48 protein-coding genes are annotated in these 57335 nt (G+C 63.7%); 36 read left to right on the top strand and 12 right to left on the bottom strand.

Annotation, left to right across the window (positions count from 1 at the left end):
- The 5 genes from OXU50_00430 to OXU50_00410 all read left to right on the top strand — a co-directional run.
- Positions 1-1193, top strand: a 1193-nt coding sequence (locus OXU50_00430; protein MDD9868357.1) for a toprim domain-containing protein, incomplete at its 5' end; no start/stop codon positions are given.
- Positions 1193-2143, top strand: coding sequence for a haloacid dehalogenase-like hydrolase (locus tag OXU50_00425; GenBank protein MDD9868356.1), 951 nt, complete (start codon positions 1193-1195; stop codon positions 2141-2143). The genes OXU50_00430 and OXU50_00425, both read left to right, overlap by 1 nt.
- 1 nt (position 2144) lies before the next feature.
- Entirely contained in the window at positions 2145-4481 is a 2337-nt protein-coding gene (parC, locus tag OXU50_00420; protein ID MDD9868355.1) for a DNA topoisomerase IV subunit A, read from the top strand.
- 6 nt (positions 4482-4487) lie between these two features.
- The gene (gene htpX, locus OXU50_00415) at positions 4488-5369 is read left to right on the top strand and encodes a protease HtpX (GenBank protein ID MDD9868354.1); all 882 of its coding nucleotides are present in this window, start codon (positions 4488-4490) and stop codon (positions 5367-5369) included.
- Positions 5370-5414: 45 nt separating this feature from the next.
- Positions 5415-6905, top strand: a complete 1491-nt coding sequence (locus OXU50_00410) for an SLC13 family permease (protein ID MDD9868353.1) — start codon at positions 5415-5417, stop codon at positions 6903-6905.
- Positions 6906-6915: 10 nt separating this feature from the next.
- Here OXU50_00410 and OXU50_00405 read toward each other — a convergent pair whose 3' ends face one another.
- A complete protein-coding gene (locus OXU50_00405; GenBank protein MDD9868352.1) occupies positions 6916-7086 on the bottom strand; it encodes a type II toxin-antitoxin system HicB family antitoxin in 171 nt (56 codons plus the stop codon).
- A gap of 234 nt (positions 7087-7320) precedes the next feature.
- On the opposite strand from OXU50_00405, the gene OXU50_00400 reads away from it, so the two are divergent.
- Positions 7321-11763 (top strand): hypothetical protein, encoded by a 4443-nt coding sequence (locus OXU50_00400; protein ID MDD9868351.1) that lies wholly within the window; start codon positions 7321-7323, stop codon positions 11761-11763.
- On the opposite strand, the gene epmB is transcribed toward OXU50_00400, so the two are convergent.
- Entirely contained in the window at positions 11760-12767 is a 1008-nt protein-coding gene (gene epmB, locus OXU50_00395; protein MDD9868350.1) for an EF-P beta-lysylation protein EpmB, read from the bottom strand. The genes OXU50_00400 and epmB overlap by 4 nt on opposite strands.
- A gap of 1 nt (position 12768) precedes the next feature.
- On the opposite strand from epmB, the gene efp reads away from it, so the two are divergent.
- The 5 genes from efp (at position 12769) to greA (ending at position 19195) form a co-directional block, all read left to right on the top strand.
- Positions 12769-13335 carry an elongation factor P gene (gene efp / locus OXU50_00390; GenBank protein ID MDD9868349.1) on the top strand — a complete coding sequence of 189 codons (567 nt, stop codon included), beginning with the start codon at positions 12769-12771 and terminating at the stop codon, positions 13333-13335.
- Positions 13336-14253, top strand: coding sequence for an EF-P lysine aminoacylase EpmA (gene epmA / locus OXU50_00385; GenBank protein ID MDD9868348.1), 918 nt, complete (start codon positions 13336-13338; stop codon positions 14251-14253). It begins immediately after the preceding gene.
- A gap of 77 nt (positions 14254-14330) precedes the next feature.
- Entirely contained in the window at positions 14331-15494 is a 1164-nt protein-coding gene (gene carA, locus OXU50_00380) for a glutamine-hydrolyzing carbamoyl-phosphate synthase small subunit (GenBank protein MDD9868347.1), read from the top strand.
- A complete protein-coding gene (gene carB / locus OXU50_00375; GenBank protein ID MDD9868346.1) occupies positions 15494-18694 on the top strand; it encodes a carbamoyl-phosphate synthase large subunit in 3201 nt (1066 codons plus the stop codon). Before carA ends, carB begins: the two co-directional genes overlap by 1 nt.
- Positions 18695-18712: 18 nt before the next feature.
- Positions 18713-19195: a transcription elongation factor GreA gene (gene greA, locus OXU50_00370; protein ID MDD9868345.1), complete on the top strand. Its 483-nt coding sequence runs from the start codon at positions 18713-18715 to the stop codon at positions 19193-19195.
- Here greA and mutS read toward each other — a convergent pair.
- Positions 19192-21783 carry a DNA mismatch repair protein MutS gene (gene mutS, locus OXU50_00365; protein ID MDD9868344.1) on the bottom strand — a complete coding sequence of 864 codons (2592 nt, stop codon included), beginning with the start codon at positions 21781-21783 and terminating at the stop codon, positions 19192-19194. The two genes, greA and mutS, sit on opposite strands and share 4 nt — an antisense overlap.
- A 51-nt stretch (positions 21784-21834) precedes the next feature.
- Here mutS and OXU50_00360 point away from each other — a divergent pair, with 51 nt between their 5' ends.
- From OXU50_00360 to kdsB, 7 genes are all read left to right on the top strand, one after another.
- Complete coding sequence (locus tag OXU50_00360) at positions 21835-22347, top strand: CinA family protein (protein ID MDD9868343.1); 513 nt, start codon at positions 21835-21837, stop codon at positions 22345-22347.
- Positions 22348-22597: 250 nt separating this feature from the next.
- Positions 22598-23626: a recombinase RecA gene (gene recA, locus OXU50_00355; protein MDD9868342.1), complete on the top strand. Its 1029-nt coding sequence runs from the start codon at positions 22598-22600 to the stop codon at positions 23624-23626.
- On the top strand, positions 23616-24086 hold the full coding sequence (locus tag OXU50_00350; GenBank protein ID MDD9868341.1) for a regulatory protein RecX: 471 nt from the start codon (positions 23616-23618) through the stop codon (positions 24084-24086). Before recA ends, OXU50_00350 begins: the two co-directional genes overlap by 11 nt.
- Positions 24087-24097: 11 nt before the next feature.
- A complete protein-coding gene (gene msbA / locus OXU50_00345; GenBank protein ID MDD9868340.1) occupies positions 24098-25885 on the top strand; it encodes a lipid A export permease/ATP-binding protein MsbA in 1788 nt (595 codons plus the stop codon).
- Positions 25882-27033 (top strand): tetraacyldisaccharide 4'-kinase, encoded by a 1152-nt coding sequence (gene lpxK / locus OXU50_00340; protein MDD9868339.1) that lies wholly within the window; start codon positions 25882-25884, stop codon positions 27031-27033. The genes msbA and lpxK overlap by 4 nt, the downstream gene beginning before the upstream one ends.
- Positions 27026-27232, top strand: coding sequence for a Trm112 family protein (locus OXU50_00335; GenBank protein ID MDD9868338.1), 207 nt, complete (start codon positions 27026-27028; stop codon positions 27230-27232). Before lpxK ends, OXU50_00335 begins: the two co-directional genes overlap by 8 nt.
- Positions 27198-27947 carry a 3-deoxy-manno-octulosonate cytidylyltransferase gene (gene kdsB, locus OXU50_00330; protein MDD9868337.1) on the top strand — a complete coding sequence of 250 codons (750 nt, stop codon included), beginning with the start codon at positions 27198-27200 and terminating at the stop codon, positions 27945-27947. Before OXU50_00335 ends, kdsB begins: the two co-directional genes overlap by 35 nt.
- Before the next feature lie 30 nt (positions 27948-27977).
- On the opposite strand, the gene OXU50_00325 is transcribed toward kdsB, so the two are convergent.
- Complete coding sequence (locus OXU50_00325) at positions 27978-31412, bottom strand: AAA domain-containing protein (GenBank protein ID MDD9868336.1); 3435 nt, start codon at positions 31410-31412, stop codon at positions 27978-27980.
- A 243-nt stretch (positions 31413-31655) separates the two neighbouring features.
- The gene (locus OXU50_00320) at positions 31656-32201 is read right to left on the bottom strand and encodes a Nif11-like leader peptide family natural product precursor (GenBank protein MDD9868335.1); all 546 of its coding nucleotides are present in this window, start codon (positions 32199-32201) and stop codon (positions 31656-31658) included.
- A gap of 167 nt (positions 32202-32368) precedes the next feature.
- Between OXU50_00320 and OXU50_00315 the strand changes: the two genes are divergently transcribed.
- The 6 genes from OXU50_00315 (at position 32369) to OXU50_00290 (ending at position 37518) form a co-directional block, all read left to right on the top strand.
- Entirely contained in the window at positions 32369-32605 is a 237-nt protein-coding gene (locus OXU50_00315) for a hypothetical protein (GenBank protein MDD9868334.1), read from the top strand.
- Position 32606: 1 nt separating this feature from the next.
- Entirely contained in the window at positions 32607-32774 is a 168-nt protein-coding gene (locus tag OXU50_00310) for a hypothetical protein (protein ID MDD9868333.1), read from the top strand.
- Between the two features lie 108 nt (positions 32775-32882).
- Entirely contained in the window at positions 32883-33812 is a 930-nt protein-coding gene (locus OXU50_00305; GenBank protein MDD9868332.1) for an ABC transporter ATP-binding protein, read from the top strand.
- Positions 33809-34543, top strand: coding sequence for an ABC transporter permease (locus OXU50_00300; GenBank protein MDD9868331.1), 735 nt, complete (start codon positions 33809-33811; stop codon positions 34541-34543). Before OXU50_00305 ends, OXU50_00300 begins: the two co-directional genes overlap by 4 nt.
- 1 nt (position 34544) lies before the next feature.
- Positions 34545-36488 carry a Gldg family protein gene (locus OXU50_00295; protein ID MDD9868330.1) on the top strand — a complete coding sequence of 648 codons (1944 nt, stop codon included), beginning with the start codon at positions 34545-34547 and terminating at the stop codon, positions 36486-36488.
- Positions 36481-37518 (top strand): DUF4340 domain-containing protein, encoded by a 1038-nt coding sequence (locus tag OXU50_00290; GenBank protein ID MDD9868329.1) that lies wholly within the window; start codon positions 36481-36483, stop codon positions 37516-37518. The genes OXU50_00295 and OXU50_00290 overlap by 8 nt, the downstream gene beginning before the upstream one ends.
- A gap of 60 nt (positions 37519-37578) precedes the next feature.
- Here the strand turns inward: OXU50_00290 and purB are convergent, their stop codons facing one another.
- Complete coding sequence (gene purB, locus OXU50_00285) at positions 37579-38997, bottom strand: adenylosuccinate lyase (protein ID MDD9868328.1); 1419 nt, start codon at positions 38995-38997, stop codon at positions 37579-37581.
- Between the two features lie 90 nt (positions 38998-39087).
- Here purB and OXU50_00280 point away from each other — a divergent pair, with 90 nt between their 5' ends.
- Positions 39088-40473, top strand: a complete 1386-nt coding sequence (locus OXU50_00280) for a class II fumarate hydratase (protein ID MDD9868327.1) — start codon at positions 39088-39090, stop codon at positions 40471-40473.
- A 126-nt stretch (positions 40474-40599) separates the two neighbouring features.
- On the opposite strand, the gene acnA is transcribed toward OXU50_00280, so the two are convergent.
- From acnA to OXU50_00265, 3 genes are read right to left on the bottom strand one after another with little or no spacing between them, the layout of a single operon-like run.
- Positions 40600-43239, bottom strand: a complete 2640-nt coding sequence (gene acnA, locus OXU50_00275; GenBank protein MDD9868326.1) for an aconitate hydratase AcnA — start codon at positions 43237-43239, stop codon at positions 40600-40602.
- Between the two features lie 21 nt (positions 43240-43260).
- Positions 43261-44328, bottom strand: a complete 1068-nt coding sequence (gene mnmA / locus OXU50_00270) for a tRNA 2-thiouridine(34) synthase MnmA (protein ID MDD9868325.1) — start codon at positions 44326-44328, stop codon at positions 43261-43263.
- Positions 44313-44795: an NUDIX hydrolase gene (locus OXU50_00265; protein ID MDD9868324.1), complete on the bottom strand. Its 483-nt coding sequence runs from the start codon at positions 44793-44795 to the stop codon at positions 44313-44315. Before OXU50_00265 ends, mnmA begins: the two co-directional genes overlap by 16 nt.
- A gap of 143 nt (positions 44796-44938) precedes the next feature.
- Between OXU50_00265 and clpS the strand changes: the two genes are divergently transcribed.
- Positions 44939-45262 (top strand): ATP-dependent Clp protease adapter ClpS, encoded by a 324-nt coding sequence (gene clpS, locus OXU50_00260; protein MDD9868323.1) that lies wholly within the window; start codon positions 44939-44941, stop codon positions 45260-45262.
- Between the two features lie 3 nt (positions 45263-45265).
- Positions 45266-47539, top strand: coding sequence for an ATP-dependent Clp protease ATP-binding subunit ClpA (gene clpA / locus OXU50_00255; protein ID MDD9868322.1), 2274 nt, complete (start codon positions 45266-45268; stop codon positions 47537-47539).
- A gap of 9 nt (positions 47540-47548) precedes the next feature.
- Here the strand turns inward: clpA and infA are convergent, their stop codons facing one another.
- The gene (gene infA, locus OXU50_00250) at positions 47549-47767 is read right to left on the bottom strand and encodes a translation initiation factor IF-1 (protein ID MDD9868321.1); all 219 of its coding nucleotides are present in this window, start codon (positions 47765-47767) and stop codon (positions 47549-47551) included.
- A 49-nt stretch (positions 47768-47816) separates the two neighbouring features.
- On the opposite strand from infA, the gene fabD reads away from it, so the two are divergent.
- From fabD to holB, 8 genes are read left to right on the top strand one after another with little or no spacing between them, the layout of a single operon-like run.
- On the top strand, positions 47817-48761 hold the full coding sequence (gene fabD, locus OXU50_00245; GenBank protein ID MDD9868320.1) for an ACP S-malonyltransferase: 945 nt from the start codon (positions 47817-47819) through the stop codon (positions 48759-48761).
- Positions 48758-49513 (top strand): 3-oxoacyl-ACP reductase FabG, encoded by a 756-nt coding sequence (gene fabG / locus OXU50_00240; protein MDD9868319.1) that lies wholly within the window; start codon positions 48758-48760, stop codon positions 49511-49513. Before fabD ends, fabG begins: the two co-directional genes overlap by 4 nt.
- A 50-nt stretch (positions 49514-49563) precedes the next feature.
- The gene (gene acpP, locus OXU50_00235; protein MDD9868318.1) at positions 49564-49803 is read left to right on the top strand and encodes an acyl carrier protein; all 240 of its coding nucleotides are present in this window, start codon (positions 49564-49566) and stop codon (positions 49801-49803) included.
- Between the two features lie 52 nt (positions 49804-49855).
- Positions 49856-51097, top strand: coding sequence for a beta-ketoacyl-ACP synthase II (fabF, locus tag OXU50_00230; protein ID MDD9868317.1), 1242 nt, complete (start codon positions 49856-49858; stop codon positions 51095-51097).
- 25 nt (positions 51098-51122) lie between these two features.
- A complete protein-coding gene (gene pabC, locus OXU50_00225; GenBank protein MDD9868316.1) occupies positions 51123-51956 on the top strand; it encodes an aminodeoxychorismate lyase in 834 nt (277 codons plus the stop codon).
- A 12-nt stretch (positions 51957-51968) separates the two neighbouring features.
- Positions 51969-52982, top strand: a complete 1014-nt coding sequence (mltG, locus tag OXU50_00220; GenBank protein MDD9868315.1) for an endolytic transglycosylase MltG — start codon at positions 51969-51971, stop codon at positions 52980-52982.
- Entirely contained in the window at positions 52982-53641 is a 660-nt protein-coding gene (gene tmk, locus OXU50_00215) for a dTMP kinase (GenBank protein ID MDD9868314.1), read from the top strand. Before mltG ends, tmk begins: the two co-directional genes overlap by 1 nt.
- Complete coding sequence (holB, locus tag OXU50_00210; protein MDD9868313.1) at positions 53634-54641, top strand: DNA polymerase III subunit delta'; 1008 nt, start codon at positions 53634-53636, stop codon at positions 54639-54641. Before tmk ends, holB begins: the two co-directional genes overlap by 8 nt.
- Here holB and OXU50_00205 read toward each other — a convergent pair.
- Complete coding sequence (locus OXU50_00205) at positions 54631-55797, bottom strand: aminotransferase class V-fold PLP-dependent enzyme (GenBank protein ID MDD9868312.1); 1167 nt, start codon at positions 55795-55797, stop codon at positions 54631-54633. The two genes, holB and OXU50_00205, sit on opposite strands and share 11 nt — an antisense overlap.
- On the opposite strand from OXU50_00205, the gene OXU50_00200 reads away from it, so the two are divergent.
- The gene (locus OXU50_00200; protein ID MDD9868311.1) at positions 55798-56796 is read left to right on the top strand and encodes a L,D-transpeptidase family protein; all 999 of its coding nucleotides are present in this window, start codon (positions 55798-55800) and stop codon (positions 56794-56796) included. It begins immediately after the preceding gene.
- Positions 56797-56870: 74 nt separating this feature from the next.
- Here OXU50_00200 and OXU50_00195 read toward each other — a convergent pair whose 3' ends face one another.
- Positions 56871-57113 carry a hypothetical protein gene (locus OXU50_00195; GenBank protein MDD9868310.1) on the bottom strand — a complete coding sequence of 81 codons (243 nt, stop codon included), beginning with the start codon at positions 57111-57113 and terminating at the stop codon, positions 56871-56873.
- Positions 57114-57335: the final 222 nt, after the last annotated feature.

Raw genomic sequence — 57335 nt, 5'->3', positions numbered from 1 at the left:
TCTGCGGCGAGCGCGAACTGGACGACGCGCAGGAACTGCGCTGGTGCCTGAACTGGTTCGCCGACGACGGCGCCGCCGTCGCCGAGAGTTATGTCAACCTGGTGCCGACGCCGGGCGGCGGCAGCCATGTGTCGGGGCTGCGCGCCGGCCTGACCGAGGCGCTGCGCGAGTTCGCGCAACTGCACGGCCTGCTGCCGCGCGGCGTCCGGCTGATGCCGGACGATGTCTGGCGCGGCGCCGCTTTCGTGCTGTCGCTGAAGATGGACAACCCGCGCTTCGCCGGGCAGACCAAGGAGCGCCTCGTGTCAAAGGAGGGCGGCGCGCTGGTGCAGAAACTGGCGCGCGATGCGTTCAGTCTGTGGCTGAACGAGGCCGCCGCCGCCGGCAAGACGCTGGTCGAGGCGGTGCTGGAGAACGCGCGCGCGCGCAAGAAAAGCCGCGGCGTCCGGCGCGCGCGGGTGTCCGGCCCGCGCCTGCCGGGCAAACTGGCCGACTGCCTCGCGCGCGATGTCGAGGATTCGGAGTTGTTTCTGGTTGAGGGCGACTCCGCCGGCGGCTCGGCCAAGCAGGCGCGCGACAAGGCGTTTCAGGCGGTGCTGCCGCTGCGCGGAAAAATCCTCAACACCTGGGAGAGCGACACCGGCGAGATACTGGATTCAAGGGAAATCAGCGACATCGCGACGGCGATTGATGTCGCGCCCGGCAGCGCCGACCTCAGCCGCCTGCGCTACGGCAAGATTTGCATTCTCGCCGACGCCGACTCCGACGGCTTGCACATCTCGACGCTGCTGGCGGCGCTGTTTCTGAAACACTTCCGCCCGCTGGTGGAGGCGCGCCGCATTTTCGTCGCGCTGCCGCCGCTGTTTCGGATTGACGCCGGCAAAAGCGTTTATTATGCGCAGGATGAAAACGAACGCGACGCCATCCTGGCAGAACTGGAAAAACCGGCAAAATCGGCAAAGACGCGCGCAAAGGCGCGCGGCGCGGCGCAGGTCATCCGCTTCAAGGGGCTGGGCGAGATGAACCCGGCGCAACTGCGCGAGTCCACGATGTCGCCGGCGAGCCGCCGCCTGATGGAACTGACCTGCGACGGCGACCCGCTGCCGCTGATGGACATGCTGCTGGCGAAAAAACGCTCGCCGGAACGTAAGCGCTGGCTGGAAAAGGAAGGCGCGCGCGTCGAGATAGTGTAATGCCGCCGCCCGCTTCCTCACTGGCGCCGCAGACCACCTGGCGGCCCTTCTCGCAGAACATCATCGCGATGATCTGGGACTTCGACAAGACGCTGATTCCGGGCTACATGCAAAGCGTGCTGTTCGACGAGTACGGCGTGGAAGGCGATGCGTTCTGGAACGAGGTCAACGCGCTGCCGCAGCAGTATCAGGCGCGCGGCTGCGGCCAGGTGACGACCGAACTGCTGTATCTGAACCACATCCTTGATTATGTCGCCGATGGCCGCTTCAAGGGTTTGTCAAACGCCAAACTGAAGGAACTGGGAGCAAGGCTTGCGTTCTATCCGGGCCTGCCGGCGTTTTTCCCGCATATCAAAAACCTGCTCGACGACGCCAAATACCGCCGCCACGAACTGAAACTGGAGCACTATGTCGTCAGCACCGGCCTGAAAAAACTGATTGAGGGCTGCGCGCTGGCCGAACATCTGGACGGCATCTGGGGCTGCGAATTCCTCGAGGACGGGCGCAGCGGCTGCGTCTCGCGCATCGGCTATGTGCTGGAAGACACGACGAAGACGCGCGCGGTGTTTGAAATCAACAAGGGCGTCAATGTGTCGCGCAACATCAGCGTCAACGACTCAATTGACCGCGACAAGCGCCGCGTGCCGTTCAAGCAGATGATCTACATCGCCGACGGCCCCAGCGATGTGCCGGTGTTTTCGGTCGTCAAGCACTGGGGCGGCAGGACTTTCGCCGTGTACAACCCCGACGAGCGCAGGAAGTTCGACGGCGCCTACAAACTCCAGCAGCAGGACCGCGTGCACGGCATGGCCGAGGCCGATTACAGTCCGGGCCGCGGCGCCGCGCTGTGGCTTGAAAAGGCGGTCATTGAAATCGCCGACCGCATCGTCTGGCAGCGCGAATGGGCGCTGCATCAAAGCGCCGGCAGGGCGCCGACCCACCAGGACTGAGATGGCGCCGCCCGCCCGCACCCGCAGCCCGGACAAGGGCCGCAGCAGGAGCCTGCACAAGCGCCCGAACAAGCGCCTGAACAACGGCGGCAACAACGGCGGCAACAACGGCGGCCCGCGCATCGAGCAGACGGCGATACACGAGTTCGCCGAGCGCGCCTACCTGAACTACTCGATGTATGTCATTCTCGACCGCGCGCTGCCGTACCTGGGCGACGGCCTCAAGCCGGTGCAGCGGCGCATCGTCTATGCAATGTCCGAACTGGGGCTGAACGCCGCCGCCAAGCCGAAGAAGTCGGCGCGCACCATCGGCGATGTCATCGGCAAATACCACCCGCACGGCGACATCGCCAGTTACGAGGCGATGGTGCTGATGGCGCAGCCGTTCGCGTTTCGCTACCCGCTGATTGAGGGGCAGGGCAACTGGGGGTCGGCGGACGACCCGCGGTCGTTCGCGGCGATGCGCTACACCGAGTCGCGCCTGACGCCGTACTGCAACGCGCTGCTCGACGAACTCGGGCAGGGCACCGTCGGCTGGCGCCCGAACTTCGACGGCACCCTGAGCGAGCCGGAGATACTGCCGGCGAAACTGCCCAATGTGCTGCTCAACGGCGCTTCCGGCATCGCCGTCGGCATGGCGACCGACATCCCGCCGCACCACATCGGCGAGGTGGTCGCCGCCTGCGTCCGGTTGCTGGACAAGCCCTCCACCGGCATCGCCGGACTGCTGGAATGCGTTCGCGGGCCGGACTACCCGGGCGGCGGCGAGATTGTCAGCACGCCGGATGAAATCCGCGCCCTCTACGAGACCGGCGCCGGCATGATACGGATGCGCGCGACCTGGGAAGTGGAGAAACGCCGGGTTGTCATCACCTCGCTGCCGTTTCAGGTCGCCGGCGGGCGCATCATGGCGCAGTTGTTCGCGCAGATGCAGGGCGATTTGCGCGCGGTCATCGCCGATTTGCGCGACGAGTCCGACGAATCGCGCCCGGTGCGCATCGTCATCAAGCCGCGCGGGCGCGAAACCTCCGCCGATGAACTGATGTCGTGGCTGTGCGCCGCCACCGACCTGGAACGCACCTACCGCGCCAACTTCAATGTCATCGGCCTCGACGGCAAGCCGCGGGTGATGAACCTGAGGGAGATGCTGAAGACCTGGCTCGGTTTCCGGATTGAAACGGTGCGCCGCCGCCTGCAATGGCGGCTGGCGAAAGTGGATGAGCGCATCGAGATACTGCGGGGGCTGCTGACGGTGCACCTGAATGTCGAGGAGGTCGTGCAAATCGTGCGCCGCGACAAGGCGCCGGAGGCGGCGCTCAGAAAACGCTTTAAACTGACCGAAAACCAGGCGCGCACGATACTCGAGATGCGCCTGAAACAACTGAACCGGATTGAGAAGGTCAAGGTGGAAACCGAACTCGCGGAACTCGGCGCCGAGCGCGCGCGCCTCACTTTGCTGTTGTCGTCCGAACGGCGCCTGAAGACGCTGGTGAAGAAGGAATTGCAGCGCGACGGCGCCGCGTCGGGCGACGCCCGCCGCACGCGGCTGATTGAACGCCCCGCGGCGCAGGCGTTCAAGCCGCGGCAGACCATCGCCTCCGAGCCGCTGACGGTGGTGCTGTCGCGCCGCGGCTGGGTGCGCGCGCTGAAAGGGCATGACGCCGGCCCGGACGACCTGGAATACCGCTCCGGCGACCGCTTTCGCGGCATGGCGCGCGGCGACTCCGCGCAGACCGCGTATTTCCTCGCCTCCGACGGGCGCAGTTACAGCGCGCCGGCCCATGCACTGCCCGCCGGGCGCGGCGGCAGCGAGCCGCTCAGCAGCCGCTTTCAGGCCGCCGACGACGCCGACTTCGTGTCGGTGCTGATGGGCGCCGACGACGAGCACTGCCTTGTCATCAGCGATTTCGGCCACGGCTTTGTGACGACGCTCGGGCAACTGGCGGCGCGCGGGCGCGGCGGCAGGCAGGTGATGAAACTGGCGGCGGGGGCGCGTGCGCTGGCGGCGGTCAAGGTGCCCGACCGGGCGTCGTCGCTGATTGTCGCCATCACCTCCGAAGGCTACCTGCTGGCGGTCGCCGCCGCCGAAGCGCCGCAACTGGCGCGCGGCAAGGGCAACAAGATCATCGGCATACCGGCGCAGCGCCTCGCCGGGCGCGGCGAATGGCTGGCGCATGCGGCGTGCGTCGGCGACGGCGGCGCGCTGCGCTTGCAAGCCGGGCGCCGTGCGCGGACAATGAAGTTCGGCGACCTCGCCGACTACGCCGGCGCGCGCGGGCGGCGCGGGCGCAAACTGCCGAAAGCCTGGCGCAACATCGAACACATCCGCACGGAGTAAGGAGCCATGAGAATACTTTTGTTTGTCGCCACCAACCTGGCGATCGTCTTCGTCCTGAACATCACGCTGAGCCTGTTCGGCGTCGAGCACTACCTGGCGCAGACCGACGCCGGCATCAACATCACCGGCCTGCTGATTATTTCGGCGGCGTTCGGCATGATCGGCGCGTTCGTGTCGCTGGCGCTTTCAAAGACGCTGGCGAAGCGCTCGATGGGCGTGCGCGTGATTTCGGGGCGCGGCGGCGGCCCGTCCGACGCCTGGCTGGCGGAGACGGTCGCGCGCCAGGCGAAGGCGGCGGGCATCGCGATGCCGGAGGTCGGCGTCTTTCCGTCGCCGCAGCCGAATGCGTTCGCGACCGGCATGTTCCGCAACAAGGCGCTGGTCGCCGTCAGCGAGGGCCTGCTGGCGCAGATGGAGCGCGACGAGGTCGAGGCGGTGCTGGGGCACGAGGTCAGCCACATCGCCAACGGCGACATGGTTACGCTGGCGCTGATACAGGGCGTCGTCAACACCTTCGTCATTTTTCTGTCGCGCCTGGTCGGCCATGTCGTTGACCGCGCGGTGTTCAAGTCGCGCGGCTTCGGCCCCGGCTATTTCATCACCGTCATCGTAACCCAGATTGTGCTGTCCATCTTTGCGACGATGATTGTGATGTGGTTCTCGCGCCGCCGCGAATTCCGCGCCGACGAGGGCGGCGCGAAACTCGCCGGGCGCGGCAAGATGATCGCCGCGCTGAAACAATTGCAGCGCCGGGGCCGCGCCGAGGACCTGCCCGGCGAGATGGCCGCGTTCGGCATTTCCGGCGGCGTCCACGGCGGCATCCGCCGCCTGCTGATGAGCCACCCGCCGCTGGAACAGCGCATCGCCGCGCTGGAGAAACCGCAATGAACGAACTCTCGTTGCGGGGCGCGCAAAACTGCGGGAACCCCTGAATTGAACTCCAAACTCCATGCGCTGGTCGCGGGGCCGGTCGCGGCGGCGCTGGTCTATTTGATTTTGCCCGACACCTACATCGGCATTGACGGCGTCGAGACGCCTTTTCAGGCTTCAAGCAAGGCCGTCATCGCGGCGCTGGTGTGGATGGCCATCTGGTGGTTTCTGGAAGCGGTGCATGTCGCCATCACCGGGCTGCTGCCGCTGGTGCTGTTTCCGCTGTTCGCGATCATTGATGTGCGGACGACGGCGGCGGCTTACGGCTCGCACATTATCTTTCTGCTGCTGGGCGGCTTCATCATCGGCCTTTCCATGCAGCGCTGGGGGCTGGACCGGCGCGTCGCGCTGCTGATTCTGTCGCTGATGGGCGACAAGCCGGGGCGGCTGGTGTTCGGCTTCATGCTGATTTGCGCGGTGCTGAGCGCGTTCATCTCGAACACCGCGACGACGGCGATGATGCTGCCGATTGCGGTCAATGTCGTGGCGCTGCTGGAGCAGCAACACCGCGAGGGCGTGGACGCGAGGCCGTTCGCGGTGTGCACGATGCTCGGCATCGCCTACGCCGCGAGCCTCGGCGGCATCATGACGCTGATCGGCACCGCGCCCAACGCCTTCGCCTCCAGTTTCATCCAGGACACCTTCGGCGACGCGCGCGCCGTCGGCTTCGCCGACTGGCTGTTCATCGCGCTGCCGATCACGCTGGTGATGGTGCCGCTGACCTGGCTGGTGCTGACGCGCGTGGTTTTCCGGCTGCCGACCGAGCCGATTGCGAAAAGCCGCGAGATTCTGAAACAACAGTTGCACGCGCTGCCGCCGATTGAGCGCGGCGGCTGGATTACGCTGGCGGTGTTCGCGCTGGTCGTGGTGCTGTGGATGACGCGCCCGCTGCTGCAGGGCATCGAGATAACGCTGGCGTCCGGGCCGGTCAAACCGCTGGCCGGGCTGTCCGACGCCGGCATCGCGATGCTCGCGGCGATGCTGCTGTTCACGCTGCCGGCGGGCGGGCGGCGCTTCACGATGGACTGGGACACGGCCAAGCGCCTGCCGTGGGAGATTGTGCTGCTGTTCGGCGGCGGCATCGCGCTGGCGCGCGCCATCAAGGCCAACGGCGTGGACGCGATCATCGGCGCGCAGGCGGCGGTGCTCGGCAATCTGCCGGAGTTTGTCATCATCCTGGCGATTGCCGGGCTGGTGGTGTTTCTGACCGAGTTCACCTCCAACACGGCGACGACAACGGCGCTGGTGCCGATTTTCGCGGCGCTCGCCGCGGCGCTCGGACTGGACCCGATTCCGGTCACGCTGGCGACGGCGATGGCCGCCAGTTGCGCGTTCATGATGCCGGTGGCGACACCGCCGAACGCGATTGTCTTCGGCTCGGGCTATGTCCGGATGCACGAGATGATACGCGCGGGCTTCGTGCTGAACCTGCTGGTGATTCCGGTGGTCGCGGTGGTGGCGTGGTACTGGGCGCGCATGGTGCTGGCGCCTTGATGGGCAGGCGCTATCGCGCGTTCAGAAAATTCTCCAGCAGTTTCCTTGCGACATCGCGCGCGATTTCAAGCGTCTCGGCAATGGTGCGGCCCTGGGCCACCAGCCCGGGAATGTCGTCGGAAGTGGCGAGATAGACGCCTTCCGGCAGTTTCTCAATGTGCAGATTGGCGATTCGTTCCATGCGGTACAGTATCCATGCTTTCCGTTTGCCGTCAAGAGCGATGGCGGGCGATTCGGGGTGTGCTATGATGGCGGCGATTCTGGCGAGTCCGGGGGATACTGATGCGGCTGCCCAGGCTGCACGGGTTTTATCACCGCCGATTTTGGCGAGTTTGAGGTGCGAACGATGAATTTTTTGCCTGCGGGTCATCTTGCCCGTTGTTTCCGGTTTTTGCGCGCGTCCTGCGCGTTGACGATGATTGCCGCCGCGTGGCTGGTGGCCGGCGCAAATTTGGCGCACGCGCAGTCGCGCGCCTACATCCACAGCATTTCACCGGCTGTCGTGGAGGAAGGGCAAACCGTCACCATTACCATCCAGTTTGACGGCACGCCGCGCACGGACGACAGTCTGGTCACCATCCAGTTCGCGGGCGACGCCGCTGCCCCGACTCCGGATATAAACAGGAGGGGAGAGGATCAGTACCGCATGCGCTACGGGGGGGGGGCAACCTTCGCAGCCTTGGGGAGCTCCCAGCTTCTTGACTCGCAAAGCAGGGGGGTTTTCAGGGTTCCGGCCAACGACGACAGCGTAACCGTCCACCTCGACATTCGGAATGATCTCGCGCGGGAAACCACGCAGACCATTGCTTTTGCGCTGGTCGCACATACCGACTCTGGCCGCGACCCTTCCGGGCGCGATGTTGAAAGTTTTGTCCAGAGTGTCGAGATTGCCGCCAACAGAGGCGAATCAAGGGCTTTTCTCGTCCGGCTCGGTGATGATGAGGGCTCCGGCTTCCCCGTGGCTGAAAGGGGCTTCCACAATTCCAACGACAGGGATTTTGGCGCATTCAGATTTCGTCTGAGACTTGAGGGCGAACAGCGCGTGGCGGACAGCATCGTCCTGGTGCAACTCGGGGGCGATGCGGTCACCGACGGGGATTTCGGCACTGACTTTACCTATGAACTCGGCGGTGATGTGATATCGGGCACACTTACCACCGACAACATCGCCCGTATCAGGATGCCTGCTGAACTCCCGGATCAGGGCCGTGTCGAGGCCAAGTTTCCGATTCCGCAGGATGGTGTGGCGGAAAACACCCAAACCATCACCTACCAGATTGTCGGCCACACCAACCTGGACGAAAGCACGGACGGCACCGACGAATATGCCCTGACTTTTGATGGTGCATCCTATGACCAAGAGGTCAGGGCCAGCGAGATGATTACCTTCGCCCAGTTTGTCAATCCCCCGGCCTTTATTCAGGAAGGCGCCAGCGCCACCGTTGCCATCGAGTTTATAGGCACTCCCCGGCCGGGCACGGAGACTTTCGTGACACTGAGTTTTGGCGGCATTGACAGCGACGACATCAGCATCGGTTACGATGACACCGCCCGCGAGCGTGTTGCTTTTGATGCCACCGGAAACCTTCAACTCGGTGTCCTGAGCAATGGAACCAGTCGAGCCAACATTATTATCACAGCCGTGGCGGACGCCGACAACGACTACGAGAATATCGACATCCGCATTACCAATTACGGCATATCCGAGGGGGGCCTGGGTGTGATGACGAGCACCGGCCACCGGGTTGCACCTGACCTCATCCTCATACCGATTGTCCCCGACCACTTCTCCACCACTCTCTCCAAAATCGAAATAATCGAGAGAGGGCGAACAAGCACTGTGCATGAAGGCAGCTCCTTCCATCTCAGTCTCAGGTTCACGGGCGCCGTCCGCCCGAATCACAGCCGTATTCGATGGCAAACAGGGGGTGATGCCGTTATCGGCGTTGTCGAGAGGGGGGCCAGGGTTCCCCATGATTATGATTACTTTATTACCCCGCCTATCAGTGCCGGCATAGATGCCGAGGCCCGGACGGACTCTGCCGCTCTCTCACTTCGTGAGCACTACCACAGCATGACTATTAATGTGAGGGCGGACGATTTCGCCGAGAGCACTGAGACCTTTACCATTGCGTTGAGTGAGCACACTGACTTGGGCGGCAACAGCGCCGGGCGCATCGTGGATACTGCCACCTACACTTTTATCATCCCTGCCAACAGCGGCAATCTGCATTTTCCGCAGGATGACACGCGCATCGCCTTCGGCGTCGGCGCGCAGCGTCTGTATGCGGTGCTGAACCAGCCGGCGCAAATCCGGGAGAGAGACATTGGTTTGAATACCTACCACGATGTGCCCGATTCCGACACGGTGCTGGCGAACGGCTGCTTTACCCCGTCCTTTTTTATTCCGCAAGAGCAAGTTGGGACGTGTGCAGGTTTCCGGATTGGGGTGGGTCCCGATTTTCGCGGACCGGTCATTCCCATAGAGAGCGTGCGTCTTGAATCCATTGGCGGCGGAACGCCTTCCGCCGCGAGCACGGGGGTTGTGGTCCTTGAGTTGGCGCGCCCGGTAAGAACCGGCGAAGAGAGATTGTGGCTGAGATATGGCGAGATGCTTGTCAGGAGCTCCTGGAATGGCAGGAGGCCGGGCGACAGAGAGGGATATGTTCACAATCGCGAGGCTGTCCCGGCTGCGCTCGGTGAGATTCCGCGGGTAATGATGCTGTACGACGAGTTCAAGGACAGCGATGGTGACGGCGTTTCGGACGCCGCCGAGGCGGTGAGGTTTGGAACCAATCCGCATATAAACACCGTTGGCAGGCCGCAAGTCTCGCTGGTGCGCGGCACCGGCGGCAACACGGCCTTCGTCGCCTCCGGCAGATTGACCGACAGCGAGCGCCTCTCCCATCTGGGCGTGACCGTTACCGGCGCCTCGACCGTCCGCGCCTACTACCTTTCCGACACCTTCGGCTACGCAGGCGGCTATGTGAATGTTTCGGAGAGTTACGGCTGCACCGGCCGCTTCCCGGCGAATTACGACGCCCCGCTGATTGTCGGCGGCTGCGCGCTGGTGGATTTTGAGAACATCCTGCCGAATGTGGAGCACACCATCGGCTGGTTTGCGGTCAATAATGAAGGCTGGGCGACAGCGGACAACACGGCAAGCGGATTGCCGGAGCAGCGGATTCAGCGCATTCCGCGCGTGAACATGGCGCCGGCGCGCAACTTTGTCCGGCGCGAGGCCACCGAAATCTTTGTCAGGGCGGTTGCCGAGGCGCCGGTGCCAGAACCGGCGGTGCACCTGGCCATACTGCTTCCCGACGGCAGCGCCACGACACTGGAGGTTGACGCCGAGCGGCGCAGTTACGCCTCCACGCTGACGCGAACGCCGGGCAACCAGGCGGTGGATAACTACCGCATTGACCCGGCAGAGACGCGCGCTTACGACTCTGGCGACCCCGGCAACACCGGGTTTCCGGGCGCCACCAGTTATGAAATCGGGCCGGTCAACGAGATGGCCGTCTATTTCCTTGAGGGCGTGGCGCCGAGTCTGGGCCGTCCGGCGTTGACGAAAGACGATGACAGCGAGGAAAGAACCCTCGTCGAGGAAGGCGGCACAAACTACAAGGTGACGATTCCGGTGCTGTACGCCGGCGGCGTGATAGCGGGAAGCGAGCACCTGGCCAACATCCGCGATGTCGGGCTGGCCGATGAGGCGGGCGAAAGAGTCATCACCGCCCGCTTTGATGTGCCCGCCGGTTTTGCCGGGACGACCGGCGCCAGCGTGTCGCTGATTGTAACGGCCTCGGCCATCGCCCGGGGCGACTACGCCACGACGCAGACCGCGACGGTTACGCTGAGTTGGCCGGTGGTGCCGATGCTGGCCGCCGGCGGCAGCAGAATGGTGGCGGACCTGATGGGCGACAACGACGGCGACAGCATCCCGAACGAGCAGGACCCGTATCCGGACATCGCGGGTTTGCCGGTCATGGTGTCGAGCGGCACCGGGATGACCGTCAACCCGCAGGATCACATCCGCCCGGTGCTGCCGGTGCACGAGTTGAGCGCGGGCGACAGAACCCGGGCGCGCGCCTCGTCGCAGACGCTGGCGGACGAGGATGATCTCGACGACATGGGCTACATGGACGACTACGAAAAATACTCGGCGTCGGAAGCCGATGTGCGCCTGCCGGCCTCGGTGGACGACACGCCCTTTGAGGTGACCTACGACTTTGACATCAGCGGCGTGGCGCCGTCGGTGGACACCTCGACGACGGCGCGGGCGACGACCGCGACGGTGACGGGAGGCCGCGCGGGGGTGATTATTCCGCTGCCGCAAATGCTGTCCGGCACGACCTCGCTGTTTCTGTACAAATACCGCGGCGCCGACAGTACGCAGACCGAGGCTTTCACGGTGGACGACGAGCCGGGCGGCAATGAATTCGGCTTTGCGCCGGCGGACGAAAACGGCGTCTGCCCGACCGACGACGGCACCGCCGCCAGCCCGTACCGCGACGCCGACGGCAATCTCGAGCGCGCAAAAGCGGTCGGCGACCTTTGCGTGGTGCTCTACATCGTGGACGGCGGCCCGAATGACGAGGACGGCGAGATGAACGGCATCATCAAGGATCCGGTCGGCACAAGCGAGGCGATGCGCAGGGATACGGTGGTGGGCACTGCCCAGGGCATCGGCGGCGGCGGCGGCGGCGGAGCCACGGGCGCCATCACTGGCGGCAGCGGCAGTTTCGGCCTGGCCGGTGTCGGTGTTTTGCTGCTGCTGACGCTGCTCGCGCTGTTCACCCCGCTCGCCCCGCAAGGGCGGCGCACGCCGCGCCGCGCGTATCAACGCGCGTATTAGTAGGCGATGAGGTCTTTGGCCGCGGCGCCGGGGGTTTCGCGCGCCAGTTTCGGCACCAGGTAGCCGGGCAGGCGCGCGGCGACCTCGCGCATCAGGCGCCGCGCCGCCGCCTCGTCCACCTCGAAATGCGCGGCGCCGCGCACGCGGTCGAGCAGATGCAGATAATAGGGCAGCACGCCGGCCTCAAAGCAGCGCCGGCTCAGGCGCGCCAGCGTTTCGGCGTCGTCATTGACGCCTTTCAGCAATACCGCCTGGTTCAGCAGCGTCCAGTGCCGCATCGCGCCGACGGCGCGCGCGGCGTCGCGGTCCAGTTCGGCGGGATGATTGATATGCAGCACCATCAGATACGGCTTGGGGCGCCGCCTCGACCACGCCAGCCATTCGGAATCCATCCGCTCCGGGTTTGCCACCGGCAGCCGCGTGTGGATGCGGATGCGCGTAACATGCGGCACCGCCTCAAGGCGCTCGCACAAATCAAACAGTTTGCGGTTGGCCAGCGTCAGCGGGTCGCCGCCGCTGAGGATGACTTCCTCGATGTCGCGGCGCGCGGCGATGTACTCCATGGCGGCGTCGAGATGGCCGGCCAGCGTGTGGCCGCGGTACGGAAAATGACGGCGAAAACAATAACGGCAGTGAATCGCGCAGGCGCCGGTCACGACCAGCAGCACGCGGTGGCGGTATTTGTGCAGAATGCCGTTGCCGGCGCCGGCGGCCAGGTCGCCGACCGCGTCGGCGCCGAAGCCGGGGGTTTGCGCGCTTTCGGCGGCCACCGGCAGCACCTGGCGCAGCAGCGGGTCGGCGGCGTCGCCGCGGCGAATGCGGTTCAGCCACGCGCGCGGCACTTTCAGCGGAAATTCGGCGCAATCGCGCGGTGCAAGGGCGCCCGCGGTGCGCGCCGGCAGGCCGAGCATGCGGCACAAATCATCGGCGCGGGTGATGTTGTCTGCGGGGCGCGACGGTTGGCTTGTGTGCGGCGGGCTGGTATAACTGTCGTCGGGAGGCACGATGGCGAATTATAGCACCAACGAATTCCGCGCCGGCCTGAAGGTTTTGCTGGACGGCGAGCCGCACGCGATTCTCGGCAACGAGTTTGTCAAGCCGGGCAAGGGGCAGGCGTTCAACCGCGTCAAGTTGCGCAACCTGCTGAGCGGGCGCGTGATTGACAAGACCTTCAAGTCAGGTGAAACGATAGAGGCCGCCGATGTCATTGAGACGGAACTGGGCTACCTCTACACCGACGGCGGCCAGTGGCATTTCATGGACAACGCGACCTACGAGCAATACGCCGCCGACGCCGCCGCGATGGACGGCGCCGAGAACTGGCTGCGCGAGCAGGATGTCTGCGTCGTCACGCTCTACAATGGGCGCCCGATTGCGGTGACGCCGCCCAATTTCGTCGAACTGAAGGTCGTCGAGACCGACCCCGGCGTGCGTGGCGACACCGCCAGCGGCGGCGTCAAACCGGCGAAACTGGAGACCGGCGCCGTCGTCAAGGTGCCGCTGTTCGTCGAGGAAGGCGAAGTGCTGCGCGTGGACACCCGCAGCGGCGAGTATGTAAGCCGGGTCAAGTGATTGGCGAAGGCGGCGCAATGTCTGCGACTGCGCGCGCAGGTCGCCGCGCAAATCCGCGCCTTTTTCAGCGCGCGCAATGTGCTGGAAGTGGCGACGCCGTGTCTTGTCGGCGCGCCGGTCAGCGAGGTCGGCATCGGCAGCGTGGCCGCCGGCGGCGGTTGGCTCAGGACTTCGCCCGAATTCGAGATGAAGCGCCTGCTGGCGGCGGGCAGCGGCGACATCTGGCAGTTGGGGCCGGTCTTCAGAAGCGATGAAAGCGGACGGCTGCACCGGCCTGAATTCACGCTGCTGGAATGGTACCGCGTCGGCATGGATTACCGGCGTCTGCTCGATGAAACGCTGGAACTGCTGTCGCAAATCCTGCGCCCGCTGAACCCCGCCGCGCCGGTGCGACTCTCATACCGCGATGCGTTTGCCGGCGCCTTCGGCACTGAGATGCCGGACGATGACAAACGCCTGCAAACGCTCGCGGCGGAACAGGGCCTGCGCGGCTGCCGCGACGCCTTTGACGCGCTGGACTTTCTGCTGGCACAAATGGCCGGCCATCATTTCAGCCGCGATGTCCTGACCGCCGTTTATGATTTCCCGGCGCGGCAGGCGTCGTATGCGCGCATTTCGGAGCAGGGCCACGCGCAGCGGTTTGAAGTCTTCTACGGCGGCATGGAACTCGCCAACGGGTTTCAGGAACTGACCGCCGCCGCCGACTACCGCGCGCGCTTCGCCGCCGACAACGCGCGCCGCGCGCGCCTCGGCCTCGCCGAAACCGTCCCGGACGAGCGCTTTCTGGCGGCGCTTGAGCGTCCCGGCAAACCGGGCCTGCCGGACTGTTCCGGCGTCGCGGCGGGCTTTGAGCGCCTGCTGATGTGTCTCGCGCAGGCGCGCGACATCGCCGAAGTGCTGCCGCTGACGGACGCCTGATGCGGCAGCCATGCGTTGCCACCGCCGCCGCCGCCGCTTATACTGAACGCCCGCCCCGCCCCCATTGCTGTTTCTTGATGACAAAGTCCGCGTTTCTGCTGTTGGAAGACGACACCCTGCTGGAGGGCCGTTCCATCGGCCACGCCGGATGCAGCGTCGGCGAGGTGGTCTTCAACACCGCGATGACGGGTTACCAGGAGATTGTGAGCGACCCGTCCTACGCCCGCCAGATTGTGACGCTGACCTGCCCGCACATCGGCAACACCGGCGTCAACGATGAAGACGACGAAGCGGCGCGCATTCACGCGGCGGGCCTCGTGGTGCGCGATGTGCCGGCGTGCGCCAGCAACTGGCGCAGTCGCGACGACCTCGGCGCCTGGCTGTCGCGCCACCGCATCACCGCCGCCGCCGACATGGACACGCGGCAACTGACGCGCCATCTGCGGCGCTTCGGCGCGATGAACGGCGTGCTGTTCGATGAGTCGGTCGGGCGCGAGCGCGCCGCCGCCGCCCTCGGCGAATTCGCCGGCCTGAAGGGCATGGATCTCGCGTCGGAAGTCACGACCGATAAAACCTACCGCTGGCGACAGGGCGCGTGGCGCGCCGACGGCGGTTACGCCGACGCCGGCGAGGCGCGCTGGTCGGTCGTCGCCTACGACTACGGCATCAAGCGCAACATCCTGCGGATGCTGAGCGACCACAACTGCCGCGTCGAGGTCGTGCCGGCGACGACGCCGGCGCGCGAAGTGATTGAACGCCGCCCCGACGGCGTGTTCCTGTCGAACGGGCCGGGCGACCCGGAGCCGTGCGGTTACGCGATTGAGGCGATACGCGAACTGCTCGACGCCAACCTGCCGGTGTTCGGCATCTGCCTCGGCCACCAGTTGCTGGGGCTTGCCTGCGGCGCGCGCACGCAGAAGATGAAATTCGGCCACCACGGCGCCAACCACCCGGTGCTGGAAATAGACAGCGGGCGGGTGCTGATTACCAGCCAGAACCACGGCTTTTGCGTTGAAGAGGCGAGTTTGCCCGGGCATTTGCGCGCGACGCACCGCTCGCTGTTTGATGGCTCGCTGCAAGGAATACGCCACACCGAAAAACCGGCGTTCGGCTTTCAGGGCCATCCCGAGGCCAGCCCCGGGCCGCATGATGTCTCGGGCCTGTTCGGGCAGTTTGCCGCACTGATGCAACAAGAGATGAAACAAGGGATGCAGCAGGGGACACAGCAGGCGCGCCGCTGATGCCGAAGCGCACCGACATCGAGAGTATCCTGATCATCGGCGCCGGCCCCATCGTCATCGGCCAGGCGTGCGAGTTTGACTATTCGGGCATGCAGGCGTGCAAGGCGCTGCGGGAGGAGGGCTACCGTGTCGTTCTGGTCAATTCCAACCCGGCGACGATCATGACCGACCCCGACAGCGCCGACGCCATTTACATCGAGCCGGTGGAGTGGCGCAGCGTCGCCGGCATCATTGAAAAGGAAAGGCCCGACGCGCTGCTGCCGACGATGGGCGGGCAGACCGCGCTGAACTGCTCGCTCGACCTCGCGCGCGAGGGCGTGCTGGAACAATTCGGCGTTGAACTGATCGGCGCCGGGCGCGACGCGATTGACATGGCCGAAGACCGCGAGCGCTTTCGCCGGGCGATGGACGAGATTGGCCTGGAGTCGGCGAAATCGGTGCTGGTCGGCAGTTGGGAGGAGGCGCGGCAGGCGCAGCCGTCGCTCGGTTTTCCGACCATCATCCGGCCCTCGTTCACGCTCGGCGGCAGCGGCGGCGGCATCGCGCGCGACGCGGATGAATTCGAGAAAATCGCACGCCACGGCATGGACTTGTCGCCGGTCGGCAAGGTTTTGCTTGAAGAGTCGCTGCTGGGCTGGAAGGAGTTCGAGATGGAGGTCGTGCGCGATGGCAACGACAACTGCATCATCGTCTGCTCCATCGAGAACCTCGACCCGATGGGCGTGCACACCGGCGACTCAATCACGGTGGCGCCGGCGCTGACGCTGACCGACAAGGAATACCAGCGCATGCGCGACGCCTCGATTGCGGTGCTGCGGAAAATCGGCGTGGACACCGGCGGCTCCAATGTGCAGTTCGCGGTTCATCCGGGCGACGGGCGCCTCGTCATCGTCGAGATGAACCCGCGCGTGTCGCGCTCGTCGGCGCTGGCCTCCAAGGCGACCGGCTTCCCGATTGCGAAGGTCGCGGCCAAACTCGCGGTCGGCTGCACGCTGGACGAGTTGCAAAACGAGATCACCGGCGGCGCGATGCCGGCTTCCTTCGAGCCGACGATAGATTATGTCGTCACCAAGATTCCGCGTTTCGCGTTCGAGAAGTTTCCGCAGGCCGAGGACCGCCTCGGCACGCAGATGAAGTCGGTCGGCGAGGTCATGGCCATCGGGCGCACCTTCCAGCAATCGCTGCAAAAGGCGCTGTGCAGCCTGGAGACCGGCAGCGACGGCCTCGATAGCCGCACAAGCGACGATACGGCGGCATTGCGCGAACGCCTGACGCAGGGCGTGTCGTCGGAGCGCCTGTGGCATCTGGCCGACGCCTTGCGCGGCGGCGCGAGCACCGAACAGGTGCACGAATGGACCGGCATAGACCCGTGGTTTCTGGCACAAATCGCCGAACTCCTGGACGCCGAGAAGGCGCTGGCCGGGCGCACGCCGGACGCATTGAACGCCGCCGAATGGCGCGACCTGAAACGCCGCGGCTTTTCCGACAGCCGCCTCGCCGGCCTGCTGCAAACGGATGAGCGCGCCGTGCGCGAGCGGCGCGTCGCGCTCGGCGTGCGCCCGACCTACAAGCGCGTGGACACCTGCGCCGCCGAGTTTGATACGACGACCGCCTACCTCTACTCGTGCTACGACGAGGAATGCGAGGCGCAGCCGGGTTCGCGGCGCAAGATGATGATACTCGGCGGCGGCCCGAACCGCATCGGCCAGGGCATCGAGTTTGACTACTGCTGCGTTCACGCCGCGCTGTCCTTCCGCGAAGAGGGCTTTGAGACGATCATGGTCAACTGCAATCCGGAAACGGTGTCCACCGACTACGACACTTCCGACCGCCTGTATTTCGAGCCGCTGACTTTTGAGCATGTCATTGAAATCGTCGAACTCGAGAAACCCGACGGCGTCGTCGTCCAGTACGGCGGCCAGACGCCGCTGAAACTGGCGCGCCGGCTGGCGCAGGCCGGTGTGCCGATCATCGGTACCAGCCCGGAGTCCATTGACCTGGCCGAAGACCGCGAGCGCTTCCAGCGACTGATAGAGAAACTCGGCCTGAAACAGCCGCCCGGCGGCACCGCGCGCACGACGGATGAGGCGCTGGCGCTGGCCGGCGGCATCGGTTATCCGATCATCGTGCGGCCTTCCTATGTGCTCGGCGGGCGCGCGATGGAAATCGTCCACGACGACGATGATCTCAGGGCATGGATGCACAAGGCGGCGCAGGTTTCGGGCGACGCGCCGGTGCTGATAGACCACTTCCTGATCAACGCGACCGAGGTGGATGTGGACGCCGTCAGCGACGGCGAGCAGGTGCTGGTCGGCGGCATCATGCAGCACATCGAGCAGGCCGGCATTCATTCCGGCGATTCGGCCTGTTCGCTGCCGCCGTATTCGCTGGCGCCGGAAATTCAGCGCGAAATCAGCCGCCGCATGGAGGAGTTGGCGCGCGCCCTCGGCGTCGTCGGCCTGATGAACGCGCAGTTCGCCGTTCAGAACGGCGAGATCTATGTGCTGGAAGTGAACCCGCGCGCATCGCGCACGGTGCCGTTTGTCGCCAAGGCGACCGGCCTGCCGCTGGTCAAGATGGCGGCGCGCTGCATGACGGGCCGGACGCTGGCCGACCAGGACATCCGGCCCGCGCCGCAGATGGCGCATTTCGCTGTCAAGGAGGCGGTGTTTCCGTTCATCAAGTTCCCCGGCGTGGATCCCATCCTCGGCCCGGAGATGCGCTCCACCGGCGAGGTCATGGGCGTCGGGCGCGATTTCGGCGAGGCGTTTGCGAAGTCGCAGATTGCGGCGGGCGCCGAACTGCCGCGTTCGGGCGCCGCGCTGCTGAGCGTGCGCGACGCCGACAAGGCCGCGGCGGCGGGCGTCGCGCGCGCGCTGAAAGACGCCGGTTTCCGGCTGCTCGCCACCGGCGGCACCGCGAAGGCGCTGGCGCAGGCCGGCGTCGAGTGCGAGACGGTGCACAAGGTGACCGAAGGCGGGCGCCCGCACATCGTGGACAAACTGAAGGCCGCCGAAATCGCCCTCGTCATCAACACCACCGAGGGCAAGCGGGCCATCGCCGACTCGTTCACAATCCGCCGCGAGGCGATACAGGGCAAGGTCTGCTACACGACGACCATCGCCGGCGCCCAGGCCATTGTTGAAGCGCTGCGCTCATCGGATTATAGTGTGCACTGCCTGCAGGAACTGCACGCCTGACGGCGGAGGACGCGAGTCATGGAACGGAAAAAACCCATCACGAAACAAGGCGCGGCGCAACTGCGCGAGGAATTGCAGCGCCTGAAGAACGAGGAGCGCCCGAAAATCAAGGAGGCGCTGAAGACCGCGCGCGAGCACGGCGACCTCAGCGAGAACGCCGAGTACAAGGCGGCGCGCGAACGCCAGGGTTTCAACGAGGGCCGCATCAAGGAAATTGAGTTGTGCCTGTCTTTCTGCGAGGTCATTGATGTGGCGACGGTGCAGCACAATGGCCGGATTGTGTTCGGCGCGACCGTCACGCTCTACGACGAGGCCGAAGACCGGCGCATGACCTGCCAGATTGTCGGCGAGCCGGAGGCCGACATGAAGGCCAACCGGGTGTCCATCACATCGCCGATTGCGCGCGCGCTGATCGGCAAGGGCGAGGGCGACACCGCCGTCGTCAACGCGCCCGGCGGCGACAAGACCTGGGCGATCGAGAAAATCTCTTACGGGGATTAATCGCGCGGTTCGGCGCGCCGCGCCGACAGTTGCTTCAGCCGGTAAATCGCCTCCAGCGCGTCGCGCGGCGTCATCCGGTCCGGCTCAATGCCGTCCAGTTCGCGCCGCAGTTCGTCGGGCGGCGGCGGCGCGGCGTCTTCGGACGGCAGTTCCAGCGGCATCTGCGCCGACGGCGCCGGCAGCGAGCGTTCGCGCGCCTCCATCTGCCCCAGTTTCTCGCGCGCCAGTTCAATGACGCGCGGCGGAATGCCGGCGAGGCGCGCGACCTGCAAGCCGTAACTCTTGCTGGCGGCGCCTTCCTTGACCTTGTGCAGAAAGACGATTTTCTCGTCGTGCTCGACGGCGTCAATGTGCACATTGTGCAGTTCGCCGTGCAGTTCGGCCAGCGCCGTCAACTCGAAGTAGTGGGTCGCAAACAGCGTCAGCGAGCGCGTCGCGTGCGCGAGGTGCGAGGCGCACGCCCAGGCCAGGCTGAGGCCGTCGAAGGTGCTGGTGCCGCGGCCAATCTCGTCCATCAGCACAAGGCTTTTGTCGGTCGCGTTGTTCAGGATGTTGGCGGCCTCGGTCATCTCGACCATGAAGGTCGAGCGCCCGGAGGCGATGTCGTCGAACGCGCCGATGCGCGTGAAAATCCGGTCAATCACGCCGATTTCGGCCTTGTCCGCCGGCACCCAGGCGCCGATGTGCGCCAGCAGCACAATCAGCGCGGTCTGGCGCATGTAGGTGGATTTGCCGCCCATGTTGGGGCCGGTGATGATCAGCATGCGGCGCGAGTCGTCGAGCACGAGGTCGTTCGGCACGAAGTCCTGCTCGATGAAGCGCTCAACGACCGGGTGGCGCCCGCCGCTGACGGCGATGCCGGGGCGCCCGGTGAAACTGGGGCGGTTGTAATGGTAGCGGCGCGCGCACCAGGCCAGCGCCGCCAGCGTGTCGAGCGCCGCCAGCGCCTGCGAACAGGACTTCAGTTGCGGCAGCCGCGGCAGCAGCCCTTCAAGCAGCGCGCGGTACACCTCTTTCTCGCGCGCCAGCGAGCGTTCGCGCGCGGTGATGACGCGGCTTTCAAACTGGCGCAGTTCGGGCAGCGTGAAGCGCTCGGCGTTTTTCAGCGTCTGCGTGCGGCGGTAGTCGTCGGGCACCTGGCCGGCCTGGGATTTCGGCACCTCGATGAAGTAGCCGTGCACCTTGTTGTAGGCGATGCGAAGGCTGGCGATGCCGGTGCGTTCCTTCTCGCTGTTCTCGAGGTCCAGCAGGTGGCGGTCGGCGCCGTCGGTCAATTCGCGCAGTTCGTCGAGTTGCGCGTCGTAGCCCGCGGCGATGACGCCGCCGTCGCGCACCGTCGCCGGCGGCTCCTCGACGACGGCGCGGCGCAGTTCGTCGAGCAGTTCCGGCTGCGCCGCCAGCTGTTCGCGCAGTCGCGACAGCAGCGGTGTGTCCGCCGCCTCCACCTGCGCGCGGATTTGCGGCAGGTGTTCAAGCGTGTCGCGCAGGCCGATCAGATCGCGCGGGCGCGCGCTCATCAGCGCGAGGCGCGAGGCGATGCGCTCGATGTCGTTGATTTTGCCGAGGCGGGCGCGCAGTTCGTCGAGGTCGCCCTTGTCCAGCAGCCAGCCGATGGCCTCGTGGCGCGCCTCGATGCGCGCGCGGTCGGTCAGCGGCTGCCCGAACCAGCGCCGCAGGCAGCGCGACCCCATCGCCGACATCGCGTGGTCGTGGACGGCGACGAGCGTGTGGTCTTCGTGGCCGGAGATGGAACGGTCTATCTCAAGGCAGTTGCGGCTGATGGCGTCCATCTCGATGTAGTCGCGCTCGCGTTCGGCGGTGATGGCGCGCAGGTGCGGCAGCGCCGACTGCTGCGTGTCCCTGACATAGCGCAGCAGCGCGCCCGCCGCGCAGATGCCGGCGCGCATGTCCTCGCAGCCGAAGCCGGACAGGTCGCGGGTGCCGAGTTGTTCGCACAGTTCGCGGTGGCAGTTCTCAAACTCGAAATGCCACGGCGGCTGGGTGCAGCCGCCGGCCGGGGCGTCCGCCGACGGCGGCGTGTAATCGTCGGCGTGCTCCTCGCTGACCAGTATCTCGGCGGGCTTGAGGCGCTCGAGTTCGCTGTCGAGGGCGGCCTTGTCGCGGCATTCGCGCAGCGTGAAACGCCCGGCGCTGAGTTCGAGCACGGCGAGACCGTAGGCGTTTTCGCCGCGGTAGATGCCGGCCAGCAGGTTCTCGCGGCGGTCTTGCAGCAGCGTCTCGTCGGTCAGCGTGCCCGGCGTGACGACCTGCGCGACCTGGCGCTTGACCGGGCCGCGCCCGGGTTTGGCCTCGCCGACCTGGTTGCAGATGACGACCGAATGGCCCTTGCGGACCAGCCGCGCGATGTAGGATTCCGCCGAGTGCACCGGCACGCCGGCCATCGGTATCGGCTTGCCGGACGACGACAGGCTGCGCGAGGTCAGCGTGATGTCGAGCAGGCGGGCGGCCTCCTCGGCGTCGTCGTAGAACAACTCGTAAAAATCGCCCATCTGGTAGAACAACAGCGAGCCGGGGTGTTCCGACTTGACTCGCAGGTAGTGCTGCATCGCGGGCGTGTATTTCTCCATCGCATCTGAAAGTATAATCCGATTGTTCACCCGCTGCCTGTCCGGAACCGAATGAAAAGCGAAGAAAATCACGACGACGGCGGCGCCGCGCGGCTGGCCGGGGAGGTCGCCGCCGCGCTGCGCGCCCGGGGCCTGCGCCTGGCCGTCGCCGAGTCGTGCAGCGGCGGCTGGATCGCCAAGGTCTGCACCGACCCGGCGGGCGCCTCCGACTGGTTTTGCGCCGGCCTCGTCACTTACAGCAACGACGCCAAGCGCGATGTGCTGGGCGTCGCGCCGCAGACGCTGGCGCGCCACGGCGCCGTCAGCGAGGCGGTCGTGAAGGAGATGACGGCGGGCGTGCTGGCGCGCATCCATGCGGCGGATGTCGCGCTGGCGGTCAGCGGCGTCGCCGGCCCCGGCGGCGGCGGCGCCGACAAGCCGGTCGGCTGCGTGTGGATTGCGTGGCAGCGGCGCGGGCAGGGCGCGGTGGCGCGGCGTTTTGACTTTGCCGGCGGGCGCGACGCGGTGCGCCGCGCGGCGGTCGCCGAGGCGCTGCGAGGGGTGCTGGAACACGGCGTGGCCTGAGGTGCCAAGTGGGCGCGGATGCGGGCTTTGTCGCGGGCTGCCGGAGCACGATGCGGCGCGGCGGTATCTATATGCTACCAAATGCCCGTCGTCCGGCCAGACGGGGCGTTTCGTCGGCCTGCGCGCCCGCCGCGCCCGCGCTGTCGGCAGACTGCGGCTTTATGATGAGGCGCGGATGTGGGATACTTGCATTCCGCGAACGCTCGTCGAGAAATTTTTCTTTCAACCTACTTTCCAAGGACACAAACCAGTGGATGAAAATCGCAAAAAATCATTGTCAGCGGCCTTGTCGCAGATTGAAAAACAGTTCGGCAAAGGCGCCATCATGCGCCTCGGCGATGTGCAGACCGGCATGGATGTCGAGACGATACCGACCGGCTCGCTGGCGCTGGATGCGGCGCTCGGCATCGGCGGCCTGCCGCGCGGGCGGGTTGTCGAGATTTACGGCCCGGAGTCGTCCGGCAAGACGACGCTGGCGCTGCATGTCATCGCCGAATGCCAGAAGATGGGCGGCGCCGCCGCTTTTGTGGACGCCGAGCACGCGCTTGATCCGGTGTACGCCGGCAAACTCAAGGTGGATGTTGACAACCTGCTGATCTCGCAGCCGGACACCGGCGAGCAGGGCCTTGAGATCGTGGACATGCTGGTGCGCTCCGGCTCGGTGGACCTGATTGTCGTGGACTCGGTGGCGGCGCTGACGCCGCGCGCCGAGATCGAGGGCGAGATGGGCGACAGCCATGTCGGGCTGCACGCGCGGCTGATGTCGCAGGCGCTGCGCAAACTGACCGGCAACATCACGCGCTCCAACACGCTGGTTATCTTCATCAACCAGATACGGATGAAAATCGGCGTCATGTTCGGCAACCCCGAGACGACGACCGGCGGCAACGCGCTGAAGTTCTACTCTTCAATACGGCTCGACATTCGCCGCATCGGCTCAATCAAGAAGGGCGACGAGTTTCTCGGCAACGAGACCCGCGTCAAGGTCGTCAAGAACAAACTGGCGCCGCCGTTCCGGATGGCCCAGTTTGACATTCGTTTCGACGAGGGCATCTCCAAGAGTTCGCAGTTGCTGGACCTCGGCGCCGAGCACGGCGCGGTCGAGAAGTTAGGGTCGTGGTACAGCTACAACGGCGAGAAAATCGGGCAGGGCAAGGACAACGCCCGCGCCTGGCTTGAGGAGCACCCCGAGGTGGCCGACGAGATTGAGCGGCGCCTGCGCGAGACCTTGTTCCGCGGCGGCGAGAGCGCCGAGGCCGCGCGCGAAAATGCCTCCTGAGAGCGCCGCCGACGAACGCGAACCGCCGCTGAAGAAAGCGCTGAAATACCTCGCCAGGCGCGAGTATTACAGCGCCGAGTTGAAGTGGAAACTGATGGGCCGCGGCTACCGCGAGGACGCCGTGGACGAGGTGATTGACGAACTGACGGCGGGCGGGCAGTTGTCCGACCGGCGCTTTCTTGAGGCGTATGTCACGGAACGCCAGCGCCGTCTCTACGGGCCGGAGCGCATCCGCATGGAGTTGCGGGGCAAGGGCTTTGACGATGCGCGCGTCGGCGGCGCGCTGGCGCAGGCGGAAGACCGCTGGCTGGACAACGCCCGCCGCTGCTGCCGCAAGCGCTTCGGCGAGGCGCCGCCGGCGGACGGCGGCGAATACGCCAAACGCAGGGACTACCTGTACCGCCGCGGCTATCCGGCGCCGCTGATTCGCGCGGTTTTGTCGGGCGAGTCCGGCGGCTGACGGCGGCGCGAATGGGGCACAACGGCGCGGCGCCCGCGGGCCATACGCCGCTGCAGATTTACCGCAGGCTGCTGGGCTACACGAAGGCCCACTGGGGCTGGTTTGCGCTGGCGATTGTCGGCATGGTGATGTATTCGCTGACCGACATGGGGTTCGCGGCGCTGATGAAGCCGTTTCTCGACGAGAGTTTTGTCGAGCGCAACGAGGAAGTCGGCGCGTGGCTGTCGCTGGCGCTGGTCGGCGTGCTGGTGCTGCGCGGCGTCGGCACCTTCCTGGCCGGCTACTACATGGCGTATGTCGGCCAGCATGTGACGAAGCAACTGCGCTTTGAGGTGTTTGAGCACCTGCTGTGCCTGCCGGCGTCGTGGTACGACCGGCGCCCGGGCGGCGAGATCATCTCGAAACTGACCTACAACATCGGCATGGTCTCGACTTCGGCGTCGAAGGCGCTGACCGTCATCGTGCGCGACAGTCTGACCGTTCTCGGCCTGCTCGGCTGGATGTTTTACATCAACTGGCTGCTGATGCTGATTTTCATGGCGGTGACGCCGGCCATCGTGCTGGCGCTGCGCTATCTGAGCCGGCGCTTTCGCAAGACCAGCCGCAGGCTGCAAGAGGCGATGGGCTACCTGACCAGCGATGTCGAGCAGGTGGTCAGCGCCAACCGCGCCGTCAAGGTGCTGAGCGGCTACGACTACGAACTGGCCAACTTCAGCAAGACCAACCAGCGCGCCTTCGACCGCGGCATGAGGGTGGCGCTGGCGAAGTCGGCGGGGGCGCCGTTTGTGATGCTGCTGATCGGAATCAGCATGGCGTGGATTATCTACCTTGCCAGTTTTCAGGCGGTTACCAGCGAGGTGTCGGTCGGCACCTTCATCTCGTTCATCATCGCGGCGATGCTGCTGTTTCGGCCCATGCGCAACCTCGTCAATGTCAACGCCATCGTGCAGCAGGGCATCGCCGCCGGCGAGAGTGTTTTTGCGCTGCTCGACACGCCGCCGGAGAAGGACACCGGCGCGAGAACCGGGCGGCGGTTTCGCGGTGATTTGCGGTTTGTCGGCGTCAGCCACCGCTACGACGGCGATGAGGATGACGGCGACGACGATGGCGGCGAGGCGCTGCACTTGATTGACCTTGAGATTGCGGCCAACGAGACGGTGGCGCTGGTCGGTGAGTCCGGCGCCGGCAAGTCCACGCTGGTCAGTTTGATTCCGCGGCTTTACGATTGCAGCGAGGGGCGCATTGAACTGGACGGGTGCGACATCCGCGACATCTCGCTGGCCGAATTGCGCGAACAGATTGCCTATATCGGCCAGGGCATCACGCTGTTCAACGACACCGTGTACAACAACATCGTCTATGGGCGCGATGTGACGCGCGACGAACTGCTGGAGGCGGCGCGCCGGGCGCACGCGCTGGAGTTTATCGAGCGACTGCCGCAGGGGTTCGAGACGCCGGTCGGCCACGCCGGCGCGCGGCTGTCGGGCGGCCAGTGCCAGCGCATCGCCATCGCCAGGGGGCTGCTGAAACGGGCCGCCGTGCTGGTGTTTGACGAGGCGACCTCGGCGCTTGACGCCGAATCCGAGCGCGCGGTGCAGGCGGCGCTCGGCGAAATCGCCGGGCGCCAGACGATGCTGATTATCGCGCACCGTTTCTCGACGATTGAAGCGGCGAACCGCATTGTGTTGATGTCGCGGGGGCGCATTGCCGAGCAGGGCACGCACGAGGAACTGCTGGCCCGGCGGGGGGGGTATTACGACCTGTACCGCGCCTCCGAATCGAAGAGAATGATTGAGTGAGATGGTCCGCGGCGGTGCGCGGCCTGGCCGGGCGCGTCTGGTACGGGGGGCATTGGTTGGGCGTTTTGCTGTCGCCGTTGTCGGCGGTTTATCGCGTCGGGCTGAATGCCCGACGGCTGGCGCGGCGGCGGCTTCCGGCGAAGCCGCTGGCGGTTCCGGTTGTTGTCGTCGGCAATTTGACCGTCGGCGGCACCGGGAAAACGCCGCTGGTGATTCATCTGGCCAAACTCCTGCAGGCGCGGGGGCGGCGGGTCGGTGTTGTCAGCAGGGGTTACCGGGCGCGGGTCGCGGGTTTTCCGCACCGCGTCGGCGACGGCGATGATGCGTTCGCGGTCGGCGATGAACCGAAACTGATTGCACAGGAAACCGGCTGCCCGGTCGTCATCGCGCCGCGGCGCAGGGAGGCGGCGCTGGTGCTGGCGCGGCATTGCGATGTGGAGGTGGTGCTGTCGGACGACGGCTTGCAGCATTCGGCGCTGCCGCGGGCGCTGGAGATTGTCGTCGTGGATGGCGACAGAAAGTTCGGCAATGGCCGGCTGCTGCCGGCGGGGCCGCTGCGCGAGCCGGTCTCGCGTCTTGACGAGGTGGATTATGTGGTGGTCAATGTCGGCGGCAATGCGGGGGCGATGGGGGTGGTTCATGGTGATTCTGCCAATCCGGTTGCTGGCGGCGCGGGCGCTGATGATGCAGTTGTCAATGTCGGCGGCAATGCGGAGGCGGGCGGGGATGTTGGCGCGGGCGGCGCCGACCCGTCTTCCGGCGCGCCGCAGATGAGCGTGCGCTTGTCTTCCTTTCGCCATCTTGTCAGTGGCCGCCGCGAGCCTGTCGGGCATTTTGGCGGGCAGTCCGTTCACGCCTGCGCCGGCATCGGCAACCCGCGGCGTTTCTTTGACTCGCTCGCTTGCGCCGGCATCGAGGTGCGCCGGCATGAATTTCCGGACCATCACGCCTGGCGCGTGCGCGACCTGTTGTTTGACGACGGCCTTCCCGTTGTGATGACGGCCAAGGATGGTGTAAAATGCGCCGCGCTCGCGCATTCCGGCGCCGAAGCGCTGCAACCTGTCTGGATTGCGGAGACTGAAACCCGGCTTGACGCCGGTTTTGAGAAAACATTGCTGAACCGGATTGAGGCGCTGATCCATGGATGAACATCTGCTTGATATTCTCGTTTGCCCGGTTACGAAGGGGCCGCTGATTTACGACCGGGAGCGGCAGGAATTGATTTCGCTGTCGGCCCGGCTGGCTTATCCGGTGCGCGACGGCATTCCGGTGATGCTGCCGGAAGAGGCGCGGCAGATATTCCAGGAGGAGTATGAACGCCACCGGAAAAAAACGCCCGACGCCTGACTTCAAGGTCGTCATCCCCGCGCGTTACCGCTCACAGAGACTGCCGGGCAAGCCGCTGCTTGAACTGGCCGGCCTGCCGCTGATTCAGCGCGTGCACGGCAACGCCGCGCGCAGCGGGGCGGGGGAGGTGGTCGTCGCCACCGACGACCGCCGCATCGCCGAATGCGTCGAAGGCTTCGGCGGCGAAGTCTGCCTCACCTCCACCGAACACGCCTGCGGCACCGACCGTGTCGCCGAGGCCGCCGCGCTGCGCGGCTGGCCGGACGACGCCGTGGTCGTCAATGTGCAGGGCGACGAGCCGTTTCTCGCCCCCGGCGACATCGCAATGGCCGCGTCGCTCGCCGCCGGCGATGATGACGCGGCCTGCGCGACGCTCGCCGTCCGGCAGACATCGCCGGAAGGAATGCAAGACCCGAACAAGGTCAAGGTGGTCTGCGACGAGGCGGGTTTTGCTCTGTATTTCAGCCGCTCGCCGATTCCGGCGGGGGAAGGGGAGTGGTTATGCCACCTGGGAATCTACGCCTACCGCCACGCCAACTTGAAGCGCTTCACCACGCTGGCGCCATGCGACCTGGAACGCCGCGAAAAACTGGAGCAACTGAGAATGCTGTGGCATAGTGAACGAATCCGCGTCGCCATCGCAACCCTGCCGCAATACCTTGGAATAGACACCGAGGAGGATTTGGCGATGGCGGCTGCGCTGATGGATGGATGATATTTTCCGGAAAACAATATCGCATGAGATTTATGCAGCCTGGTTTCTGTCACTGTCTGTTTTGTTGTCTATCCAGCGTTGAACGCGAAGGAAGCAACGCTCAAAATCATCACGCACCTGATAAACCCAAAAACGCATTACATCCCATCCAAGCTCTATAAGGCGCTGATTTCTTATTTGATCTCTGCGACACCGCTCACCGTCCCAATTGCGGTGATACATCTCACCGTCAATCTCAATATTCAGCCGCTTGTTGTCATCCACGATAATCGCGAAGTCGAGCACATATTTTTCGACTTGATACTGCGGAATGAGGCGAATTCCTGCTGCATAAAACTTGTTGTAGAACAGCCGCTCCCAATCGGACACCAGCTCGGGCCTTGCCACAGACGGGTATTCAGGGCCGCAATCCATGCTGTCTTGATTCCCCGACAATTGATACTTGTCTGAAACGCTGTCAACATAGGAGGAAAATTTGGAAAGATAGTCCACACCGTGATTGAGTGCCATCTTTCGATCGCCGACTATGACAAGAGCGGCTCGCGCCCGGGTAACTGCAACATTGAACAGGTTGGGAGTGCTTTTGAGAAAGCCGATGGCTCCTTTGCTGGCGCCTGATGATATGACTGGCGAGAAAATGATTATGTCGCGTTCATCGCCCTGGAATTTGTGGACTGTATCAGAGAGGAAGCTTTTATCCAGACGCTTGGAAAGTTCATCGTCGAAGCGCACCAAATCCCGAATACGATTTGCCTGTATGCGGAAAGGGCTGACCACACCGATGCTTCCCTGATAACCTTCCGCTACAAGACGGGAAATCTCACCCACAACAGCCTTGGCTTCAATTTCGTTTACAGCACCCCCAGCAGCGGGTCTCACGGTTTTCCCGGCAATATCAATCCAGCGAATAGCAGGCTCGTCTTCACGCGGGCGGAGTAGTCTGTCATAGTTGGTCGCTACCCTGAGGCGTCCGTCATAAAATACCTCATTGGAAAATCCGATAATATCTGCATGAGAGCGGTGATGGTCTTGCAAGGCTACGATGTCTTCACTGCGACACAGACTGCTCGCAACATCGAATAATGATCTCGTGGAGTATGCCCATCCCGGGTAGTCATTTATCAAATCATATTTGCTCAAAAACTGCTGATCTTGCTGCTTTGGCAGGGCGCTGATATGCCGAAGTTGCATCGGGTCGCCGATTATCACCACCCGGTGAGCGCGGTAGAGGAGTGGCAAAGCTGATGCGATATCACACTGACTCGCTTCATCAATAATTAAAAGATCAAAAAACCCGGGTTCAAGCGGTATTCGACCTTTGGCGGAAAGTGAGGTGACCGCCCAGCAAGAGAGGATTGGGGCAATTTGCGGGAAAAGGTTATAGAAGCGTCGGTATATTTCCTTGCTGGGTTGTTTGCCTTCGTCGTTCGCCGCAACTATCATCTGCAAGAGTGCACTATAATCACCGAGAAGTTTTCTTTGTTGTTCATTGATGCGGGAAGGCTGAAGCCTCAACCATGCCTTCCACAGGCGTTCAGAGTTTGTCGAAATGTCTCTCGTCAGCGCTCTTCGCTGTTCATTCAGTTCTTCGAGGGATGATAATTCGGCAAGACTCTCTAACCGCTCAAAATATTCAATTGCCTTGAGAGATTGTGCCACCCGGGCTTTTATCTGAGTTCGATATTCAAGCCATTGATCAGCAGTTGCAGCCTCCGCTGCCATCTCCGGCATTGGCAATCCAATTTGTGATGAGATTTCCTTGAAAGCCTTGCAAGCCTTGTTGAGGCGCTTGAAGCGGAAATTGCGGATCAACAGCCAAATAAGGCGAGTTAAAAGTGTTTGTCTCTCTTTGTCAGCTTGATTGATAACAGATATCAGCGATTGAGATTCCTGCTCAAGCTTTTGGCCTTCGACAATTTTGCATTGCTGAAAAATATCATCACCGACTTCCTGGCGAAACAACTCAATCTGTTGTTCCAGATGGTCAATTTTATTGCGGAGAGCAATCAAGGCTTCAATCTTTGCGTCAATCAGTTTGGACGACTGTCCAAGATTGGCATGTATCGTCTCATGTTCGCGGTACCGTGCCTGATTATCCGGGGTTGATGTCATGGAAAGTAATGAAACGAGATGTTGGGCGAAACGGCTTTGATATTGATTGGCTCCAAGACGCAACAACACTGGTCGCGACCCAAGTGCATTTACCCGGGTCTCGACGACATCTACCGCTTTGTTATTCTTGCTGGCAAATAATATGGTCATATTCTGCCAGGCTGCGTTCATGAGGATTGAAGTTACTACTTGCGATTTGCCTGTGCCCGGCGGTCCTGTAATGACAGTTACGGAGTTTGACAACGCCTGCTGCACCGCTTGCCGCTGTTCGCTGTTCAAAGGCAGTACTTCCAGCAGCGGTAATTGTTTTTTCGCTGGCCGAAACAACCATTGGATACCGCAGGAAATCAGCATCAGCACTGCTGACAAAGATGATTTCCTCGTTGTCGTAGATGGCTCATCGCTTTGCCCATCAATCCATGATCCCAAAACTGTACCCTGACACTTTCCTTTTGGAATTGATGTCAATACTCCGAGTTCAGATTCCAGACCTTTCGTATATGGTGGAGCTTCAGATGCGGTGAGGATTGCACGATTGAAGATACCCTGCTGACGCAGCTGACTTAAAGGCGCCCCTTTGCTTAAAGTGCGCGGATTAATATTTTCCAGCCAATCCCATTCCGGGCGCATGGTGCGTAATCGCATCAATAACTCATCAATGTCAGGTGGATTAATTGCGGCATCTCCCAGTCCAATCCCGTCCATTATCTGGCTTGCTTCCTCCATCAAGTTTGATTTGCCGGCATTGGGAAGCGCCTGCAATGCCTGAAAGTTAATTTGTGGCAAATCACCTGCCAGCATCATTCCACCCCCCGCATGATTGGTGTCCTGAAACCGGAAGAGCAGGATAGGCTCAACTTTGAAGCCTTCCCATCTGGATGAACGCACGAAATTCAATCGCACAGGGTAGCCTAATTGCACTACCTTTGGATTCCGGTCTCGGCGAACGCGCATCAAAAATCTTTGCCCGGATTCAGTTTCAAAAGGATTGCTTTTTTCTTGCTCCAGCATCGGCAGGACATCAAGTTCAACGTATTTCTGCCCGTACTTGGAGGTTGCGAATTCGCTAACACTGCTTGGGGTATCTTGGCTCAGACAGTCGAGATAGTATCGGCAAAGCCTGGTGAGCGAGGGGTCAGGCTGCTCAGAGGATTCCTCCAAATTTTCTGTGCTACTGGTCTCTTTGAGGTACCAACGGCAAGCTTTATCTTGCCGAAGCTTGCTCTTGATTTGGCCGGACAAAGCCTGCTCAACATCGTCTATGCCGATATCAAGCATCTGCTTAATATCTTTGATCTGGAGGCCGGGGTTATTTGCGACAGCCCTGAGTATTCCTTTTTCTACTTCATTCATCAGATATGCCTCAGATTTGACAAATAGAATCGGGAAGTCTCTCCAGCGATTAGCTTAATTTGGTTACATGAATAAGTAATAAACCCTGAATTTCTCTTTTTTTCCAGACTCAACAACATCCTCTTAATTCTATCCTTTGTGCTTTTCTTGAAAGATAAAGAGCTGTGACAACAACGGCGGATGAAGCGAGCCTTGATTCCCAATTCCACGAGCTCAATATCTAAATCCCGGGTAATTTACTCTTCAAACCCCACCCTTAACCCCCGGCGCCCCGAATTCCATCACATCTTTTGCCGAGCCTCCCGGCAGGCAGGCGGCGCAGGCGGGGCAGTCGGCGGGGGTTTGGGCGTTGGGGTTGTGTTGCAGCATGGCGTTGTTGGCGGCGCGGGATGCTTCGTCGTAGCCGCCGACGATGGCGTCCAGGTCTTTTTCCCTGATGGACATGGCGGCAAGGGCGTCGCGCATGGCTTCGCGCATCGCTTCATGGTGGATTTCCGCCCCGAAATGCTTGGCGGCAATCAGCACCTGCAGGGCTTCGGAGGCGGAAAACTCGAATCCGAAGTGTCCGGCAACGGCCAGAACCTCCTCCCTGGTCGTGACCTGCTTCACGGCGGCCTGCAACTCTGCGTTGTTTTGCAGTTCGTTGAAGAACGCCTTGTCTGTTTGGTGTGTGCTCATTTGTGCCTCCTGACCGTCGCGGTTTTGCGCCGGTTCAAGGCCGGATTTTACCACGCCCGGGCAGGGCGGTTTGTGGCCGTTTTTGCGGGATTTTGGCGGCTTCGGCGGCATTTTTTGGTCATTCGTCGGCCAAAAACTACCGTTCGTCGGCTTTGTGTGGCTTGCCGGTTGTATGCGGGTAGGCTCCTGTCGGCTGGCGGGCGAAATCAGGCTTGCCGGGGCCAGTGGAATAGCCAATGATTACGCAAACAAACAACCCCAATCGGGGAAAATCCCCGATGACTGAAACGGCGATCAAGGCGGCGCAAGAGCGCATCAACTACTATACGCGGTTGGTGTTGGCTTTTCTTGCGTTGCTTGCGGTGATGAGCGGCGGTCTGATTGCCGAAATCAGGAGCGGGGATTCTGATATACTGTCCACCATCGGGATTGGGTTGGCCACGTCGCTTTTTGTAATGACAGGCTACTTGGTCGCCAGAATAAATAGCCTGATAACGAAACTGGAGAAGCAGTAAAATGACACCACCCGCTTTTGAAATCGGCCCTTACAGCCCCTATCAGTTGGGCATGTTGATTTATCTCGCCGTCATCTTCGTTTTCACGATTTACATGATGGCTTTTATGCCGGAGTGGCCCGAGAAACTGTTCACCAAACTGTTTGGCCGCAAAAAGAAGAAGGACTGACCGCCAACGCCGAACTCCCCCGCCCCGCAGGGGGTTGAAAAACGCCGGGTTTTCCGTTAAAAATAGCGCCCGGAAATTGGGCCGGGCGCCCGAATGCCGTCCAGAACGATGATTAAAGTAGAAAATCTCTGCAAAACCTTCGGGCAACTGGTGGCCGTGGATGATGTCTCCTTCGAGGTGCATCCGGGCGATGTGCTGGGGTTTCTCGGCCCCAACGGCGCCGGCAAGTCCACGACGATGAAGATGGTCTGCGGGTTTTTGCGCCAGACCTCGGGGCGCGTCAGCATCTGCGATTTCGACATCGCCGCGCAGCCCATCGAGGCCAAGCGCATCATCGGCTACCTGCCCGAGGGCGCGCCCAGTTACGGCGAGATGACGGTCAGCGATTTTCTGTATTTCATCGCAAGGGCCAGGCAACTCGACAAGGCGCAGACCGCCAACGGCTTTGATTATGTCGTCGAGGAACTCGCGCTGCAAAGCGTCCTGATGCAGCCGGTGGACACGCTGTCGAAGGGCTTCAAGCGCCGCGTCGGGCTGGCGCAGGCGCTGATGCACGACCCGCGCGTGCTGGTCATGGACGAGCCGACGGACGGCCTCGACCCGAACCAGAAACACCATGTCCGGGCGCTGATCAACTCGCTCAGCAAGGACAAGATTGTCGTCATCTCGACGCACATACTCGAGGAAGTCTCGGCGGTGTGCACGCGCGCGCTGATTATCGCGCAGGGGCGCCTGCTGACCGACTCGACGCCGAAGGAACTGCTGGAACAGTCCCGCTACCACCACGCCATCAGCCTGCAAAGCGGCGACCGCGACGCGGTCAAGGCGCTGGAGGCGCTCGACGGCGTCACCGCCGCCGAGGAGGACCTGGTCCACCGCCGCTGGATTCTTTTCACGCAGAAAGACCGGCAGGAGGCCGTGTACCGCGATGTCAAGCGCTGCGTCGCCGACCGCAAACTGGCGGTCTCCGACCTCAGGATGGAGCAGGGGCGGCTGGACGAGGTTTTCAGGGAAATCACCGCCGGGAGTTTGTCATGAACGCAATCGCCGCGATACTCAGGAAGGAACTGGCGGGCTACTTCGCGACGCCGCTGGCCTATGTGTTCATCGTCATCTTTCTCGTGTTGATCGCCACCTTCACCTTCTACCTCGGCAACTTCTACGAGCGCAGCGAGGCCGACCTGCTGCCGTTCTTCCAGTTCCACCCGTGGCTGTACCTGTTCCTGATTCCGGCCATCTCGATGCGGCTGTGGGCGGAGGAGCGCAAGAGCGGCAGCATTGAACTGCTGATGACGCTGCCCATCAGCGTCACGCAGGCGGTGCTCGGCAAATACATCGCCGCCTGGCTGTTCACCGGCGTCGCACTGGCGCTGACTTTTCCGCTGTGGATCACCGTGAACCACCTCGGCGAACCGGACAACGGCGTTATTTTCTCCGCCTATCTCGGCAGTTTCCTGATGGCGGGGGCGTTTCTGGCGATTGGCTCGTGCATCTCGGCGACCACCCGCAACCAGGTCATCGCCTTCATCATCAGCATCGTCGTCTGCTTTGCGTTCATGTCGAGCAGCCTGCCGTATGTGCTCGACCTGTTCGAGCCGTGGCTGCCGCAGATACTGCTCGACACCATCGCCTCGCTGAGCTTTCTGACGCATTTCGCCTCCATCAGCAAGGGCGTGATTGACATGCGCGATCTGGTGTACTTTCTGCTGATGATCGTGTTCTGGCTGGCCGCCAATGTCGTCATTCTGGAAAACAGCCGGGGGCAATGACATGAAACGCAACATGCCGGTTCCGCAGGCCGTCGTCTATGTGCTGCTGGCGCTGACCTTTCTGGTGCTGACGATGCTGTCCAACATGGCGCTGAAGCACCTGAGGCTGGACCTGACCGAAAACAGCATCTACACGCTGTCGGACAACACGCTGAAGATCATCGAGGGCATTGACCAGCCGATCAACCTCTACCTGTTCTTTTCCGAGACGGTCAGCAGGGATTATTCGCCGCTCAGGAAATACCACACGCAGGTGCGCGAGTTGCTGGAGGAATATGTGTTTCATTCCGAAGGCGACATCCAGTTGCACCTGGTGGACCCGGAGCCGTTCTCCGAGGACGAGGACCGCGCGACCGGCTTCGGCCTGCAGAAGGTTCCGGTTCAGAACAGCGGCGAGTCGCTTTATTTCGGCCTGGCCGGCACCAACGCGGTCGGCGACATTGAGGTGATACCGTTTTTGCAGTCCAGCCGCGAGGTGTTCCTTGAATACGACATCGACAAACTGCTCTACAGCCTGCTGAACCCGAAGAAGCCGGTGCTGGGGCTGATGACGGGGCTGCCGATGTATCCGACCGGCCTCGGCTCGCCCATCGGCAACCCCGGGCGCCCGTGGGTCGTCATCGAGCAACTCGAGCAGTTGTTCACCGTCAAACTGGTGTTCACCGACACCGACCGCGTTGATGACGATGTGGACCTGCTGATGGTCGCGCACCCGCAGCACCTTGAAGACCAGACGCTGTATGCGATAGACCAGTATGTGATGGGCGGCGGCAAGGCGATTTTCTTTGTGGACCCCTACGCCGAGGTGCAGGAGATTCCGGTTCCGGGCGACACGCCGCTGCCCGACGCCAACATCAGGAGTTCGTCGCTGAACCGGCTGTTCAACTCGTGGGGGTTCGGCGTTTCCGAGGGCACCGTCGTCGCCGATTTCGACCACGCGCTTCAGGCCGCCGCGCCCGGGCAGGCGCCGCGCCGCCACATCGTGCTGCTCGGCTACAAGCAGGCCAACCTGAACCAGGAAGACGCCATCACGGCGATGCTCGGCCAGATCAACTTCGCCAGCGCGTCCAATATCGAGGTGATGGACATCGAGAAAATCCGGATGACGCCGCTGGTGCAGTCGGGCTTCAACTCGATGCTGATGCCGTTGCAGCGGCTGCGTTTCGTCGCCGACCAGGCGTCGCTGGAAAGGGGGTTTGTGCCGAGCGGCAGGGAATACACCATCGCCGCCAAGATCGAGGGCGAACTGACCAGCGCCTTTGACGGGCCGCCTCCGCCGCCGAAAGAAGAGGAAGCCGACGGCGAGGACGGCGCAGAGAGCGGCGAAGACAAGAAAGAGGAAAAGCCGGAGGCGCAGCCGCAATACCCGCACATCGCGCAGTCCACCGGCGCCGCCAACCTGCTGGTGGTGGCCGATGTGGATGTGCTGTCCGACCGGATGTGGGTGACGGTGCGCGAGTTTTTCGGCAGGCGCATTCAGCAGCCCCATGCCAACAACCGCGACTTCATCGTCAACGCGGTGGACCAGTACACCGGCGGCAGCGAGTTGATTGGCATTCGCGGGCGCGCGAGCCTCAGCCGCCCGTTCACCCGCGTGATTGAACTGGAGCGCGAGTCCAGCCTCAAATACCGCGAGACCGAGGAGAACCTTCAGCGCAAACTGCGGGAGACCGAGCAAAAGCTCAGCGAACTGCAAAGCCAGCGCGCCGATGTCAAATCCACCATCCTGACCGCCGAGCAGCAACAGGAACTGGCGGGCTTTCGCGCGCAGATGCTGCAAACCCGCAAGGAACTGCGCGAGGTCAAGCACAGACTGGCGAGGGACATTGACGCGCTCGGCGCGCGCCTGACGGCGATCAACATCGGCCTGGTGCCGGCGCTGGTCACGCTGCTGGCGCTGCTGTTCGCGTTCATCCGCCACCGCAGGCGTTTGCGGCATGAGTAGCCGGCTTTTCATCGTCGTGCTGGCCGTCGCGCTGGCCGCGGTCGCCGCGGTGGTGTTCGTCGGCATGGAAGATGAACGCGGCGGCGGGCGCGGCGCGCTGTTCCCGGACCTGAACATGGAGGCGGTCAACGAGGTCGCCTCGATTGAAGTGCGTTCCGCAGGCGGCGGGCAGGCGCGCCTTGCGCGCAATGAACAGAACCTGTGGCAGGTCGTTGACAAGGACAACCACCCGGCGGACACGGCCAAAATCCGCAACCTGCTGCTGGCGTTGTCGGAGGCCGAGAAGGTCGAGGAGAAAACCTCGCAGCCCGGCCAGTACGCGCAACTGGGCGTCGGCGACATGGACGCGGATACGGGCGCCGGCGTGCTGGTGCAGTGGTCGAACGCGCAGCGGCAGTGGGGGCTGATTCTCGGCAACCCGAGCCGGCAGTTGAGCGAGGGCCAGTTCGCGCGCATCGAGGGCGAGGCGGCGAGTTGGCTGATCAACCGCAGGCTTTCACCGGACGCCGACCCGCAGGCGTGGCTGGACAAGCGGGTTGTGCACATCGAGCCTGCCGACCTGCACCGGATTGTCATCAACAGGAAGGAGGGCGAACCGCTTGAGGTGGTCCGCGACAAACGCGGCGAACCGCTGAAACTCGCGGCGATGCCGGAGGGCGGCGAACTGAAAGACCCCGGCATGCTGAACCGGATCGCCGCCACTGTGGACTACCTTGACTTCCGCGAGGTCTATCCGAGAAAAGACGACTTCGCGCTGCCCGACACGGCCATCCGCGCGGTGTTTACGACATTCGACGGGCTGGAAATCGTCGTGCAGGCGTACCGCGTCGGCGAAAGCCTTTACGCGGTCATCGGCGCACAGCACAACGAAGAGGTGATGGAGCAGTTCAGCGCGGCGCAGGACAAGCGCGCGGAAGTCCGCGACAGGGCCGCATCGCTCGGCGACCATTTCTCCCAATGGTATTACCGCCTGCAAGACTCGCTCTACGAGCCGCTTGAGGCCACGCCCGAATCACTGATAGAGCAGTGACCATCCGCCGGGCGGCCCGCACCGTCCGGCAATCAGAAAAAGACAGGAAGTCGGGCCGCGTCAGGGACTGCGGTTGCCGACCGCATCTTCAGCCGCTGACGGCAGTTTGTCCGCCGCGCCGCGCGCAAGGTCTTCGGCCAGGCCGGTGTAGGTTTGCGGCGTCAATGCCAGCAGTTGCTGCACGGCCTCGTCCGGCAAATCAAGGCCGCGGACGCAGGCCGCGAGGTCGTCCATCGTCATCTTGCGCCCGCGCGACAGCGCCTTGATTTTCTCGTAGGCGCCCTCGACACGGTGTTTGCGCAGCAGTGTTTGAATGGCCTCGGTCAGCACTTCCGGGTGCGCCGCCAGCGCGGCCTCCATCTGTGCGGGGTCGGCCTCGAGTTTGTCCAGCCCGGCGAGCACACTGTCGGCGGCGATGACATAGTGGCCGAAAAGGGTGCCGAGCGAGCGCATCGCGGTTGAGTCGGACAGGTCGCGCTGCCAGCGCGAAACCGGCAGTTTGTCGGACAGATGGCGCGCCAGCGCGCAGGCGATGCCGAGATTGCCCTCGGCGTTCTCAAAATCAATCGGGTTGACCTTGTGCGGCATCGTCGAGGAGCCGACCTCGCCCTGGGCCGCTTTTTGCACGAAGACGCCGATGGAGATGTAACCCCAGACATCGCGGCACAAATCCAGCAGAATGCGGCCCGCGTGGGCGGCGGCGTCCAGCAGTTCGACGAGGCCGTCGTGCGGTTCAATCTGCGTTGTGCAGGGCGCCGGGTGCAGCCCCAGCGAGCGGATCCAGCCGGCGGTCAGCGCGGGCCAGTCCACACCGGGGCAGGCCGCGTGGTGCGCGTTGTAGTTGCCGACCGCGCCGCTCATCTTGGCGGCAATCGGCGCGTTGGCGATTCTTTCCATCGGGCGGCGCAGGCGATGGACGAAAACGGCGATTTCCTTGCCCAAAGTCGTCGGCGACGCCGGCTGCCCGTGCGTCCTCGCAAGCATCGGCAGCGCCGCGTATTCCAGTGCGCGCGCTTGCAACGCATCGTGAATCGCGGCCAGGCGCGGCAGCAGGACTTCGGCGCGCGCACCCTTCAGCATCAGTCCCCAGGCCATTGAATTGATGTCTTCCGAGGTGCAGGCGAAGTGCAGAAAATGCGCTGCATCAAGCAATTCCGGGTTGTTCCTGCACTGTTCCTTCAGGTAGTATTCCACCGCTTTCACATCGTGGTTGATGTCGGCCTCGATTTCCTTGACGCGGGCGGCGTCGTTCTCCGAAAAGTCGGCGGCGAGCGCGTCGAGAAACGCAATCGCGGCGTGCGACAAGGGCCGCGCCCCGGCCACGCCATCGGTGCGCGACAGCAGCTTCAGCCACTCAATCTCGACCAGCACGCGGTGGCGTATCAGCGCGTATTCGCTGAAAAAACCGGACAGACAGGCGGTTTTCCGGCGGTAGCGGCCATCCACGGGGCCGACGGCGGTGAGAGGGGACAGATTCATCCGAATTCCTGCAAACAATTGATTATACTGCACCCCCCAATATCAACAATCCAACGACCTTAGCGACCATTCACCGGAGACAACAACATCATGACATCGTACCGCACCGTCAAGGACAGCATGGGGCAACTGCGCGTGCCGTCGGACAAGTTCTACGGCGCCCAGACGCAGCGCGCGATTAACAATTTTCCCATCAGCGGCCTGCGGATGCCGGCCAGTTTCATTCGCGCGCTCGGCCTGATCAAACTGTGCTGCGCCCGCGCCAACCGGCAACTGGAATTGCTTGAGCCGGGCCTCGCCGACGCCATCGAGCAGGCCGCGCGCGGCGTCGCCGACGGCGACTTCAACGAACATTTTCCGGTGGATGTGTTTCAGACCGGCTCCGGCACCAGTTTCAACATGAACGCCAACGAGGTCATCGCGCATGTCGCGTCGCAGGCGTCCGGCGCCGCGGTGCACCCGAACGACCATGTCAACATGGGGCAGAGTTCCAACGATGTCGTGCCGACGGCGATTCATGTCAGCGCCTGCCTGTCGCTGGAAGGCGTGCTGAGGCCCGGGCTGGAGCATCTTGCCGGCTGCATCGAGAGCAAAATGAAAACCGTCGCCGGCAAGGTCAAGACCGGGCGCACCCACCTGATGGACGCGATGCCGGTCGGCCTCGACCAGGAGATGGGCGGCTGGGCGCGGCAGGTGCGCTGCGGCCTGGAGCGGCTCGACGCCTCGCTGCCGCGGCTCAGGCAGCTGGCGCAGGGCGGCACCGCCGTCGGCACCGGCATCAACGGCCACCCGGACTTCCCGGCGCTGTTCTGCCGACTGATAACGCACGAGACCGGCATTGGGTTCACTCTCAAGCCCGACCTGTTCGAGGCGCTGAGCGCGCAGGACGCCGCCGTCGAGATGAGCGGCCAGTTGAAAACCGTCGCCGTCAGCCTGATGAAAATCTCAAACGACCTGCGGTGGATGAACTCGGGGCCGCTGGCGGGGCTTGGCGAAATTGAACTGCCGGCGCTTCAGCCCGGCAGCAGCATCATGCCGGGCAAGGTCAATCCGGTGATACCGGAGGCGGTGGCGATGGTCTGCACGCAGGTCATCGGCAACGACGCCGCCGTCACGCTGGCCGGGCAGTCGGGCAATTTCCAGTTGAATGTGATGATGCCGGTGATTGCCTACAACCTGCTGCAAAGCATCGAACTGCTGGGCAGCGCCGCGCGCGTGCTGGCCGACAAGGCGATTGAGGGCTTTGCCGTCAACGACGAGAAGCGCGAGGCGGCGCTCGCCCGAAACCCGATACTGGTCACCGCGCTGAACCGCGTCATCGGCTACGAAAAAGGCGCCGCCATCGCCAAGCGCGCCTACCGCGAGAAACGACCCATCCTTGATGTGGTGCTTGAGGAGACCGATTTGTCACGCGACGAAGCCGCCCGTTTGCTTGATCCGGAGAAATTGACCCGGCCAGGAGACAAGCCGGAGTAGAAATACCCTGATTCCGCCGCAACGGAAAACCGCCGCCTGTGCAGCGGCGGCACAAGCGGCGGAAGAGGTGGTGCGACGCCGGCCTGGTGTGGCCCCCGGTGGCCTCAGGCGGCCCTCAGGCGGCCCTCATGCAGCAAGTTGTTTCAGCACATAAGGCAGTATGCCGCCGTTCAGGAAATAGTCGCGTTCGCGCGGCGTGTCAATCCGAACCTTGACGCTGAACTGCTTCGTCGCGCCGTCGGCGGCGGTTGCTGTTACCTGCGCGGCGGAGCCGGGTTCGTCGGCGCCTTTGATGTCATAGGTCTCGCCGCCGTCCAGCCCCAGCGTTTTGGCGCTGTCGCCGTCGGCGAATTGCAGCGGCAGGATGCCCATGCCCACCAGGTTGGAGCGGTGGATGCGCTCGAAACTCTCGGCGATGACGGCGCGCACGCCTTGCAGCATCGGGCCTTTGGCGGCCCAGTCGCGCGACGACCCGCTGCCGTATTCCTTGCCGGCGATGATGATGACCGGCACCGATTCTTCCAGATAGCGCATCGCCGCGTCGTAAATCGTCATCGTCTCGCCGGACGGCAGGTGGCGCGTGTAGCCGCCCTCGGTTCCGGGCGCCAGTTGGTTTCGCAGGCGGATGTTGGCGAAAGTGCCGCGCACCATGACCTCGTGGTTGCCGCGCCTTGAGCCGTAGGAATTGAAATCCGCCGGCAGCACCTTCCTGTCTTGCAGATATTGCCCCGCCGGGCTGTCCGGCGCGATGGCGCCCGCCGGCGAGATGTGATCGGTGGTTACCGAATCGCCGAGCAGCGCCAGCACGCGCGCACCGCGAATGGCGCCGCCGGCGGGCGCGCGCGTTTTCTCAAAATAGGGGGGGTGGGCGACATAGGTCGAGTCCGGCCACGGGTAGAGCATGTCGGAACCGGCCTCCAGTTCGCGCCAGTCGTCGGTGCCGTCGTACACGGTGTCATACACCGAGCGGAATTGCCGCGGCGCCAGCGCCTGTGCCATGACGCTTTTCAGTTCGCCGCCGGACGGCCAGATGTCTTTCAGGAAAACCGGGTTGCCGTCGCTGTCGCGGCCCAGCGGCTCGGAATACAGGTCGGTGTGCAGATTGCCGGCCAGCGCGTAGGCGACGACCAGCGGCGGCGACGCCAGGTAGTTCATGCGCACGCTGGCGTGTATGCGGCCCTCGAAGTTGCGGTTGCCGGACAGCACCGCCACCGCCACCAGGTTGTTCTTTGCAATCGCGTCGGCGATTGCCTGCGGCAGCGGGCCGGAGTTGCCGATGCAGGTGGTGCAGCCGTAGCCGACGGTGTGGAAGCCGAGCGCCTTCAGCGGCGCCATCAGGCCGGCGTTTTCAAGGTATTCGGTGACGACGCGCGAGCCGGGCGCGAGCGAGGTCTTGACCCACGGCTTGACCTTGAGGCCGCGCGCCGCGGCGTTTTTCGCCAGCAGGCCGGCGCTCAGCATGACCGAGGGGTTGGAGGTGTTCGTGCACGAGGTGATGGCGGCGATGGCGATGAAGCCGTCGCGCAGTTCGGCCTCGCCGTTGTCCAGTTGCACCGGCACGGCGCGGTCGCCGCAGCGGTCTTTGATTTGCTCCAGTTCTTCCGAGAAATGCGCCTTGACGCCGGTCAGCGGCACCCGGTCCTGCGGGCGGCGCGGGCCGGCGATGCTCGGGATGACTTCGGCGAGGTCAAGGTGCAGTTCCTCGTCGTAGTCGGGCGCCTGGCTGTCGTCGCGCCACAGGCCGGTTGTTTTCATGTAGGTTTCGACCAGCTCAATGTGGCCGGGGTCGCGTCCGCTGAGGCGCAGGTACGACAGGGTTTCATCGTCCACCGGGAAGATGCCGCAGGTGGCGCCGTATTCGGGCGCCATGTTGGCGATGGTCGCGCGGTCGCCCAGCGACAGGTGGTCGAGGCCGGGGCCGTGGAACTCGACGAACTTGCCGACGACGCCGTGTTGGCGCAGTTGCTCGACGATGATCAGCACCAGGTCGGTGGCCGTCGTGCCTTCCGGCAACTCGCCCGACAGGCGGAAGCCGACGACCTTCGGAATCAGCATGGAAATCGGCTGCCCGAGCATCGAGGCCTCGGCCTCGATGCCGCCGACGCCCCAGCCGAGCACGCCGGCGCCGTTGATCATCGTCGTGTGCGAGTCGGTGCCGACCAGCGTGTCGGGGTAGGCCAGCGGCCCGTCTTCGGTCTGGCGCTCAAACACGATGCGCGCCAGGTATTCCAGGTTGACCTGATGGACGATGCCGGAGCCGGGCGGCACCACCTGGAAGTTGTCGAACGCCTTCTGCCCCCATTTCAGGAAGTTGTAACGCTCGCGGTTGCGCTCAAATTCAATCTTCGTGTTCAGGTCGAGGGCCTGGTCGCTGCCGTGCCGGTCCACCTGCACCGAGTGGTCAATGACCAGTTGCGCCGGTTGCAGCGGGTTGACGGCGGCGGGGTCGCGGCCCAGTTTCCGCATCGCCTCGCGCATCGCCGCGAGGTCAACAATGGCGGGGACGCCGGTGAAGTCCTGCATCAGCACCCGCGCCGGCCTGAAGGCGATTTCCTTCTCCGTGGACGCGCCGTTCACGCGCCGCCCGAGCAGCGCCTCGATGTCGGCGCGGGTGACGGTGACATCGTCTTCGTGGCGCAGCAGGTTTTCCAGCAGGATTTTCAGGCAGTAGGGCAGGCGCGCCGCCTGCTCAAGTCGGCTGACATCGTGGATTTGGCGGCGCCGCCCGCCGGCCCGGATTTCTGCAAGGGTGTTGAAACTGTTCATGAATCTGCTTGTTGGATTTGATTACTCAATGACCGCGCCGCCGAGACATTCCCGACCGCGATAAAACACAATGGATTGGCCCGGCGCGACCGCCCGCTGGGGCCGGCTGAAGACCACCTCGACCGCGTCCGCGTCCAGGTTGGCAATGATACACGATTGATCGCGCTGGCGGTAGCGTATCTTGCCCGTCAGGGGTTCGCCTGCGCGCGGCGCCTCGTTGATCCAGTGCGGCGCCGACGCCCGCAGGCGGTCGCGGAACAGCAGCGGATGGTTGGCGCCCTGGACGACGGACAGCGTGTTGCGGCGCACATCCTTTGCGGCGACATACCAGGCGTCGCCGCTGCCGTCGCGGGCGCCGCCGATGCCAAGCCCCTTGCGCTGGCCGATGGTGTAATACCAGCAGCCCTGATGGCGCCCGATGACGCACCCGTCGCGGTCCACGATGTCGCCGGGCCGGGGCGGCAGGTAGCGCGCCAGGAATTCGCGGAACTTTCTCTCGCCGATAAAGCAAATGCCGGTGCTGTCCTTGCGGTCGTGGCAGGCGAGGCCGTGCTCTTTGGCGATGTCGCGCACCTCGCTCTTGTGCAGTTCGGCCAGCGGAAAAACGGAACAGGCCAGGCTGCGCTGGTCCAGCGCGTAGAGAAAATACGACTGGTCCTTGTCCGGGTCCAGCCCTTTCATCAGGCGGCGGTGGCCGTTGCGGGCCTCAATTCGGGCGTAATGCCCGGTCGCAATCCGGTCGGCGCCGAGCCGCCCGGCGTGCTCGATGAAGGCCCTGAACTTGATTTCCCTGTTGCACAGGACATCCGGGTTGGGCGTGCGCCCGCGGCGGTATTCGGACAGAAACCGGGCGAACACATCGTCCCAGTACTCGGCGGAGAAATTGACGGTGTGCAGCGCAATCCCGAGGCGCCCGGCGACGCGGCGCGCCGAGGCGAGGTCTTCCGCCGCGGCGCAGTGCTCGTTGTCGTCTTCCTCCCAGTTCTTCATGAACAGGGCCTCGACGGCAAGCCCGCGGCGCTTCATCAGCAGCGCGCTGACAGCCGAGTCCACGCCGCCCGACAGCCCGATGATTATTTTTCCGGGCATCGGCGCGCGTCGCCGCGTTCATCAAGATAGGCGGCGGCTGACAGCGGCAGGCGCCGGCCCGCGAGACAGTCCTCGATGCAGCGCACGACCATGATGCTGCGAAAGCGCTGCGCCGGAAGCGCGCGGATTTGCCGCAACTCCAGCCAGTGCGCGCCGAGAATGCCGCGGTCGAGTTCGCGCGGCTGCGCGGCGGGCTGCGCGTCGCCGGCGAAGGCGACGCGGATGTAGGTGTCGCGCGCGCCGGGCTGCTGCCATTGGTAGAGACCGACGATGTATTGCGGCTTGAAATGATGCGCGGTCTCCTCCAGCGTCTCACGCACCGCCGCCTCGGCCAGGCTTTCGTTCTCCTCGAGGTGGCCCGCGGGCTGGTTGTAGAGGGGCCTGCCGTTGACCTCCTCCTCGACCAGCAGGAAGGAATCGCCGCGCCGCGCGATGGCGGCCACCGTTACATGAAGCATCCAACTCATTGACGGAGCGCGCATTCCGGCGCGGGTGCGGGGGTGAATCCGGCGCTTGCGGTTCTCATAATCTTCTATAATACCAGCGACGGTTCGGGCGCGGATATTGACCTTTGAGCCGGGAATTTATATTTTTACCGCAAATGATGACGATGCAACACGACATCCGGGAGCTGGAGCGGGCCGGCGAGGCGGCGCTCGAGCCGGCCCCGGTCAAGCCGAAGAGGCCGCCGATGTACAAAGTCCTGCTGATCAACGATGACTACACGCCGATGGAATTCGTCGTGCACATCCTGCAGCGCTTTTTCCGGATGAACCTCGACCGGGCGGTGCAGTTGATGCTGGCGATTCACAAACAGGGCAAGGGCGTGTGCGGGGTTTTCACCCGCGAGATCGCGGAGACCAAGGTGACGACGGTCAACAACTATTCACGCTCGAAAAAGCATCCGCTGATGTGCAAGATGGAAAAAGACTGAGCGATGTTTGACAAGAACCTGGAACGCACGCTGAACACGGTCTTTGAGGTCGCGTCCAGAAACCGCCATGAATATGTCACCGTCGAGCACCTGCTGTTCGGCCTGATCAAGAACCCGGAGGCCGCCGAGGTGCTGAGCGCCTGCGGCGTCAACCTGAAGGAACTCGCCTCCGACCTCGCCGCCTACATCAGCAAATCAACCCCGCGGCTGGAACTGCACGAGCCGGGCGACATTCAGCAGACCCGCGCGTTTCAGCGCGTGTTGCAGCGCGCGGTGTTTCATGTGCAGTCGGTGTCGCCGACGAGCATGGTCAAGGGCGAGAACGTGCTGGTTTCGGTTTTCAGCGAGCCGGAGTCGCAGGCGGTCTATCTGCTGGGCTGCCACAATGTCGAGCGCCTCGACATCGTCAACTACATCGCCCACGGCATCAGCAAGTATGCCGGCAAGGAGAACGAGGTCGCCGGCGTCGAGGGCGGCGAAAGCGGGCGCAGCGCGCGCAAGCCGCTTGAGCAGTTCACCCGCAACCTGAACGAGAAGGCGCGGGCCGGGCGCATTGACCCGCTGGTCGGGCGCGAGCCGGAAGTGGACCGGACGATACAGGTGCTGTGCCGAAGGAACAAGAACAACCCGCTGTATGTCGGCGAGCCGGGCGTCGGCAAGACCGCGCTGGCGGAGGGGCTGGCGAGGAAGATCGTCGAGGGCGAGGTGCCCGATGTGCTGAAAGACGCCGTCATTCACCTGCTCGACCTCGGCGCGCTGGTGGCCGGCACCAAGTACCGCGGCGACTTCGAGAAGCGCCTGAAGAAAATGCTGGCGCAACTGGAGAAGGAAAAGAATGTCATCCTGTTCATTGACGAGATTCACATGCTCATCGGCGCCGGCTCCGCCTCCGGCAGCGCGATGGACGCCTCGAGCCTGATCAAGCCCAGGCTGCAATCCGGCGAACTGCGCTGCATCGGCGCGACGACCTACCGCGAATACCGCGCCATCTTCGAGAAAGACCGCGCGCTGGCCAGGCGCTTCCAGAAGATAGACATCGAGGAACCGTCGGTGGACGACACCTACCGGATTCTGCTGGGGCTGAAGGAGTGTTTTGAGCGCTTCCACAATGTGCGCTATTCAAGGCAGAGCCTGAAGACCGCCGCCAGCCTGGCGTCGCGCTACCTGCACGACCGCCACCTGCCGGACAAGGCGATAGACCTCGTGGACGAGGCCGGCGCCTCTCTGCGCATCGGCTCGTCGTCCGCCGGGGCGAGGCCGCTGGTGCGCTCAAGCCACATCGAGGGCATGATCGCCAAAATCGCGCGGATACCGGCGAAGAGCGTCACCACCGACAACGCGAAGATGCTCCGCAACCTCGACCGCAACCTGAAGATGGTCATCTTCGGCCAGGACGACGCCATTGACACGATCGTCAACGCGATCAAGATGTCGCGCTCCGGCCTGAACGAGCCCGACCAGCCGGTCGGCTCCTTTCTGATGGCCGGCCCGACCGGCGTCGGCAAGACCGAGACCGCGCGGCAACTGGCCGCGAGCGCCGGCATGGAACTGGTGCGTTTCGACATGTCCGAATACATGGAGCGGCACACCGTCTCGCGCCTCATCGGCGCGCCTCCGGGCTATGTCGGCTTCGACCAGGGCGGCCTGCTGACCGACGCGGTGCTGAAGTTTCCCCAGTCCGTGGTGCTGCTTGATGAGATGGAGAAGGCCCACCCGGATGTGTTCAACCTGCTGCTGCAAGTCATGGACCACGGCCTGCTGACCGACGCCAACGGGCGCAAGGTGGATTTCCGCCACACGGTGCTGATCATGACGACCAACGCCGGCGCCGAGGCGATGAGCCGCGCGAGCATCGGCTTCACCGGGCACGACGACCGCGCGCCGGACTGTTCCGAGAGCATCAAGCGGGTTTTCTCGCCGGAGTTTCGCAACCGCCTCGACGCGGTGGTGCATTTCAGGCCGCTGGACAGGGAGATGATCCTGCTCGTCGTTGACAAGTTCCTGACGCAGTTTCAGGCGCAACTCGAAGACCGGAAGGTGCAACTGACGGTGGACGCCGATGTGCGCTCGTGGCTGGTCGAGAACGGCTTTGACAAGACGATGGGGGCGAGGCCGATGCGGCGCCTGATCGAGGAGAAACTGAAAAAGCCGCTGCTCGACGACATCCTCTTCGGCAAACTGAAGAAGGGCGGCGCCGCCCGCTTTGTGCTCGAGGACGGCGAAGTCCGCTTCCGCTGCGAGGCGCCGCGGAAAGAAAAAATCCGGTGCGGGGGCTGACGGCAGGGGCTATTTTTCGCGGTAGGTAATGCGCCCGCGGGTCAGGTCGTAGGGGCTCATCTCGACGGTGACGCGGTCGCCGGCAAGTATCCGGATGTAATGCTTTCGCATTTTTCCGGATATGTGCGCGGTGACAACATGGTCGTTTTCGAGTTTGACCCTGAACATCGTGTTCGGAAGGACCTCGACGACGACGCCCTTCATTTCAAAGTGCTCGCTTTTTGGCATCGTGTGGTTTTCTGGAAACGGCGTGCATTATAACCCAGGTTGAATCGGCATGCGGATATTGACGGACACGGCTTTTCTTTTCCCCGGACAGGGCGCCCAGCACACCGGCATGCTGAGGGAACTGGCCGCCGAACACCCGGAGGTGCGGGAAACCTTTGACGCCGCCTCCGCAATCCTCGGCAAGGACCTGTTCAAGATGGCGATGGACGGGCCGGAGGAGGCGCTGAACCGCACCGTCAACACCCAGCCGGTGATGCTGGCCGCCGGCGTCGCGGTGTGGAAAATCTGGAGCCGCCTGAGCGACGCCGTGCCGGCGGTCGCCGCCGGCCACAGTTTCGGCGAATACACCGCGCTGGTCTGCGCCGGTTCCATCGCCTTTGAAGACGCGGTCGCCATCGCCGCGCGGCGCGGCGAGTTGATGCAGCAGGCCGTCGCCGAGGGCCGCGGCGCGATGGCGGCGATCATCGGGCTGAAATCGCGGCAGGTGGTGGAGTTGTGCGCCGCGCCCGGCGGCGAACAGGTGGTCGAGGCCGTCAATTTCAACGCGCCGGCGCAGACCGTCATCGCCGGCCACAAGGCAGCGGTGGAAGAGGCGATGGCGCGGGCGTCGGCGCAGGGCGCGCGCAAATGCGTTCTGCTGCCGGTCAGCGTGCCCGCCCATTCCTCGCTGATGCGCGACGCGGCGCGCGAGTTCTCGTCGTTTCTCGAGGGCGCGGAAATCAGCGCGCCGGCGATCAAAATTCTTCACAATGTGGACGCGATGCCGCGTACAATACCCGGCGATATTTTTCGGGCATTGAGCGAACAACTTCACAATCCGGTGCAATGGGTCGCCACCATCGAGCGCATGGGCGAGGACGGCGTCGCGCGCTTCGTTGAACTGGGGCCGGGGCAGGTGCTGACGAACCTCGTCCGGCGCATCAACCGGCGGGCCGAATGCCACGCCGTCAACAGCCCGGCCGGCCTGGAGCGGGCGCTGGCGGAATCCGGATGACGGCGCAAGCGGCGGCAGGCGCGAAAACGGCGCTCGTCACCGGCGCCTCGCGCGGCATCGGGCGCGCGATTGCGCTGGCACTGGGCCGCGCCGGGCTGGAAGTCGTCGGCACCGCGACCGGCGACGACGGCGCCCGCGCCATCTCCGGTTTTCTCGACGGGGAAGGCGTTCGCGGCCACGGCGCCGTGCTCAGGGTGGAGCAGGCGGACTCGGTGGCGGCGCTGCTCAAGACGCTGGCCGAACAGGACCAGATGCCCGATGTGCTGGTCAACAACGCCGGCATCACCCGCGACAGCCTGCTGCCGAGGATGAGCGACGAGGACTGGGATGCGGTCATCAACACCAACCTGGGTTCGGTGTTTCGCCTGAGCAAGGCGTGCGTGCGCCGGATGATGAAAAAAAGGTGGGGGAGGATCATCAACATCACTTCGCTGACGGGCGCCGCCGGCAATCCGGGGCAGGCCAACTACGCCGCCGCCAAGGCCGGGATTACCGGTTTCAGCAAAAGCCTTGCAAAAGAACTGGGAACCCGTAATATCACCGTCAACTGCGTCGCGCCCGGCTTTATTGACACCGATATGGTGCGGGCGCTGCCGGAGAAATACCGCGAGGAGATTGTCCGCACCATCCCCGCGGCGCGCTTCGGCGAGGCGGCGGAAGTGGCCGAACTGGTGCGCTTTCTGGCTTCCGGGGCCGCCGCCTACATCACCGGCGAGACCGTCCACATCAACGGAGGGTTGTACATGGCCTGACGGCCAAAAGTTGTTTTCAACGACTCAACAGTAACAAGGAGACTATTTCAATGAGTGATATAAAAGACCGGGTCCGCAAAATCGTGGCCGAGCAGCTGAGTATCGAGGAAGACAAGGTCACCGAGGATGCTTCCTTTGTCGATGACTTGAACGCGGACTCGCTGGACACGCTGGAACTGGTGATGGCGCTGGAGGAAGAATTCGAGTGCGAGATACCGGACGAAGAGGCCGAGAAAATCACGACGGTGAAGCAGGCGGTTGACTACATCGAGAAGCACATAAACGCCTGAGCGCCTTGCGGGCGTTCTTTTCCCCCGTCTCTTCACCATCCGCGGAGTTCGTGTGCACAACAGACAAGTGGTCGTCACCGGCGTCGGTGTCGTGTGCCCGGTCGGGGCCGCCGTTGACAAGGCGTGGGAGGCCGTCGTCGCCGGGCGCAGCGGCGTGCGGAAAATCTCGTCCTTTGACGCTTCCGGTTTGCGGGTGCGGATTGCCGCCCCGGTCGAGGGGTTCGACGCCGATACCTACATCCCCGAAAAAGAGCAGAAGCGCATGGATCTGTTCATCCATTACGGCATCGGCGCCGGCGTTCAGGCGATCGAGGATTCGGGGTTCGAGGTCACGGAGCAAAACGCGCCGCGCATCGGCGTCGCGGTCGGCTCCGGCATCGGCGGCCTGCCGCTGATCGAGGCCAACCACACCGCCTGCATCGAGGGCGGCGCGCGCAAGATATCGCCGTTTTTCGTCCCGGGCAGCATCATCAACATGATCTCGGGCAACCTGTCCATTCTGTACGGCCTGCAAGGGCCCAATTTCGCGATTGTCTCGGCCTGCGCGACCGGCAACCACAACATCGGGGAATCGGCGCGCATGGTCGCGCGCGGCGACGCCGACATCATGATCGCCGGCGGCGCCGAGATGGCGACATCGCTGCTCGGCGTCGGCGGTTTCGCGGCGGCGCGCGCGCTGTGCGCGTCGCACAACGACGACCCCGAACGCGCGAGCCGCCCGTGGGACCTGGACCGCGACGGCTTCGTCATCGGCGACGGCGCCGGCGTCGTCGTCCTTGAGGAGCGCGAACACGCGCAAAAGCGCGGCGCCAACATCTACTGCGAACTCGCCGGATACGGGGCTTCCAGCGACGCCCACCACATCACGCAGCCGGTTCCCGGCGGCGCCGGCGCCGCGCGCTGCATGCAAAACGCGCTGCAAGACGCCGCGCTGAACCCCGGCGAGGTGGATTACATCAACGCGCACGGCACTTCGACGCCGCTCGGCGACCAGGCCGAAAGCGACGCCGTCAAATTGGTCTTCGGCGATCACGCGCGGAAACTCGCGATGAGTTCGGTCAAGTCCATGATCGGCCATCTGCTGGGGGCCGCGGGCGGGGTCGAGGCGGTGTTTTCGGTGCTGTCTTTGAGAGACGGGGTGATGCCGCCGACCGTCAACCTCGACACCCCGGATCCGAAGTGCGACCTGGATTATGTGCCGAACACCGCGCGCAGGGAAAACCTGCGGTGCGTGCTGTCCAATTCCTTCGGTTTCGGGGGCACCAACGCTTCCCTGGTGTTTCGCGCCGTCTGAAATCACCGGCGCACACCTTTCGACCATGCCTCCGGTTTTGATCAACGGAAAACCGGGCGGCGCGATTGCCGTGACCGACCGCGGGCTTGCCTACGGCGACGGTGTTTTCGAGACGATTTCGGTCGCGGACGGCGCGCCCCGTTTCTGGCCGCGTCACCGCGCGCGCCTGCGCGACGGCTGCCGCAAACTGGCCATCGCCTTTGACGACTGGCGCGCCCTTGACGAGGAAGTGCGCCGCCTCGCCGCCGGCAGCGGCGACGCCGTCGTCAAGGTCATCGTCACCCGCGGCGGCGGCGCGCGCGGGTACCGCCCGCCGCTTCCGGCCAAGCCGACCCGCATTGTCACCGCGCTGCCGCCGCCGGATTATCCGGACGATTTCCGGCGCCGCGGCGTCGCCGCAAGATTCTGCCGCAAGCGCCTCGCCGATGATCCCGACCTGGCCGGCGTCAAGCACCTGAACCGGCTGGAGCAGGTGATGGCGCGGATGGAATGGCGGGACGAATACCAGGAGGGCGTCATGCTCGACGCGCGCGACCGGGTGATTGAAGGCACGATGAGCAATCTCTTCACCGTGGAGGATGGCGGCCTGCGAACCCCGCTGCTGGACCGCTGCGGCGTCAGCGGCGTGATGCGCGGCTGGATTATCGAGGCGTGCCGGCGGCGCGGCATTCCGGTTCAGGAGACCCGGTTGTCGCGCGAGGATTTGCTGCGGGCCGACGGCGTTTTTTTTTGCAATGTGCTGATTCGCGCCTGGCCGGTTCGCCATCTGGAGGGCGCGCGTGATTACGATGTGCAGTCGGTGCACGGCTTGCTGCACGATTTGTTGCAAAAACTGCCCGCCGCCGGCGCGGAGGACTGACCGGTGAGGCGGATGAGCGGGGGGCGTCTTGCAATCGCCATCTGCGCCGCCGCCGCGCTGCCGGCGGGCGCCGCTTTTGTTTGGGACTTTTACCGCAGTCTCCACGCCGTGCCGTTGACGAACACGCAACAGGTGGACTGGGACATCGCCGAAGGCAGTTCATTCAACCGCGTCATCGCCGGCATGGAGCGGGCGGGGTTGATCGCGGACAGAAAGCCGGTGCCGGTGCGTTTCTACGCGGCGCTGTACGCGAGGCTCGGCGGACTTGAGGGCAGCATCAAGGCGGGAAGATACCGGATTGAACCGCGCATGACGCTGGCCGGGTTTCTCGACATGGCGGCGAGCGGCAAGGGCGTCCTCGAGCGTCTGCGCATCATCGAGGGGGCCACGCTCAGGCAGGTTCTGCAGACGATGCGGCGGCACCGGGCGATTGAAACGGTGGCCGCCGACGCCGAAGAGATCAGGAAGCATCTCGGCGTGGATCATCCATCGCTTGAGGGCTGGTTCTTCCCGGACACCTATTTTTTCAGCGCCGGCGCCGCCGATGTGGATTTGTTCCGGCAGGGATACGAAAAAATGACGCGGACGCTGGAGTCCGTCTGGCGCGAAAGAGCGCCCGGCCTTCATCTTGCGTCGCCTTACGAGGCCCTGATACTCGCCTCCATCGTCGAGAAGGAAACGGCGAGAGACGACGAGCGCCGCCGGATTGCCGGCGTGTTTCTGTCGCGGCTTGAGAAGGGGATGCTGCTGCAGGCCGACCCCACCGTCATTTACGGCATGGGCCTGCAATTCGGCGGCGACATCAGGAAAAAAGACCTGAAGGCCGACACGCCGTACAACACCTACCGCCGCAAGGGGCTGCCGCCGACGCCGATTGCGATGCCGGGGCTTGCGTCGCTGCAAGCGGTGCTGCACCCGGAAAAGACCGGCGCGCTATACTTCGTCAGCAGGGGCGACGGCAGCCATCATTTCTCGAAAACCTACGGCGAACACCGCAAGGCCGTCGCCCGCTACCAGTTGAAGTAATGCAACGCGGAAAACTGATCACCCTTGAAGGGATAGACGGCGTCGGCAAGAGCACGCAGGCCGAAGCCCTGGAATCGTTTCTCAGGCGGCGCGGCGTGGAGGTCAGGAGAACCCGCGAGCCTGGCGGCGTACCGATGGGAGAGGCCATCCGGCGCATGCTGCTGGAGCAGGAAAAGGGCCTGTCCGGCCTCGCCGAATTGCTGTTGTTTTTCGCGGCGCGCGCCGAGCATGTCCGCCGGGTCGTGCAACCGGCGCTGGAGCGGGGGCAATGGGTGGTTTGTGACCGCTTTATTGACGCGAGTTACGCCTACCAGGGCGGGGGCCGCGAAATTCCGTCCGAACGGATTGATGTGCTGGCCGAATGGGTCGCGCCCGGCCTGTCGCCCGATTGGACGATACTGCTGGATTTGCCGCCTGAAAAAAGGCACAAGGACATTCCCAGCACCCAGTATGAGTTGCTGCGCGCAGGCAAAACGCCGGACAATTTTGAATCGCAGGGCAAGGCGTTCGTTGAGCGGGTGCGAAAGACTTATCTTGAACGGGCCGGGCGCGAACCCGCGCGGTTTGCAGTGATTGACGCCGCCCGGGACAGGGAACAGGTCGGCGCGGAAATCATCGCGCTGGTGGTCAAACGCTGGCCGGAGATTGGCGATGAATAACCCGGTCTATCCATGGCAGCGTGCACAGTGGGACAACTGGCTGCGGATGCTGGCGGCGGGGCGCGTGCCCAACGCCTTGCTGCTGAGCGGGCAGGACGGCTGCGGAATGGAAGAATTTGGTTCCGCTCTCTGCCATAGTCTGTTGTGCCAAAGTGAAAAAGACAGGCCCTGCGGCGGCTGCAAGGGGTGCCGTCTGCTGGCCTCGGAGAATCATCCGGACTATCTTTCGATTGTCGCCGAGAAGAAAGAAATCAAGGTCGCGCAAATCCGCGAACTGGCCGACTTTTTCTCGTTGAACCGGCATTACGGCCAATACCGGGTCGCTTTTATCCCGCGGGCCGACAGCATGAATTACGCCGCCGCCAACAGTCTTCTGAAGACGCTGGAAGAGCCGCCGGACGGGGGCGTCATCGTCCTGATTTGCAGGCGCCTGGCGAAACTGCCGGCCACGATACGCAGCCGCTGCCGCAAAATCCGTTTTCCGCTGCCGGGCGACGAGGCGGTCGAGTGGCTGGCCGGGCGGCTGTCGCTGGAGACGGAGCAGGCGCGGCGCCGGCTTGCGTTGTTCGGGTTGCGGCCGCTGGAGGCCTCGAAGAAGGCCGAGAAAGGGATTGACCGGGAAAAATTTCACGATGAACTGGCGCAGTGGCTGTCGGCCAGGGCGCCGCTGTCGGATCTTTCCGGCATTGTGGAGCGCTGGAACGAACAGCCGTCTCCGCTGATTCAGCAATGGCTGCTGGAGGAATTGCAGCAGATTGTCCATGCCGCCTTTGTCCATGGCGCTTTCGACGCCGCGCCCGCGGCGCCCGCCGCGAATCCGCCGGCGCATCCGCCCGTGAATCCGCCCATGAGTCCACCCATGAGTCCACCATTTGAAAGCCTGCAAAGACTGCACGGGCGGCAGGTTCAGCGCTGCCGGTTGGCCGACAGCAACAGCCTGAACCCGCGCCTGCTGCTGGAAAGCGGTCTGCTTGAATGGCACAAGGCTTTCAGCCGCTGAAATCGTGGAGGCATTCAAGCGCCCGGTCGAGAACTTCCCGCGGCGTGTAGAAATGCGGCGACAGGCGAATGCCGCCGCCTCTGCACGCGCACAGCACGCCGGCTTTTGACAGTTGCCGGTGCAAGGCCCCGGGTTCTCCCCGCCGCGGGCGCACCGTCAGAATGCCGCCGCGCCGGTGTTCTTCCGCCGGCGTCAGCGATTGAAAGCGGTCTTGATCAACGCCGCCGGCGAGGTGCGAAACATTGGACGCGACTTCGCTGAAAACCCGGTCGAGGCCGGTGTCAAACAGCAGGCCGAGGCTGGCGTGCAGCGCATGGATGCCGAGCGAATTGAGGCTGCCGCATTCAAACCGCCGGGCGTTGCCAACCTCGGCCCACGAGGCGAGCATGGCCTCGCCGTAAAGCGAATCATAGTCGCCGGGGTCTTGCAGCATGCCCCAGCCGTACTGGTGCAGTTTCAGGGTTTTCAGATGACGGCGCCGGCAGTAGAAACAGCCGACGCCCTCGGGCGCCAGCATCCACTTGTGCCCGTCGGCGGCGAGGAAGTCGATTTGCGAGGCCTGCACATCAACCGGCGCCGCGCCGAGGCTCTGGATGGCATCCACGCAGAGCAGGGCGCCCGCTTCCCGGCACGCCTTGCCGAGCACATCCAGGTCCATGCGCCAGCCGGTCGCATACTGGATTGAACTGACCGTCAGCACCCGCGTCCGCCGGTCCAGTCGGCTGAGCAGCGCCTGCTCCGGCGAAGCCCCGCCGTGCAAATCAACCGTGCGCACCTCGACGCCGAAGCGCTTGTGCAGCGATTCCCAGACGATGCGGTTGGACGGAAACTCCTGCATGCCGACAACGACATTGTCGCCTTGCTGCCAGTCCAGCCCGTAGGCGACCAGCGACAACCCTTCCGAGGTGTTCTTCACCAGGGCGATTTCATCCGCGGATTCGGCGTTGATCAGATTGCGAAGCATCTCGCGCAACGCACCGGCGGTTTCTTCCCAGGCCTTGTAATGCAACGCGCCGCAACTCGCGTTTTCGCGCGCAAAGTCGCAGACGACATCGGCTGTGCATTTCGGCCACGGCGCGACTCCGGCGTGGTTCAGGTAGGCGACGCCTTCCTGAATCGGAAACTGGCCGTTGATTGCAGTTATAATGTCCGGCATATGTCGTTTTTTCCAGCCATTCGGATGTTGTTGTCGGCGGCCTGCGGGGTGGCGCTGCCGGTTGCGTCCGCGCTCCCGGCGACTTACGGGTTCGACCCGAATCATACACTAATCGGCGCGCTGCAAAAGGTCGTGATTCAGCCGCAAGACACGATACTCGGCATCGCCGAGGAATTCAGCCTCGGCATCGAGGAAATCCTCGAAGCCAACCCGGGAATTGACCCGTGGGTGCCGGGCGAGGGCAATTCGGTCGTTCTGCCGAGCCAGTTCATCCTGCCGCGCCCGTCATTCCGCGGCATTTATGTGAATCTTGCCGAAATGCGGATTTATTACTACGACCCGAAACCGGCCTCCGGCGAAGAAAAAAAGGTCAGGACATACCCGATCAGCATTGGCCGCGGCGACTGGCAGACACCGGTTTCAAAGGCGAAGGTCATTGACAAGATTGTCAACCCGACCTGGTATCCGCCGGCCAGCGTGCGGCGCGAGCACGAACTGATGGACGACCCGCTGCCGGCTTCGGTGCCGCCGGGCAAGGACAATCCGCTGGGAAAATACGCGCTGCAACTGAACCTGCCCGGCTATTTCATCCACGGCACCAACCGCCCGTATGCCATCGGCCTGAAAGCCACCCACGGCTGCATCCGGATGCGCCCGGTGGATATTCAGGACTTCTTCGGGCTGATCGAGCGCGGCACGCCGGTGACGATACAGTTTCAGCCGTTCAAGAGCGCTCTTGTTGACGGCGTGGTGTACCTCGAGGCGCACGGGCAAGGGCAGGCCGGCGTGATGGACCGCTACCTCGGGCAGGCCATACGCGAAATCAGCCGGCTGACGGAAAAGCGGGCGATACCGGTTGACTGGGAACTGCTCGTCAGCACGGCGAAACAGGGGGCCGGCATCCCGGTGCCGCTCAACCGCGGGGCCTCCATCGCCCCCAAGCCGGTGCAGCGCGCTCCCGGCGCAGCCGCGCAATCGGCGGCGGAATACATTTTTTGATTTTTGGGAGAAGGGAATAAGGACAAAAAAGGGGCCTTGCGGCCCCTTTAAGCAAAAAGCAAATGAAGTGATGTTTATTTCATCATCTGCTTCATTTTGCTTTTGCCGACCATTCTCGTCATGGCTTGCTCCATCTGAGAGGCTTTAATCATGGCTTCACTTGCCATTTCCTTGGCCCGGGCGGAAGAAGTCTCGATCGAGTTGAGCTGATATTGCATTTCAGACATCTGCTCTTTCATGTCGTGCATCATCTGCATATTCGAGCAGCCAGTCAGGACCAGCGCGCTGCAAGCAACCGTTAAGTAAAGCTTTTTCATAGTAAGTAGAACTCCGAAGTTTTGATTTGGTGTAGAACCGAGAGTTGCGAAGGTTAGACGCAAACCGCCTTCAACGCAAGTTCATTTGCAAATTCATTTTACCTGCGGCGTCCGGGCGCCTCAATATCTAATTCGCATAATGTATATTATGTCAAATAGCAGATTGGACAGGCGCCAGCCCGTGGACAGGCCGGGAACCCTTTATTCATAAGGGTTTTCAAG

Source organism: Gammaproteobacteria bacterium, assembly GCA_028817225.1.
GTDB lineage: Bacteria > Pseudomonadota > Gammaproteobacteria > Poriferisulfidales > Oxydemutatoraceae > Oxydemutator.
This window is presented reverse-complemented; position numbering and strand designations above follow the sequence as displayed.

What these genes read in the sequence shown, in the direction of transcription:
- OXU50_00425 (MDD9868356.1), top strand. Translation starts at nt 1,193, where the DNA reads ATGCCGCCGCCCGCTTCCTCACTGGCGCCGCAGACCACCTGGCGGCCC.
- parC (MDD9868355.1), top strand. Translation starts at nt 2,145, where the DNA reads ATGGCGCCGCCCGCCCGCACCCGCAGCCCGGACAAGGGCCGCAGCAGG.
- htpX (MDD9868354.1), top strand. Translation starts at nt 4,488, where the DNA reads ATGAGAATACTTTTGTTTGTCGCCACCAACCTGGCGATCGTCTTCGTC.
- OXU50_00405 (MDD9868352.1), bottom strand. Translation starts at nt 7,086, where the DNA reads ATGGAACGAATCGCCAATCTGCACATTGAGAAACTGCCGGAAGGCGTC.
- OXU50_00400 (MDD9868351.1), top strand. Translation starts at nt 7,321, where the DNA reads ATGATTGCCGCCGCGTGGCTGGTGGCCGGCGCAAATTTGGCGCACGCG.
- efp (MDD9868349.1), top strand. Translation starts at nt 12,769, where the DNA reads ATGGCGAATTATAGCACCAACGAATTCCGCGCCGGCCTGAAGGTTTTG.
- carA (MDD9868347.1), top strand. Translation starts at nt 14,331, where the DNA reads ATGACAAAGTCCGCGTTTCTGCTGTTGGAAGACGACACCCTGCTGGAG.
- carB (MDD9868346.1), top strand. Translation starts at nt 15,494, where the DNA reads ATGCCGAAGCGCACCGACATCGAGAGTATCCTGATCATCGGCGCCGGC.
- greA (MDD9868345.1), top strand. Translation starts at nt 18,713, where the DNA reads ATGGAACGGAAAAAACCCATCACGAAACAAGGCGCGGCGCAACTGCGC.
- mutS (MDD9868344.1), bottom strand. Translation starts at nt 21,783, where the DNA reads ATGGAGAAATACACGCCCGCGATGCAGCACTACCTGCGAGTCAAGTCG.
- OXU50_00360 (MDD9868343.1), top strand. Translation starts at nt 21,835, where the DNA reads ATGAAAAGCGAAGAAAATCACGACGACGGCGGCGCCGCGCGGCTGGCC.
- OXU50_00350 (MDD9868341.1), top strand. Translation starts at nt 23,616, where the DNA reads ATGCCTCCTGAGAGCGCCGCCGACGAACGCGAACCGCCGCTGAAGAAA.
- msbA (MDD9868340.1), top strand. Translation starts at nt 24,098, where the DNA reads ATGGGGCACAACGGCGCGGCGCCCGCGGGCCATACGCCGCTGCAGATT.
- OXU50_00335 (MDD9868338.1), top strand. Translation starts at nt 27,026, where the DNA reads ATGGATGAACATCTGCTTGATATTCTCGTTTGCCCGGTTACGAAGGGG.
- kdsB (MDD9868337.1), top strand. Translation starts at nt 27,198, where the DNA reads ATGAACGCCACCGGAAAAAAACGCCCGACGCCTGACTTCAAGGTCGTC.
- OXU50_00325 (MDD9868336.1), bottom strand. Translation starts at nt 31,412, where the DNA reads ATGAATGAAGTAGAAAAAGGAATACTCAGGGCTGTCGCAAATAACCCC.
- OXU50_00320 (MDD9868335.1), bottom strand. Translation starts at nt 32,201, where the DNA reads ATGCCGCCGAAGCCGCCAAAATCCCGCAAAAACGGCCACAAACCGCCC.
- OXU50_00315 (MDD9868334.1), top strand. Translation starts at nt 32,369, where the DNA reads ATGACTGAAACGGCGATCAAGGCGGCGCAAGAGCGCATCAACTACTAT.
- OXU50_00310 (MDD9868333.1), top strand. Translation starts at nt 32,607, where the DNA reads ATGACACCACCCGCTTTTGAAATCGGCCCTTACAGCCCCTATCAGTTG.
- OXU50_00305 (MDD9868332.1), top strand. Translation starts at nt 32,883, where the DNA reads ATGATTAAAGTAGAAAATCTCTGCAAAACCTTCGGGCAACTGGTGGCC.
- OXU50_00300 (MDD9868331.1), top strand. Translation starts at nt 33,809, where the DNA reads ATGAACGCAATCGCCGCGATACTCAGGAAGGAACTGGCGGGCTACTTC.
- OXU50_00295 (MDD9868330.1), top strand. Translation starts at nt 34,545, where the DNA reads ATGAAACGCAACATGCCGGTTCCGCAGGCCGTCGTCTATGTGCTGCTG.
- OXU50_00290 (MDD9868329.1), top strand. Translation starts at nt 36,481, where the DNA reads ATGAGTAGCCGGCTTTTCATCGTCGTGCTGGCCGTCGCGCTGGCCGCG.
- purB (MDD9868328.1), bottom strand. Translation starts at nt 38,997, where the DNA reads ATGAATCTGTCCCCTCTCACCGCCGTCGGCCCCGTGGATGGCCGCTAC.
- OXU50_00280 (MDD9868327.1), top strand. Translation starts at nt 39,088, where the DNA reads ATGACATCGTACCGCACCGTCAAGGACAGCATGGGGCAACTGCGCGTG.
- acnA (MDD9868326.1), bottom strand. Translation starts at nt 43,239, where the DNA reads ATGAACAGTTTCAACACCCTTGCAGAAATCCGGGCCGGCGGGCGGCGC.
- mnmA (MDD9868325.1), bottom strand. Translation starts at nt 44,328, where the DNA reads ATGCCCGGAAAAATAATCATCGGGCTGTCGGGCGGCGTGGACTCGGCT.
- OXU50_00265 (MDD9868324.1), bottom strand. Translation starts at nt 44,795, where the DNA reads ATGAGTTGGATGCTTCATGTAACGGTGGCCGCCATCGCGCGGCGCGGC.
- clpS (MDD9868323.1), top strand. Translation starts at nt 44,939, where the DNA reads ATGCAACACGACATCCGGGAGCTGGAGCGGGCCGGCGAGGCGGCGCTC.
- clpA (MDD9868322.1), top strand. Translation starts at nt 45,266, where the DNA reads ATGTTTGACAAGAACCTGGAACGCACGCTGAACACGGTCTTTGAGGTC.
- infA (MDD9868321.1), bottom strand. Translation starts at nt 47,767, where the DNA reads ATGCCAAAAAGCGAGCACTTTGAAATGAAGGGCGTCGTCGTCGAGGTC.
- fabD (MDD9868320.1), top strand. Translation starts at nt 47,817, where the DNA reads ATGCGGATATTGACGGACACGGCTTTTCTTTTCCCCGGACAGGGCGCC.
- fabG (MDD9868319.1), top strand. Translation starts at nt 48,758, where the DNA reads ATGACGGCGCAAGCGGCGGCAGGCGCGAAAACGGCGCTCGTCACCGGC.
- acpP (MDD9868318.1), top strand. Translation starts at nt 49,564, where the DNA reads ATGAGTGATATAAAAGACCGGGTCCGCAAAATCGTGGCCGAGCAGCTG.
- pabC (MDD9868316.1), top strand. Translation starts at nt 51,123, where the DNA reads ATGCCTCCGGTTTTGATCAACGGAAAACCGGGCGGCGCGATTGCCGTG.
- mltG (MDD9868315.1), top strand. Translation starts at nt 51,969, where the DNA reads ATGAGCGGGGGGCGTCTTGCAATCGCCATCTGCGCCGCCGCCGCGCTG.
- tmk (MDD9868314.1), top strand. Translation starts at nt 52,982, where the DNA reads ATGCAACGCGGAAAACTGATCACCCTTGAAGGGATAGACGGCGTCGGC.
- holB (MDD9868313.1), top strand. Translation starts at nt 53,634, where the DNA reads ATGAATAACCCGGTCTATCCATGGCAGCGTGCACAGTGGGACAACTGG.
- OXU50_00205 (MDD9868312.1), bottom strand. Translation starts at nt 55,797, where the DNA reads ATGCCGGACATTATAACTGCAATCAACGGCCAGTTTCCGATTCAGGAA.
- OXU50_00200 (MDD9868311.1), top strand. Translation starts at nt 55,798, where the DNA reads ATGTCGTTTTTTCCAGCCATTCGGATGTTGTTGTCGGCGGCCTGCGGG.
- OXU50_00195 (MDD9868310.1), bottom strand. Translation starts at nt 57,113, where the DNA reads ATGAAAAAGCTTTACTTAACGGTTGCTTGCAGCGCGCTGGTCCTGACT.